Source organism: Demequina mangrovi, assembly GCF_000759715.1.
Classification (GTDB): Bacteria; Actinomycetota; Actinomycetes; order Actinomycetales; family Demequinaceae; genus Demequina; species Demequina mangrovi.
Window position 1 is genome coordinate 1 of sequence record NZ_BBLU01000015.1, and the last position, 57671, is coordinate 57671.

46 protein-coding genes (1 of these 46 running past the window's edge) are annotated in these 57671 nt (G+C 69.4%); 28 read left to right on the forward strand and 18 right to left on the reverse strand.

The genetic code is table 11. The features are described from left to right. Positions 1–27 precede the first annotated feature (27 nt). The gene (locus tag TR42_RS11485; RefSeq protein ID WP_042215998.1) at positions 28–2073 is read left to right on the forward strand and encodes an SbcC/MukB-like Walker B domain-containing protein; all 2046 of its coding nucleotides are present in this window, start codon (positions 28–30) and stop codon (positions 2071–2073) included. 57 nt (positions 2074–2130) lie between these two features. Here the strand turns inward: TR42_RS11485 and TR42_RS11490 are convergent, their stop codons facing one another. After that, on the reverse strand, positions 2131–3729 hold the full coding sequence (locus TR42_RS11490; RefSeq protein WP_052406014.1) for a methyl-accepting chemotaxis protein: 1599 nt from the start codon (positions 3727–3729) through the stop codon (positions 2131–2133). A 136-nt stretch (positions 3730–3865) separates the two neighbouring features. On the opposite strand from TR42_RS11490, the gene TR42_RS11495 reads away from it, so the two are divergent. After that, a complete protein-coding gene (locus tag TR42_RS11495) occupies positions 3866–4423 on the forward strand; it encodes a hypothetical protein (protein WP_042216000.1) in 558 nt (185 codons plus the stop codon). Between the two features lie 395 nt (positions 4424–4818). Here TR42_RS11495 and TR42_RS11500 read toward each other — a convergent pair whose 3' ends face one another. The 10 genes from TR42_RS11500 to TR42_RS11545 form a co-directional block, all read right to left on the reverse strand. Next, positions 4819–5475, reverse strand: coding sequence for an energy-coupling factor ABC transporter permease (locus TR42_RS11500; protein WP_052406016.1), 657 nt, complete (start codon positions 5473–5475; stop codon positions 4819–4821). 19 nt (positions 5476–5494) lie between these two features. Then, complete coding sequence (locus TR42_RS11505; RefSeq protein WP_052406019.1) at positions 5495–6307, reverse strand: DUF6390 family protein; 813 nt, start codon at positions 6305–6307, stop codon at positions 5495–5497. Then, positions 6304–7218: an EamA family transporter gene (locus TR42_RS11510; RefSeq protein ID WP_042216002.1), complete on the reverse strand. Its 915-nt coding sequence runs from the start codon at positions 7216–7218 to the stop codon at positions 6304–6306. Before TR42_RS11510 ends, TR42_RS11505 begins: the two co-directional genes overlap by 4 nt. Continuing rightward, positions 7215–7487, reverse strand: a complete 273-nt coding sequence (locus tag TR42_RS14415) for a HypC/HybG/HupF family hydrogenase formation chaperone (RefSeq protein WP_074789418.1) — start codon at positions 7485–7487, stop codon at positions 7215–7217. Before TR42_RS14415 ends, TR42_RS11510 begins: the two co-directional genes overlap by 4 nt. Next, positions 7478–7975: a hydrogenase maturation protease gene (locus TR42_RS11520; protein WP_042216004.1), complete on the reverse strand. Its 498-nt coding sequence runs from the start codon at positions 7973–7975 to the stop codon at positions 7478–7480. The genes TR42_RS14415 and TR42_RS11520 overlap by 10 nt, the downstream gene beginning before the upstream one ends. After that, entirely contained in the window at positions 7972–9279 is a 1308-nt protein-coding gene (locus TR42_RS11525; RefSeq protein ID WP_042216133.1) for a Ni/Fe hydrogenase subunit alpha, read from the reverse strand. The genes TR42_RS11520 and TR42_RS11525 overlap by 4 nt, the downstream gene beginning before the upstream one ends. Next, positions 9276–10148, reverse strand: coding sequence for an NADH-quinone oxidoreductase subunit B family protein (locus tag TR42_RS11530; protein ID WP_081953356.1), 873 nt, complete (start codon positions 10146–10148; stop codon positions 9276–9278). The genes TR42_RS11525 and TR42_RS11530 overlap by 4 nt, the downstream gene beginning before the upstream one ends. Positions 10149–10293: 145 nt before the next feature. Beyond that, positions 10294–11241 (reverse strand): 5'-nucleotidase, encoded by a 948-nt coding sequence (locus tag TR42_RS11535; protein WP_042216005.1) that lies wholly within the window; start codon positions 11239–11241, stop codon positions 10294–10296. Positions 11242–11346: 105 nt separating this feature from the next. Next, a complete protein-coding gene (locus TR42_RS11540) occupies positions 11347–12204 on the reverse strand; it encodes an FAD/NAD(P)-binding protein (RefSeq protein WP_042216007.1) in 858 nt (285 codons plus the stop codon). After that, positions 12201–13352 (reverse strand): 4Fe-4S dicluster domain-containing protein, encoded by a 1152-nt coding sequence (locus TR42_RS11545; RefSeq protein ID WP_042216008.1) that lies wholly within the window; start codon positions 13350–13352, stop codon positions 12201–12203. Before TR42_RS11545 ends, TR42_RS11540 begins: the two co-directional genes overlap by 4 nt. 177 nt (positions 13353–13529) lie before the next feature. On the opposite strand from TR42_RS11545, the gene TR42_RS11550 reads away from it, so the two are divergent. The 7 genes from TR42_RS11550 (at position 13530) to drmC (ending at position 30386) form a co-directional block, all read left to right on the forward strand. Continuing rightward, entirely contained in the window at positions 13530–15302 is a 1773-nt protein-coding gene (locus tag TR42_RS11550; RefSeq protein ID WP_042216010.1) for an AIPR family protein, read from the forward strand. Between the two features lie 291 nt (positions 15303–15593). Beyond that, positions 15594–16688: a DNA cytosine methyltransferase gene (locus tag TR42_RS11555; protein WP_052406023.1), complete on the forward strand. Its 1095-nt coding sequence runs from the start codon at positions 15594–15596 to the stop codon at positions 16686–16688. Positions 16689–16744: 56 nt separating this feature from the next. Then, entirely contained in the window at positions 16745–19951 is a 3207-nt protein-coding gene (gene drmD, locus TR42_RS11560) for a DISARM system SNF2-like helicase DrmD (RefSeq protein WP_042216014.1), read from the forward strand. Beyond that, the gene (locus TR42_RS11565; protein ID WP_042216016.1) at positions 19941–23885 is read left to right on the forward strand and encodes an Eco57I restriction-modification methylase domain-containing protein; all 3945 of its coding nucleotides are present in this window, start codon (positions 19941–19943) and stop codon (positions 23883–23885) included. The genes drmD and TR42_RS11565 overlap by 11 nt, the downstream gene beginning before the upstream one ends. After that, positions 23885–27586 carry a DISARM system helicase DrmA gene (drmA, locus tag TR42_RS11570; RefSeq protein WP_052406026.1) on the forward strand — a complete coding sequence of 1234 codons (3702 nt, stop codon included), beginning with the start codon at positions 23885–23887 and terminating at the stop codon, positions 27584–27586. Before TR42_RS11565 ends, drmA begins: the two co-directional genes overlap by 1 nt. Continuing rightward, positions 27583–29679 (forward strand): DUF1998 domain-containing protein, encoded by a 2097-nt coding sequence (gene drmB, locus TR42_RS11575; protein WP_236623437.1) that lies wholly within the window; start codon positions 27583–27585, stop codon positions 29677–29679. Before drmA ends, drmB begins: the two co-directional genes overlap by 4 nt. Next, positions 29679–30386: a DISARM system phospholipase D-like protein DrmC gene (drmC, locus tag TR42_RS11580; protein ID WP_052406028.1), complete on the forward strand. Its 708-nt coding sequence runs from the start codon at positions 29679–29681 to the stop codon at positions 30384–30386. The genes drmB and drmC overlap by 1 nt, the downstream gene beginning before the upstream one ends. Before the next feature lie 49 nt (positions 30387–30435). Here the strand turns inward: drmC and TR42_RS11585 are convergent, their stop codons facing one another. Continuing rightward, positions 30436–31992: a hypothetical protein gene (locus TR42_RS11585; protein ID WP_143058982.1), complete on the reverse strand. Its 1557-nt coding sequence runs from the start codon at positions 31990–31992 to the stop codon at positions 30436–30438. A 387-nt stretch (positions 31993–32379) separates the two neighbouring features. Between TR42_RS11585 and TR42_RS11590 the strand changes: the two genes are divergently transcribed. Then, complete coding sequence (locus TR42_RS11590) at positions 32380–35721, forward strand: helicase-related protein (RefSeq protein ID WP_042216019.1); 3342 nt, start codon at positions 32380–32382, stop codon at positions 35719–35721. Further along, on the forward strand, positions 35721–37679 hold the full coding sequence (locus tag TR42_RS11595) for an AAA family ATPase (RefSeq protein WP_042216020.1): 1959 nt from the start codon (positions 35721–35723) through the stop codon (positions 37677–37679). Before TR42_RS11590 ends, TR42_RS11595 begins: the two co-directional genes overlap by 1 nt. 21 nt (positions 37680–37700) lie before the next feature. On the opposite strand, the gene TR42_RS11600 is transcribed toward TR42_RS11595, so the two are convergent. Further along, complete coding sequence (locus TR42_RS11600; protein ID WP_052406030.1) at positions 37701–39467, reverse strand: DUF262 domain-containing protein; 1767 nt, start codon at positions 39465–39467, stop codon at positions 37701–37703. A 124-nt stretch (positions 39468–39591) separates the two neighbouring features. Here TR42_RS11600 and TR42_RS11605 point away from each other — a divergent pair, with 124 nt between their 5' ends. From TR42_RS11605 to TR42_RS11630, 6 genes are all read left to right on the forward strand, one after another. Next, entirely contained in the window at positions 39592–40863 is a 1272-nt protein-coding gene (locus tag TR42_RS11605) for an AAA family ATPase (protein WP_074789422.1), read from the forward strand. After that, a complete protein-coding gene (locus TR42_RS11610) occupies positions 40863–42095 on the forward strand; it encodes an McrC family protein (protein ID WP_042216023.1) in 1233 nt (410 codons plus the stop codon). Before TR42_RS11605 ends, TR42_RS11610 begins: the two co-directional genes overlap by 1 nt. After that, complete coding sequence (locus tag TR42_RS11615; protein ID WP_052406033.1) at positions 42092–42784, forward strand: DUF429 domain-containing protein; 693 nt, start codon at positions 42092–42094, stop codon at positions 42782–42784. The genes TR42_RS11610 and TR42_RS11615 overlap by 4 nt, the downstream gene beginning before the upstream one ends. A gap of 243 nt (positions 42785–43027) precedes the next feature. Further along, positions 43028–43915: a nuclease-related domain-containing protein gene (locus TR42_RS14420; RefSeq protein ID WP_052406036.1), complete on the forward strand. Its 888-nt coding sequence runs from the start codon at positions 43028–43030 to the stop codon at positions 43913–43915. A 37-nt stretch (positions 43916–43952) separates the two neighbouring features. Next, a complete protein-coding gene (locus TR42_RS11625; RefSeq protein ID WP_042216025.1) occupies positions 43953–44336 on the forward strand; it encodes a hypothetical protein in 384 nt (127 codons plus the stop codon). A gap of 51 nt (positions 44337–44387) precedes the next feature. Then, the gene (locus TR42_RS11630) at positions 44388–44645 is read left to right on the forward strand and encodes a hypothetical protein (protein ID WP_042216026.1); all 258 of its coding nucleotides are present in this window, start codon (positions 44388–44390) and stop codon (positions 44643–44645) included. Between the two features lie 246 nt (positions 44646–44891). Here TR42_RS11630 and TR42_RS11635 read toward each other — a convergent pair whose 3' ends face one another. After that, a complete protein-coding gene (locus TR42_RS11635) occupies positions 44892–45368 on the reverse strand; it encodes an Hcp family type VI secretion system effector (protein ID WP_042216028.1) in 477 nt (158 codons plus the stop codon). 154 nt (positions 45369–45522) lie between these two features. On the opposite strand from TR42_RS11635, the gene TR42_RS11640 reads away from it, so the two are divergent. The 4 genes from TR42_RS11640 to TR42_RS11655 all read left to right on the forward strand — a co-directional run bounded on the left by TR42_RS11640 (position 45523) and on the right by TR42_RS11655 (position 47868). After that, the gene (locus tag TR42_RS11640) at positions 45523–46551 is read left to right on the forward strand and encodes an NYN domain-containing protein (protein ID WP_042216030.1); all 1029 of its coding nucleotides are present in this window, start codon (positions 45523–45525) and stop codon (positions 46549–46551) included. Between the two features lie 108 nt (positions 46552–46659). Continuing rightward, positions 46660–47139 carry a hypothetical protein gene (locus TR42_RS11645; RefSeq protein WP_052406038.1) on the forward strand — a complete coding sequence of 160 codons (480 nt, stop codon included), beginning with the start codon at positions 46660–46662 and terminating at the stop codon, positions 47137–47139. A 73-nt stretch (positions 47140–47212) separates the two neighbouring features. Further along, positions 47213–47446, forward strand: a complete 234-nt coding sequence (locus TR42_RS11650; protein ID WP_042216032.1) for a FitA-like ribbon-helix-helix domain-containing protein — start codon at positions 47213–47215, stop codon at positions 47444–47446. Continuing rightward, positions 47443–47868 carry a type II toxin-antitoxin system VapC family toxin gene (locus TR42_RS11655; RefSeq protein ID WP_042216034.1) on the forward strand — a complete coding sequence of 142 codons (426 nt, stop codon included), beginning with the start codon at positions 47443–47445 and terminating at the stop codon, positions 47866–47868. Before TR42_RS11650 ends, TR42_RS11655 begins: the two co-directional genes overlap by 4 nt. A 24-nt stretch (positions 47869–47892) precedes the next feature. Here TR42_RS11655 and TR42_RS11660 read toward each other — a convergent pair whose 3' ends face one another. Beyond that, a complete protein-coding gene (locus TR42_RS11660; RefSeq protein WP_042216036.1) occupies positions 47893–49089 on the reverse strand; it encodes a mechanosensitive ion channel family protein in 1197 nt (398 codons plus the stop codon). A 119-nt stretch (positions 49090–49208) separates the two neighbouring features. Between TR42_RS11660 and TR42_RS11665 the strand changes: the two genes are divergently transcribed. Beyond that, complete coding sequence (locus tag TR42_RS11665; RefSeq protein ID WP_042216038.1) at positions 49209–49481, forward strand: type II toxin-antitoxin system VapB family antitoxin; 273 nt, start codon at positions 49209–49211, stop codon at positions 49479–49481. Further along, positions 49478–49879, forward strand: a complete 402-nt coding sequence (locus TR42_RS11670; RefSeq protein ID WP_042216040.1) for a type II toxin-antitoxin system VapC family toxin — start codon at positions 49478–49480, stop codon at positions 49877–49879. Before TR42_RS11665 ends, TR42_RS11670 begins: the two co-directional genes overlap by 4 nt. Before the next feature lie 15 nt (positions 49880–49894). Here TR42_RS11670 and TR42_RS14860 read toward each other — a convergent pair whose 3' ends face one another. Next, positions 49895–50326, reverse strand: a complete 432-nt coding sequence (locus TR42_RS14860; protein WP_201770802.1) for a hypothetical protein — start codon at positions 50324–50326, stop codon at positions 49895–49897. Positions 50327–50470: 144 nt separating this feature from the next. Here TR42_RS14860 and TR42_RS11680 point away from each other — a divergent pair, with 144 nt between their 5' ends. After that, positions 50471–51904, forward strand: coding sequence for a serine hydrolase domain-containing protein (locus tag TR42_RS11680; protein WP_201770803.1), 1434 nt, complete (start codon positions 50471–50473; stop codon positions 51902–51904). A 27-nt stretch (positions 51905–51931) separates the two neighbouring features. On the opposite strand, the gene TR42_RS11685 is transcribed toward TR42_RS11680, so the two are convergent. After that, positions 51932–53956, reverse strand: coding sequence for an ATP-dependent helicase (locus TR42_RS11685; protein ID WP_052406040.1), 2025 nt, complete (start codon positions 53954–53956; stop codon positions 51932–51934). Between the two features lie 253 nt (positions 53957–54209). Between TR42_RS11685 and TR42_RS11690 the strand changes: the two genes are divergently transcribed. Together TR42_RS11690 and TR42_RS11695 are read left to right on the forward strand one after the other, a co-directional pair. Beyond that, on the forward strand, positions 54210–55022 hold the full coding sequence (locus tag TR42_RS11690) for a CHAP domain-containing protein (RefSeq protein ID WP_042216044.1): 813 nt from the start codon (positions 54210–54212) through the stop codon (positions 55020–55022). 103 nt (positions 55023–55125) lie between these two features. Continuing rightward, positions 55126–55344, forward strand: coding sequence for a hypothetical protein (locus tag TR42_RS11695; protein WP_042216046.1), 219 nt, complete (start codon positions 55126–55128; stop codon positions 55342–55344). Between the two features lie 25 nt (positions 55345–55369). Here TR42_RS11695 and TR42_RS11700 read toward each other — a convergent pair whose 3' ends face one another. Further along, on the reverse strand, positions 55370–57013 hold the full coding sequence (locus TR42_RS11700; RefSeq protein WP_081953360.1) for an amidase: 1644 nt from the start codon (positions 57011–57013) through the stop codon (positions 55370–55372). Between the two features lie 215 nt (positions 57014–57228). Here TR42_RS11700 and TR42_RS11705 point away from each other — a divergent pair, with 215 nt between their 5' ends. Further along, on the forward strand, positions 57229–57513 hold the full coding sequence (locus TR42_RS11705) for a hypothetical protein (RefSeq protein ID WP_042216048.1): 285 nt from the start codon (positions 57229–57231) through the stop codon (positions 57511–57513). Beyond that, positions 57510–57671, forward strand: the 5' portion of a protein-coding gene (locus TR42_RS11710; protein WP_042216050.1) for a TetR/AcrR family transcriptional regulator. It continues 438 nt past the right edge of the window; only the first 162 of its 600 coding nucleotides appear in the window; the start codon lies at positions 57510–57512; the stop codon falls past the right edge of the window. Before TR42_RS11705 ends, TR42_RS11710 begins: the two co-directional genes overlap by 4 nt.

Genomic DNA, 57671 nt, shown 5'->3' on the forward strand with positions numbered 1-57671 from the left:
CGCCGGGCCGCTCCTGTCAGAGGTCCGATGCGAGAAGCCGAGCGTGCCGCCCGCGTCGCGGCCGAGGCCGTCGGCGCGCGGACCCGCGCGCTCGAGGTCGCGCAGGCCGATGCCGCGCTCACCCTCGCTTGGCCCGAGGATCGGGGCGCGCTGGCGGACGCCGACGAGGCGACCCTGCGCGACCGCGCGACGGGGCTCGCGTCCGAGCGGGCCGCGCTCGCCGGCGCGCTCGAGGCGGAGCGCGCGCTGCCGCGTCTTGATGAGGAGCTCACCCGCGCGCGGGAGGCCGTGATCTCCCTACAGGGCGCGCAGGCGGCGACGCGGCAAGCGCTCGAGGCCCTGCCCGCCGAGGAGTCCGCGCTGCGGGAGCGGCACGAGGCCGCGATGGCCACGGCCGCACGCGCGGAGGATCTGGCGGTCGAGGTCGAGCGCACCCGCGCCGCGGTGCAGGCGCACGCGCAGGTCGCCGCGCTCGAGAAGGAACTGGAGGGGGTGCGCGAGGCGGAGGCAGAAGCGTTGCGCGCGCACGCCGAGGCGACGGAGGCGCACAACGCGCTGGTGCAGCGCCGTCTCCGCTCGCAGGCGGCGCACCTCGCCGCCGACCTCGGGGACGGCGACCCCTGCCCTGTGTGCGGCTCCACCTCGCATCCCGCACCGGCCCAGCCGTCTGACGACCACGTCACGGATGAGGCGGTCGACGCGGCATTCGAAGTTGTCGGCGCGCGACAGACCGGCCTCGACGCGGCACGGACGCGCCGCGGAGACGCCGACCTCGCGCTCGGCGCCGCACGCGAGAAGGCGGGCGCCGGCTCCGCGGAGGAAGCGCAGCGGGCACTCGACGCCGCGACGGCGGCCCACGAGGGCGCCCTCACGGCGGTGCGCGAGCGGGACCGCGTGGCGGCGGACCTCGCGGCGCTCGCGACGCGCGAGTCCCGGCTCCGCGCGGATCTCGACGCGCATGGGGCGAAAGTCGAGTCCGCGACGGCGTCGGTCGGCGCCGCCGAGAAGGCGCTCGGATCGGCGCGCGAGCTCGCCTCCGCGCGGCCCGCAAGCTACGAGTCCACCGCCGCGTTCGCCACGGCGCTCGACGCGGCCGCAGCGCTGGTGACGAGGCTCGCCGCGGCCGCGCGCGCGTCCGAGGAGTCGACCCGCGCCGCCGAGCAGGCCGGCGTCTCGCTCACCGAGGCGCTCGCCGAGGCCGGCTTCCCCGACGCGGAGGCGGCGAGCGCCGTCGTGCTCGATGCTGCCGCGCTCGACGCGCTCGCCGCGGAGGTCGAGCGGCACCGCGCCGGGCTCGCGGGAGCGCAGGCCGTGGTCGCCGAGCTGTCGGAGCGCGACCTGCCCGACGAGGTCGCGGACCTTGACGCGCTGTCCTCGGAGGCCGAGGCTGCCGCCATCGCGCGGGACGGGGCGATCGAGGCGGCCACCGCGGCGTCCGGCCGCGCGGCGGCCTTCGCGCAGCTGCGCCGCGAGCACGACGAGCTCGGCGCGACCACCGCATCGGCCCGCGCGGCGCGCGACGTGGTCCTCACCCTCGCCGAGTCGCTCGAGGGCAAGCCCCCGAACGAGCGCCGGCTGCGGCTCGAGAGCTTCGTGCTCGCGTCCAAGCTGGAGCGCATCGTCCGGGCGGCCAACACCCGCCTCACCACGATGTCGAGCGGCCAGTACCGGCTCGAGCACGACGACTCGACGCAGTACCGCAACAAGGAGGCGGGCCTCGCGCTCCGGATCGCGGATGCGCACACCGGCCAGTCGCGCTCGACGCGGTCGCTCAGCGGCGGCGAGACGTTCCTCGCGTCCTTGTCCCTCGCGCTCGGCCTCGCGGAAACCGTGACCGCCGAGGCCGGCGGGATCGAGCTGGCGACGCTGTTCATCGACGAGGGCTTCGGCTCGCTCGACGGGGACACGCTCGAGACGGCCATGTCGACGCTGGGCGAGCTGCGCGACGCGGGCCGCACGATCGGCGTGATCTCCCACGTCGAGCCGATGAAGGACGCGATCCCGGCGAAGCTCGAGGTCACCAAGGCGGCGGACGGCTCGAGCCGCGTGAGGGCCACGCTCGGCGACGACTGACGCGCGCGCGAAGGCCCCGCACCGCCCGAACGGTGCGGGGCCTTCGCCTGCCGGGGGCTAGACGGACGCGGAGGTCCGGAACGGTGCGACGAGCGCGGCGAGCTCGTCGGCCAGCGCCGCCAGCGCCGCGGACTCCTCCTGCGACGAGGAGGCCGAGGCGAGGGTGCCCCGCGCCGCCTCGAGGACATGCACAGCGGAGTCCACGATCGCCGTCGACGAGGTCGCCACATCGGTCGCGCTGCGCGTCATCTCGGCCGTGGTGGAGGACTGCTCCTCGACCGCGGACGCGATGGTCTGCGCGTACTGGTTGACCTCGCCGATGACGTCGGTCATGCGCCGGATCGCCTCGACGGCCTCGTCGGTGCCCGCCTGGATGGCCTCGACGCGGCGGGTGATGTCCTGAGTGGCGTTCGCAGTCTCCTGCGAAAGGTCCTTGACCTCCGACGCGACCACGGCGAAGCCCTTGCCCGCCTCGCCGGCGCGCGCTGCCTCGATCGTGGCATTGAGGGCCAGCAGATTGGTCTGCTCCGCGATGCGCCCGATGAGCGTCACCACCTCGCTGATCGCGCGGCTCGCCTCGCCCAGCTCGGCGACGGTCGCCGCCGCGGACTCGACTGAGGCGACCGCCTGCGTCGACACGCGGGCGGTGCGCGAGGCACCGTCGCCGATCTCCTGGATCGACGCGCCCATCTGCTCGGCGCCGCTCGCCACGGTCTGGATGCTCGCGGAGACGTCGCGCGCGCTGCGGTCGACGCCCTCGGCGCGGCTCATCGAGTCGCCGGCGGCGCCGGCGACCTCGTCCGAGATGCCGCCCATGCGGGACGAGGCGTCGCGGAGGCGCCCGGCCGACGTGGTGACCGCGGCGAAGACCTCGGACATCGAGTCGAGCGCCGCGTTCATCGCGCGCGCCATGCGACCGACCTCGCCGTCGCCCTTGGCGTCGATGCGCACGGTGAGATCGCCGTCGGCCACCGACTCGAGCGCGGACACGGCCCGGTTGACGGGTCGGGTGATCGAGCGGGCGACGGTCCAGGCGAGCGCGCCGGAGGCGAGCGCCGCGAGCGCGATCACGCCGATCATGAGCGACCGGAAGCCGCCGACGATGCCGTCCGCGGCTGCGGTCTCGGCTCCGCTCAGCTCCTCCTCGAGGTCGATGAAGACGTTGATGGTCCGCAGCCACTCGACGAAGGCCGGCTTGGCCTCGGAGGCGAGCACCGTCGCCGCGCCGTCGACGTCGCCGGCGCGCGCGAGAGTGACGACCTGGTCGACCAGCGGCAGGGTCTGCGCCTGGATCGCCTCGATGTCCTCGAGCGCCGCGCTCTCGGCAGACGAGACGCCGGCCTCCGCGACGATCGCGGCCATGTCCTGCTCCGCGGCGGAGTAGTCCGCAGCGAGCGACTCGATCAGCGCGACCTCGGCGTCGATCTCGCTCGCGCTGCCGGCGAGCACCACGTCGCGGACCGCGATGGCGCGGTCGTGGACCGAGCCGCGGAAGTTGATGGCGTACCGCTGCTTGACGGCGTTGACCTCGTTGACGGTGTGGAGATGGCCGGCGACGGCATCCACCCGCTGGACGGCGATGACACCGACGAGGACGGTGCCGGCGAGCAGCACCGCGGACAGGAGCGCGACCTTGCGCGAGATCGTGGCGAACATGGTTATCCGATCGGCGCGGCGTGCCGCGGTGTGAGCGGAATCGGGACCTAAGTCCCTATTGAGCATCCGTCACCTAACCTGCCGCGCCGTCGCTTCGCGGACCTGCCAGACTCGAAGGAGACGGAGGCGGCATGCGATGACGATGCACCTGTACTCGGACGAGTCGAAGGTCGACGGCTACCGCTTCGCGGGCGCGCTCGTCGCAGGTGAGGACGTACGGCGCGTCCGGCGCGAGGCCCTCACCTGGAGGGTGGGCTCGTCTCATCGCTTCCACACCTCGCACGAGCGGCCCGAGGCACGCGAGCGCGCGCTCGCCTCGCTGCTGCGGATGGCGGGGACGGTCGAGATCGCGGTGGTCGAGCACCCGAAGACTCATCCGGAGTTCCTCGCGCGCGAGGCGTGCGTCGCGGCGATGGCGACCTGGGCGGGCGGGCGTGGGGTGACGCGCTGGCTGCTCGAGCGCGACGGGCCTTCGGAGCGGCGCGACCGGCAGACCATCGCACGGCTCATCCGCACCGGCGCGGTCCCGAGGCTGCACTACGGCCACGCGCCGGGCGTCGCCGAGCCGCTGCTCTGGGTCGCCGACCTGGCCGCGTGGATGTGGACGCGGGGAGGCGAGCACCGCGAGGCGCTGGCGCCGCTCATCGTCCACCACGAGGTAGCCGCGGACTGGGAGCTCGACGCGGCGGCCTGAGCCGGGACCGTACGGAGCCCGCATCGCTAGCGGCCCGGACAGCACGAAGCCCGGCTGACCAACCATCCGGAAGGCTGCCGGGCCCGCTCCTCAGGGCTACTGCCCTTCGTTACCTCCATTATCTCACCGCGAGCGCGGGAGCACCAGGTCCGGTGCACGGCCCTCGCGCCTTTCATGCACGAAGGAACGGCGGCCGGGCACGCGTCTCTCACGCACCCTCGCGCTTTTCATGCACGAAGGAACGGGGCCAGGCGCCCATCGCTCACGCGCGCTCGCGCCTTTCATGCACGAGGGAACGGGACAGGCGCCCACGGCTCACGCGCACTCGTGCATGAAAAGTGCGAGTACCCGACACCGTGCATGCCCGCCCCGCGCTCCGTGCCGAACGCGGGGCCTCAGCCTTCCGCGAGCGCGCCGCGATCAGCGAAACCGTGATCGACCCCCGCGACGCGTGCGCGATAGCCCTGCCAGGCGAGCGCCAGCGCCACCGCGAGCGCCGTCACCGCGCCCTCGAGCGCCGCCCACGCGACGTGGTGCCACAGCGTCACCGACGCGACGCCCGGCGCGCCCAGCGCCAGGACCCCCCACAGCATCGCGGACGAGGCGAGCACGCTCGCGAAGCCCGCGACCCCTGCCGCCGGGACGCGCCAGCCATCGCCGCGCGCGCTGAGCCGCCGCCACACGGCCCAGCCTGCGGCCACTCCCGCGACGCCCATCACCATCACGTTGACCCCGAGCGCGAGGACTCCCCCGTCGCCCCACAGCAATGCCTCGGTCGCGAGCGCGGCCGTCATCGCCAGCAGCGCCAACGAGGGTCCCAGCGCGATCGCCAGCAGCGTGCCGCCGATGACGTGGCCGGTGAGCGCCCCGCCGGCGGCGAGCGGCACGTCGAGCAGGTGTGCGATGAGCACCCCGCCCGCTCCCGCGAGCGCCCAGCCGAGGCGCGAGCGGCCGTGGCGCATCGTCCATCCGGCGTACGTGACCGCGCCGACGGCGGCGACGCCGGCGCCGATGACGACGGTCGGGTCGAGGACCCCGTCCTGGATGTGCATGATCGGCTCCTCCCGGGAGTCAGGACAGCACCGCGGCGGGCGCGGAGTAGGTGCAGGAGTTGACCGCTGCGAGCTCGTGCGCGGTCGCGTTGCGGAGCCGGGTGAGGCGCATCGGCCCGACCCAGTCGCAGATCCAGTTCCAGTGCAGCGTGACGTGGTCGCCGGGCTTCACTGTCGGCGCGAGCGAGCGTCCGTCGCGGCGGAAGCGTGCGGTCTCGGCGGTGGGCGGCGCGAGCGACATCGTGCGACCGTCCCACGTGAGGTGGCGGCTCTCGACCAGGGCCGTGTCGCCCTCGATCGACAGCACCTGACCGCAGCGGATCCGGCACTGGTCGAGCACCGTGAGCGGCCCGTCGACGTGGCCGTTGCGGATCAGCCCCACCCACGGGTACACCGCGAAGACGTGGAAGTTGTGGTGCGGGGTACCTCCGGCGGCGACGGCCGCGACCAGGCGCTCGAACTCGAGGCGCGTGAGCCGCGGCCGGAACCGCTCCTCCAGCGAGCGCGCGAAGACCGCTCCCCCGCAACGGTCCAGCGCGGGCCCGCCGAGCCAGTACGCCTCGACCACCACCGGGTCGAGCGGCGCGCGGCCCAGGCACTCGCCGATGAGCTCGAGGTAGGGCCACGCGCCCTCGAAGGCGCGGACCACCTCCTCGAGGCCGGGTCCGGACGCGCCGGAGCTCACCCTGTCGAGGAGCTCGTCGGCGCGGTCCGGACCGCAGTAGCCCAGGTCGTTCGGCGGGAAGGCGTATCTGCCGAACAGGAGCGCTCCGTCCTCGGGCGGAAGTGCCTCGGGGTGGGCGGACGGCGGACGATGCTGGGTGTCGGTCATGTGACGGCCCTCCCGGGCAGTCGGGGGGCGAGCCACACGAGCAGCCCGCCGGAGGCGAGGAGGAGGAGCCAGGGCGCCTGCGCCGCGATCGGGGCGGCGTCGAGGGCTCCGGCGAGGATGGCGGTCACGAGCGCACCCATGACCAGCACCGCGGTGACATCGACCGCTTGTGCACGGGCGAGCGCCTGATGCCAGGTGGCGACATAGCCGGCCAGCAGGAGTCCGGTGAGCGCGACCCAGCCCCACTGGGCGGCGGTGCTCGGCATCACGGCGCCGAGGCGACCGGTAACGGCGCACCAGGCGAGCAGTGCGACGGTGCCGCCGCCCATGCGGGTGAGCGAGAGCGTCCAGGGCGTGAGATCGCCGAGGAGCCGCTTGGTGATGATGACCTCCAGAGCCCACATGAGCGTGGCGGCGGCGATCATGAGGGTGCCGGGGTCGGCGACCAGGCTGACGCCGCCCCCGGCAAGTCCGAGCTGGGCGACCACCAGCAGCGCGATCGCCGCAAGGTGCCACCAGGTGAGCCTCTCGTTGAGCAGGATCACGGCGAAGACCACGACCCAGACGACCAGCGTCTTGTGGACGAAGGCCGCCTGGACCGAGGCGGTGGACGACAGCCCCTCGAAGAAGAGGACGAAGGGAATCGCGCCACCCGCGATCGCCACGAAGGCGAGCCCCCACCGGTGGCCGGGGCGGGTGGGTCGCGTCATTGCGACCGACCCGGCCCCGGCGGACCGGCGACCTACCGCGAACGCGAGTGCGAGGACGAGCGCGGCGACGCCGTTCTTCGCAGTCGTGTACGCGGTCGCGTCGCCGAAGGCGGCGACGCCGAATCCATTGAGGTAGACGGCCACGCCCGAGATCGCGGCCGTGACGGTCGCGAGGGCGATGCCGCGCGAGCGGGTGGTCATGTCGGCTGTCCCTCCTCGCCGGGCGCGGCGGGGGCAGGCGCCGCGGGCGCCGGAGCCGCCGAGTCCCGGATCGCGTTGGCCTCCATGGCCTCCTTCTCGGAGATCCGCTCGAGCGCGAAGCCGGACTGGATCACCACCCAGTCGCCGGGCGTGATGTCGTCATCGCTGACGGTCATCTCGAGCACCAGCTGGCGCTTGCCGTGATCCTCCACGACGGCGCGACCGTCCTTGTGCACCTCGACGACCTGGGCGATGGTTCCTAGACACATGGCGTGACCTCTTCCTTGAGCGCGATGAGCTCGGCGGCGGCCGTCGCGACGGCGGCGTCGAGGGCTTCCTGGATCTCCGGGGACATCGGGCCGAAGTCGAAGGTCTTGGCCTCGACCCCGACGACGGTCACGTGCGTCGGCAGCGTGCCGAGCGTGCGCGCGAGCTCGACCGCGCCGGCCAGCCCGAAGGCGTGGCTGCCTCCGCGGCCGGCGGCGGTGAAGGCGTGCGTGGGCAGCGGCTCCCCCGCATCGCCGACCTCTCGGATGTGCAGCCGGCCGGGCGCGTTGCCCGACATCACGGCGTCGATCACCAGCGCCGCGCCGTGCCCGGCCCACAGCTGGACCAGCTGGGTGGGGTCCTCGCGGGTCACCACGTCGACGTGGTCGAGGTCCATCGCGGCCAGACGCTCGGCGACCGCGGCGCCGACCGCATCGTCCCCCCGGTCGGGGCTGCCGAGCCCGACCACCAGGACCCTGTCCGCGGTCATGATCGCTTCACCCGCAGGTCGAGGAAGTGGGTGGCGCACGAGATGCAAGGGTCGTAGTTGCGGATGGCCTCCTCGCAGCGGTGCGTGAGCATGTGGTCGTCGAGGTCGGTCCACTGCTCGGCCGCGGTGCGGAGGTCCATCTCGATCGAGGCCTGATTCTGGGAGGTCGGCGGCACGATCTGCGCGTCCTGGATGATCCCGTCCGCGTCGATGCGGTAGCGGTGCCAGATCAGGCCCCGCGGCGCCTCAGAGGCCCCGATGGCCTCCCCCTCCTGAGGCGTCACGGGGACGCTCGGTGCGTGGCCGTCGACCCAGCCGTCGATGATGCGGAGCGCCTCCTCGAAGGCGTACGCGAGCTCGACCGCGCGGACGATGATCGACTTGAACGGGTTGCGGCACTCCCGGCCGATGCCCGTCGCGAGCGCGGCCTCCTGCGCGCGCGGGCTCAGCTGGTCGAAGTTGAGGACGTAGCGTGCGAGCGGGCCGACGAAGTACGGCTGGCCGTCGAAGCTCGCGTGGAGGGCGTTGGAGTGCTCGACATGGAACTCGGTGATGTGCTCGGGGATCTCGGCGACCGGGATCCGGAGCCCGGTGGTCGTGACCACGTGGGTGCCCCGCTCGAGCGGATAGCGGTCGGGGTGGCGCAGCGCGACGTAGGTGTACGGCTGCTCCATCTCGGGGAAGTCGAAGCTCGCGACCAGCGGGATGGCCGCGTAGGCGTCCTCGAGGCCCTGCTCCAATGCCGGGCGCAGCCTCAGCAGCTCGGCGACGGTCGGCATCCGGTAGAAGCCGCCGACCTTCACGTTGACCGGGTGGATCGCACGGCCGCCGACGGCGGTCATGAGGTCGTTGCCGCACTTCTTGAGCCGGAGCGCCATCTTCACCACGTCGGGGTGGTCCGCGGCCATCTCGATCGCACCCTCGTAGCCCAGAAAGTCCGGCGCGTGCAGCATGAAGATGTGGAGCGCGTGACTCTCGATCCACTCGCCGCAGTAGAGCAGCCGGCGCATCTCCTGGATCTCGGGCGTGGTGGCGGCGCCGCAGATGGTCTCCATCGCCTCGGTGGACGCGGACTGGTACGCGACCGGGCAGATCCCGCAGATGCGTGCCGTGATGTCGGGCGGCTCCGTGAACTTGCGGCCGCGGAGGAAGCCCTCGTAGAAGCGCGGCGGCTCGAAGATGTTGAGCTTGACGCTCTCGACCTTCCCGTCCTTGAACTCGATGTGCATGCCGCCCTCGCCCTCGACGCGCGCGAGCATGCCGACCTGCATCACCTGGCCGCCGTCCTTGAGCTGGTGGGTCATGACGGCTCCCCTCCCCCGGCCGATGCCGCCGCCGCGGCCTCGAGCGCATCGGACGCCGCCGCGAACTCGGGGGCGCCGGCGTTGAAGGTGCGGTAGACGCGGACGATGTCGGCGCCGGTCATCCCGAGCTCCGTGAGCTGGCGGGTCATCGCGTCGGTGTTGGCGCTGTCCTGCGGGCCGAAGCACCCGTAGCAGCCGCGGCCGTAGGACGGGCAGAGCGCGCCGCAGCCGGCCTGGGTCACGGGCCCGAGGCACGGCGTCCCGGTAGCGACGGGGACGCAGACGTTGCCCTTGAGCTTGCACTCGACGCACACCGAGTACGTCGGGATGCGCGGCTTGCGGCCGTTGAGGAAGGCCGCGAGGACCTCGACCAGCTGGGTCTTGTCGACGGGGCAGCCGCGGAGCTCGTAGTCGACGTCGACGTGGCTGGCGATCGGGGTGGAGCGGTCGAGGGTGCTGAGGTACTCGGGGTGGGCGTAGACGATGCTGCGGAACTCGTCGACGTCGGCCCAGTTGCGCAGCGCCTGGATCCCGCCGGCGGTCGCGCACGCGCCGATGGTCACCAAGGTTCCGGACTGCGCGCGGATCTCGTGGATGCGCCTCACGTCCTCGGGCGTGGTGATGGAGCCCTCGACGAGGCTGAGCTCGTACGGGCCCTCGACGATCGCGCGGGTCGCCTCGGGGAAGTAGGCGATGTGGATGTTCTCGGCGATCTGGAGGAGCTCGTCCTCGCAGTTGAGGATGCTCAGCTGGCAGCCGTCGCAGGACGCGAACTTCCACACCGCGAGCTTGGGGCGGGTATCGACGGCGACCGGAGCATCGTGCCCCGCGTCGTGGGGTTGAGGGTGCTCGTGGGCGTGCTCGACCATGTCAGCACCCCCTCCCGAGAGCGGGTGCGGCAAGGATTCGGATGTCGACCATGACACGCCTCCTCTTGCGACGCTAGGCCGCTGAGAGGCGCGCGAAAGGGACCTTGGTCCGGGACCGGGGTGCTACCCGGCCGTTTGCGGCGCGCTACGCCGTGGGAGCCTGCTCGACGATCTCGTTGGCGACGCCGTAGGGCACGTGGACGCCCATGATGAAGTCGGTCGCGTCGGTGAGGTGGCTGGTCTGGTCGTCGAAGAAGATGTGCGGGCGCATCACCTCGAGCACGTGCGACTTGGCGACGCCGCCGAGGAAGAACGCGTCGTTGACCTCGACGCCCCAGTCACGCAGGGAGTTGACGGCGCGCTCGTGGGCCGGCGCCGCGCGGGCGGTGACCAGCGCGATGCGGAGTCGCTCCACATAGTCGGGCTCGGCCTCCTTGCGCACCCGCTCAAGCTGCTGGATGCGGTTGAGATCCTTGAGCAGCGGCTGGAGCAGGCCCGGGCGGAGCGCGTGCTCGCGGCGGGTGACCTCGTGGTCGCGGAAGGCGTCCATGCCGGAGGCCTTGAAGATGCGCTCGGAGCCGTCGTCGGCGAGCACCCCGTCGAAGTCGAAGGCGATCCTGAGGCCGGGGTCGGAGGCGTCGTACGCGGCGGCCGAGGGCAGGACGTGCCCCGCGGGGAAGCCGGCGGCGATCGCATCGTCCACGTCCTCGCGGCTGCCCGAGAGGAAGAGCGACATCTGGAGCGCGCCGATGTACGCGTACGGTGCGCGGCCCTGGGTGAACACGGCGCGGGTCATGGTGAGGCCGTGCGCCTCGATCGAGCGCATCACGCGCAGCCCGGTGCTGGGGGCGTTCTGCGACAGGACGATGATCTCGACCAGCGGGTCCTCGGGGCGGAGGTCGTTGAGCGCGAGGAGCCGCTGCACGAACGGGAAGGCGGCGCCGGGCTCGAGGGTCTGGTCGATGCGTTCGTCCTGGTAGCGGATGTACGCGGCCTCGCCGTGCTCGCGGAAGTAGGCGTCGGACTCGGCGAGGTCGAACAGCGCCGAGGAGGCGACGCCGACGACGAGGCGGTTGTCGAGCTCGTACCTCATGCGCGGGTCTCCTCCGGGGGTTCGCTGTTCGGAGGTTCGACCCTAGCGGGAGGGGCTGACGGTGACTACTCCCCTGTTCTCGCCTGTTCCGCCTGGTCTGCGCGCTCAGAGCTCGCGGACGTTCATGAGCGGCTCGAGGCGCGCGAAGTCCAGCACCGGGCCGTCGACGCAGACGAACAGCTCGCGCAGCTGGCAGTGCCCGCACAGCCCGACCCCGCACTTCATGGAGCGCTCCATGCTGAGGCGGATCTTGCTCTTCGGCACGCCGCGGCCGTTGAGCGCGGTGGCCGCCGCGCGCATCATCACCTCGGGCCCGCAGACGAACGCGAAGGCGTTCCGGGGGTCGAAGCCGGCCTTGGTCACCAGCTCCGTGACGAAGCCGACCTTGCCCTTGTAGCCGTACGGCGCGTTGTCGACGGTCATCTGGACGTTGACGTCGTTGAGATCCGCCCAGCGGTGCATCTCGTGGCCGTAGAGGATGTCATCCGGGGTGCGGGAGCCGTAGAGGAGCAGCACCTTGCCGTAGTCGTCGCGGTGGGCGAGGACATCGAGGATGGCCGGGCGCAGCGGGGCGAGGCCGATACCGCCGGTGACGAAGACGACGTCGTGACCCGTCGCATCGTCCACGTCCCATGACGTGCCGAAGGGGCCGCGGACGCCGACCTCGGTGCCGGGGCTCGCCTCGACGAGCGCGCGGGTCACGGCGCCGACGTTGCGGATGGTGTGCTCGAGCGGGGCGGGGTCGCTGGGGTCGCCGCTGATGCTGATGGGGACCTCGCCGACGCCGAAGGCGTGGAGCATGGTGAACTGGCCCGCTCTGAACTGGATCGCGGGTTGGCCGTCCGCGGGGTCGAGCAGGAGCGTGAAGGTGTCGCGGGTGTCCTGGCGCACGTGGGTGATGACGTAGCGGCGCGGGACCATGGGGTCCGCGGGGACCGATGAGCGGGTGGCGGTGGCGGTCATGACGCGGCTCCTGCGGCGGTGGCCATGCGGCCGAGCGCGGCGGCCTCCTCGGTGATGTCGATGCCGACGGGGCACCAGGCGATGCATCGTCCGCAGCCGACGCAGCCGAGCATCCCGAACTGGTCCTGCCAGCTGGAGAGCTTGTGGGTGATCCATTGGCGGTAGCGGGCCTTGACGTCGCCGCGGAGCGGGCCGCCGTGGATGTAGCTGAAGCTCTCGGAGAAGCAGGAGTCCCAGACGCGGTGGCGCTCGGCGTTGTCACCGGCGAGGTCGCTGGTGTCCTGGATGGTGGTGCAGAAGCAGGTCGGGCACACGAGGGTGCAGTTGGTGCATGCGAGGCAGCGGGAGGCGACGTCGTCCCATCTCGGGGACTCCGCGCTGGCGCGGAGGACATCGTGGATGGTGTCGGTGTTGATGCCCCTGGTTTGGCGTGCTGCTGCTGCGTCGCTGACCGCGATGGCTTCTTGCTGTGCCTCCTGGCCGGCGCGGGTGGTGTCGAAGGCGTCGGCCACCTCCCTCCCGCGCTCGGTGCCGACTTCGAGGACGAAGCGGTGCTCGGGCGCCATGACCTCGGTGAGGAGGAGGTCGTAGGCGGGCTCTCCTGTCTGTTCGTTGGTCGCTGCGGGGCGGGGACCAGTCCCCATGGACGCGCAGAAGCAGGTGGTGGCGGGCTCGCCGCAGGCGACGGCGACGGTGAAGGTGCCGTCGCGGCGGGCGACGTAATGGGCGTCGTGGAAGGGCCGGTCGGCGAGGACGGCGTCGTGGATCTGGACGGCGCGGAGGTCGCAGCTCCGGACTCCCAGGAGCGCGACCGCCTGATCCTTGGGCGCGTCCCGTTCGACGGTGAAGTGACCCTCGTCGCGGCGGCCGCGCCACACGACCTCCTCGGCCGGGAAGAACACCGGCTTGGTGGACTGGGCGGGGTCGGCGAAGCCGAAGTAGGCGTCGTCGTCGCGCCGTCTCAGCCGGTAGGCGCCCGCCTGCTGCGTGTCGCCGACGCCCTGGGGCAGATCAGAAGCCGCGTAGATATCGCCGGTGACGATCGCATCGCCCCGGACGGTCGGCCCGACGACGCGGTAGCCGCGCTCATGCAATGCCGCGATGAGGGCATCAAGGCCCTCGGGCTCGAGGATTCGGATGTCGTCCATGACACGCCTCCTCTTGCGACGGTAGGCGCGCGGTTTGGCGATGCTAGGGACCTTGGTCCCCAGGCGTTCCAAATAGCGGAGCGCAATCGATGGCGAGCCGAATAACGCTCGCACTTCGTAGCAGGAACGCCTGAGCACCGACCTCACTCCCGCCTACGCCCTGCTATTGTCCGGGACGTGCCGGACACAACTGCAACCGAGACGACACCACTAGACGCTGCGCTTGAGGCGCGCGACGACCTGAATAGGTACGGAAGGGCCAAGCGTGCGCTCTTCGCGCTCCAGTTGAGTTTCGGCCTGGACGACATCCACACCATTGCGGCCTCGGCACTCACCGACGGACCGGACGACAAGTCCTGCGATGTCGTCTACGTCGACCGAGACCTGCATACGGCCGTCCTGGTTCAAGGCTACGAGTCGACTGCGCCGACAAATAAACGACAAGCTCGCGGCGCCAAGGCATCGTCCGTGCACCAGGCGATCACTTGGCTGCTCGGCGACATTGACGAGGCCGATGTGCCCGAGCGCCTTCGAAGTGCGCGCAACGAGCTCCACCAGGCACTTGCGGACGGCGCCATCGCCTCGATTGAGGTGTGGTTCGTTCACAACCTGCCGGAGTCCGCGCAGATCAAGCAGGAGCTCAACGCATCGGCCGTCGGCGCACGACACATGGTTTCGGCACGCTACAGCGGTGTCGACCTCGACGTATCGGGGACCGAGATTGGCCTCGAGACGCTCGGCGATCGCTATTTGGGTTCGCTTACCCCGGTCCTCGTCACCGATCCGTTCGTCGTGCCGGTATCAGGCGCCTTCACCGAGAAGGGTGAGAACTGGACTGCCGTCTGCACCTCGTTGCCCGCGGGCTGGCTCCACGAGCAGTTTGCGGCGCACAAGGAACGCCTCTTCTCTGCAAACGTGCGAGGCTACCTTGGCAGCACCCGTTCGCAAAACAACATCAACAACGGGATTCAGGACACAGTCCGAAACGAGCCCCAGCAGTTCTGGGCATACAACAATGGGATCACGGCCCTCGTCAACGATTTCGAATACGACGAGGATGCCGGGACCATCCGAGTCGAGGGTCTCGCAATTGTGAATGGCGCGCAGACCACTGGATCCATCGGCTCTCTAGATTCCACGCATCTTGCCGAAAGTCGCGTGATGGCACGGTTCATCAAGTGCGATGACCAACGAACCGTCCAGGAAATCATCCGATTCAATAACCGCCAGAACCCGACGCAGGCCGCAGACTTCCGAAGCAATGATCGCGTGCAAAGTCGACTCGTCAAGGAGTTCGAGAAACTCGGCGTCGTTGGCTACAACGGGGGCCGACGAGGCGGTGCGGAAGACGTCATTCGCAGGCCCGGGTCCAACCAGATCCTTGCCACCGTAGCTGCCCAGGCACTTGCAGCATTTCATGGACGGCCAGAAGTTGCATATCACCAGAAGGGCCAGATTTGGGAGGACGACGCGATCTACTCGTCGGTCTTCCCCGATCGCACATCGGCGGCCCATATCCTCTTCGTGTGCGCGCTCCTTCGTGCCATCGAAGAGAAAAAGCTTGAGCTGTCCTCTGCTGCTTCGCTCGACCTGGACGACAGTGAGCTGGCAGCCTGGTTCTCGCTGCGCGGATCCAACATGCTCGCGTTGACCGCTATGGGGGCTGTCTTTGAGACGGTCCTCAACCGCACGATCGCGGACAAGTATGCTTTGGCATTCCAGGGGTCGCCCAATCTTCAGGAGGCGGCCGACAAGCTGAAGCCCGCGCTCGACGCGGTACTGGCGCTCGCACCTTCTCAACTTTCCGACGCCCTTTCGGGCAGCGCCCTGCGGAACAAGGCAAAGGTCGATACGGCTTTGGCAACCTTCCGTGGCCTGGTCCGCTCAACCAAGACCTCCAACCGACACATCTACACCGCGCTCGGGAACGAGATCTCGCTCAACCAGTAGCTGGCGCGGGGTTTGACCGGGCACTCCACGTGAAGCCCCGCGCCGTTGGGCGCGAATGCAGGTCGATTCACCAGCCAGACCTTCAATCACCCGATTGCGACCCGACGCACGCAACAAGAAGCCGGCGCACCGAGGGGCGTGCGCCCGTCCCTCCGCTGTTGTCAGGTCTTTCCATGGGAGTCGATGGCTTGCGCCTAGACTCCGTGACAAATGAATGCTGAGTCGCCCTCCCACCCCTTGCGCATGCGCGCAGTCCCGAGCTTCGTCGGAGGACGCAGCGCATTGCGGGTCGTGGACCTCTTCGCGGGCTGCGGCGGCCTCACGCTGGGTATCGCCCAGGCGGCGGCGGGCAACGGCCTGCGCCTTGAGATCCCCCTCGCAGTCGACTTCGAGCCGCTGGCGGCCGAGGTGTACAAGACCAACTTCCCGTTCGCCGACCGCGTCGAGACGGCTCCCGTCGAGGACTACTTCGACGGCGACCTCGGTACGCCGCACACGCTCGCCGAAAAGCGCACCGCGACGACCACGGGCACCGTAGACATTCTGCTCGGCGGCCCACCATGCCAGGGACACAGCAACCTCAACAACCACACGCGGCGAGTCGACGGCAAGAACGCCCTCTACTTGCGGATGGTTCGCGCCGCCGAGGTGCTCAAGCCTCGCGCGATTCTCATCGAAAACGTGCCCGCCGTCCTCAACGACCGTCATGACGGCGAGGGCGTTGTCGAGCGCGCCCGCACACACCTCACGGAACTCGGCTACGTCGTCGCGGACCAGGTGATCGAGCTCGACAAACTCGGCGTCGCACAGAAGCGACGCCGCCACATACTGCTCGCGATCCACAGCGACGACGCCACGACGCCGATAGAGGTGTTCGACGCACTCCCCCAACACCCGCGCCGCGACCTCCGCTGGGCCATCGGCGACATCCTCGACGCCGACGAGACCAACCCGATCGACCGCGCCCCGCAGGCCCAGGCCGCGAACAAGGAGCGCATGCAGTACCTCCTCGACAACGACCTCTACGACCTTCCGAACGAGCTACGCCCGACGTGCCACCAGGGTGAGCACTCGTACAAGTCGATGTATGGCCGCCTGCGCTGGGACGAGCCCGCACAGACCATCACGAGCGGTTTCGGAAGCATCGGCCAGGGCCGGTACATGCACCCGGAGCGCCCGCGTGCACTCACGGCGCACGAGGCTGCGCGCATCCAGGGATTCCCGGACTACTTCGACTTCTCACCGTGCCCGACCCGAGGCGCGCTCGCGACGATGATCGGCAACGCGGTGCCGCCGGCGCTCACAGCGGCCGTCTTCGGGACATACCTGGCACAAACGACCAGCACCGTGGACGAAGCCGACCACGAGGACGCCGCGTCGGGTTGACTCGCGCGAATCAACGACCACACTGGCGAAGTGAAGAACTGGGGGCAGGGAACTTGATGACGAGTTCAACCGCAATCGAGGACAAGGCGTCCCACACCGTCGAGGTGCCGGCGACCGGCAGCATCGTGAACGTCCGCGGAGCGCGATGGACGGTCACCGACGTGACGGCGCAGTCGCTGCCGCGGAGCAGCGCCGACGATGGTCGCGCCGAGCTGCAGCACGCGGTGACGATGCAGTCGGTCGAGGAGGACCACTACGGCCGCGAGCTCACTGTCATCTGGGAGCTCGAACCGGGCAAGAGGGTCATCCACGAGCAGGGGCTCCCGACCGCGCTCCGGGCCAACCAGTTCGACGACCCGACCACCTTCGCCGCCTATGTCGACGCCCTGCGTTGGGGCGCGCTCACCAGCGCCGACCCCAAGACCCTGCAGGCGCCGTTCCGCAGCAGCGCCTCCGTCGAGGCGTATCAGCTCGAGCCGCTGCGCCGCGCGATCGACTCCCCGCGCGCGAACATGCTTCTCGCGGACGACGTTGGCCTCGGCAAGACCATCGAGGCCGGCCTGGTCATCCAGGAGCTGCTGCTTCGCCACCGCGCGCGCTCGGTGATCGTCGTGTGCCCCGCGGGCCTGGTGATCAAGTGGCAGGAGGAGCTGCGCGACAAGTTCGGCCTCCAGTTCGAGATCGTCAACTCCGCGACGATGAAGACGTTCCGACGCACCTTCGGGGTGCATGCCAACCCCTTCCGCGTGTACCCGCGCGTCATCGTGTCAATGTCGTGGCTCCCGTCGCCGCGCGCCGAGCGCATGCTCGAAGAGGTGTACGCGAGCGTTAACGATGCGCGCACGGCCGATCGCCGCGCGTTCGACGTCCTCGTGGTCGACGAGGCTCACCACATCGCCCCCGCGACGCCCAGCCGAGCGAACGCCGACAAGGCGCGGTATGCGGTCGACAGCCAGCGCACCATCGCGGTGCGGCGCCTCGCCGAGCTGTGCGAGCACCGGCTCTTCCTCAGCGCCACCCCGCACAACGGTTACACGGAGTCGTTCACGGCGCTGCTCGAGATGATCGACCCGCAGCGCTTCGCGCGTGGAGCCGATCTCGACGAGCAGGCGCTCAAGCAGGTCGCCGTGAGGCGCCTCAAGCGGGACCTCCCCGACGAGGGCTTCCGCCTCCGCGAGGTCAAGCCGCTCTGGTTCGACCCCACCGCCGACGAGTCAGAGGCCTACGAGCGGCTCATCGCGTTCACCCGTCGGCGCAATGCCGCGGTCCAGCAGGAGCGCGGGAAGCGGGCGCTGGACCTCGCGACGATCATCCTGAAGAAGCGCTTCTTCTCCTCCCCCGTCGCCTTCGCCGCCACGGCCCAGGCCTACCTCCAGGCGCGTGGGGACGAGGACGTGCGGCTGCCCGACTATGACGATGTGCTGGGCGACGAAGCGTCTGACGAGGAGGAGGGCCGCGCGGAGCAGCCCGAGCTCGAGGCGCTGAGGAACGCGAAGCGCGCTCAGGTGGGGCTGACCCAGAAGGACATCGTCGATCTGGAGGAGCTCATCGCGTGGGGCAACGGCTACGACGGCCAGCCCGATTCGAAGCTGGCGTCGCTGATCAAGCTGATCGAGGGCGAGCTTCACATTCCAGGCTTCGGCTGGACCAACGAGCGGATCGTCATCTTCACCGAGTATGTCACCACGCTCGAGTGGCTCCGTGACGTGCTCGAGTCGCGTGGGCTCGGAGGGGACCGCCTCGCGGTCATCGACGGTTCCACGGACGCCGAGACCCGTGAGGACATTCGCGCGCGCTTCACCGCACCGCCGAACGAGGAGCCGGTCCGGATCCTGCTCGCCACCGACGCCGCGGGCGAGGGCATCGACCTGCAGACCTACTGCCACCGCCTCGTCAGCTTCGACATCCCGTTCAACCCGAACCGCCTGGAGCAGCGCATCGGCCGCATCGACCGGTACGGCCAGGAGGAGACCCCGCTGGTGTGGCACCCGCGGGCCAGCAAGCAGAACACCACCGACTACGCGAAGGACAACGATCTGCTTGCGAGGCTCGCGAGCAAGATCGCGAACTCCGAGCACGATGGCGTCTCGGCGAACGAGATCATCGCGCCGGACCTCCAGCGGGAGCTCGGTTTCGGCGACGCACCCGCACGCAAGTCGCAGGCCGACGCCGGGGGTCAGGTCATCAATCGGGTGCTTCAGGCGGAGCACTCGCTCGGTCGCAGCCTCACCCGCCTTGCCGAGCGCCTTGAGGACTCGCGTGACCGGATGCATCTTCACGAAGGCAACCTGCTCCGAGTTCTGCAGGAGGGCCTCCGCATCTCGGGTCAGCCGGAGCTCGTCGACGTCTACGACCCGCGGGAAGAGGCGCAGCTTTTCGAGGTGCCGGCAGGGCTCTCCAAGACCTGGGTTCCGGCGCTCGCGGGACTCGCCACGCGCCTCGCGAAGGACGTGATGCGGCCCATCACATTCGACGAGGAGCGTGCTCGACATCGCACGGATGTCGTGTACGCGCACCTGGGCCACCCGCTGATCCAGCGCGCGGCTCGCGAGCTCCGCGGTCAGGTGTGGACGCGAACGGAGCACATCCGGGGCGTCAGCGCCGTGGTGATCGACGGCCTGGACCAGTCGTTCGCCGCCGGCGTCGCGCGCCTGGTGCTCGTCGGCGAGGGCGGCACCCGCCTCCACGAGGAGGTCTTCCTCGCAGGCACGCGACTGTCCCGCCGCCAGGAGCTGGGAATCGAGAAAGCCGAGGACCTCCTGTCCTCCTCCCTGGACGGCACCCGGCTGAGGCAACCGTCGCCTACGGTCCTCGAGAGCCTCGCGGCCGAGTGGACCGCCGAGGCCGGAGACACGGACGGTCTCCGCAGCCGCGTCATCACAGCGATCAACCGGCGCGCGGATCGGCTTCGGTCCGAGGTCGAGGAGGATCTGCAGGCACGCCGCGACGCTGATCTCGCCGCGGTCGAGGAGATCTTCTCTCGGTTCCGCTCCACCCTGGAGGGCACCCTCGCCGCCGCCGAGCAGGCACGCGCGACGGGCGAGGAGCTGCTCTTCCAGCTGCCCGAGGAGAAGAGACAGCGCGAGACCGATCTGGCGCGAGTCCGCACCCGCCTGTCGCACCTTGCTGATGAACTGCATACCGAACGCGACGCGGTCGAGCGGCGCTATCGCGATGTGCAGCCGCACAGGTTCGTCGCCGCGCTCGTGTTCGCGCTCACCCCCGAAGACGCCGAGAAGTTGGAGGCCGCCGGTGCCCGTTGATGTGTGGGAGTGGCTGTCGCTGATCGAGAGCGACGGTCCGTTCCTGTCGAAGGCCGCGCTCAAGTCGTTCTACCCCTCGGGTCTCCCCAAGCCCGACTCGAGCGTCGATGACGTCAACGCGGTGTTCGTCGACGAGTTCGTCCGGTGGTCATCCGCGTGGAACTCGGATGAGGCCACGTATGCGGCGGCGCGCGACCGCTGGGTCGAGGCCGTCCTCCGCACGTTGCTGGACTGGTCCGATGATCTGTCGCTCGCGCCGGAAGGCATCGCCACCGAGTCACCGAACGGCGCCGTCACCGTGCACCCGTGGGCCACCCTCACCGGCGACGACGGACCGGCGGCGCTCGTCACGGTCGTCGACCGGACGAGCAACCTCCGGTCGCCCGGCACGGATGGCTGGTCGGCGAACGCCATCGACCGCATGGCGGCGCTGCTTCGCGAGAGCGGCGTCAGCATCGGCATCGTCACCGACGGGCGCTGGTGGGCCCTGGTGTCCGCGGCGAAGGACGTGACGACCGCGAGCGGCGTGTGGGACGCCCTGCTGTGGCGCGAGGAGCGCCCCAGCCGCGACGCGTTCCTGGCCCTGGCCAGCTACACCTCGATCGCCGGCGGAAAGCCAGAGACGCGTCTCCGGCTCGTCTTCGAGCGCAGCGTCGCCAGCGCCGAGGAGATCACCGAGGCGCTCGGCGACCAGGTGCGGCGCGCGGTGGAGCTGGTGCTCCAGTCGATGTCGGACACGCACCTGCGCGCGATCGCCGCGGGTGAGGAGTCACCTCTCCCGGCCGACCCGAAGGCGGCCTACGAGGGTGCGGTCACGGTCCTCATGCGCATCGTCTTCCTGCTCTTCGCCGAGGAGCGCGGGCTGCTCCCCGAGCACGACCTGTACCGCACCTCCTACGCGATCTCCTCCGTGCGGGAGAGGCTTCAGCAGGAGGCGACTTCGACCTCCGTGGAGGCGCTCGATCACTCGTGGGAGACGTGGCACCGGCTGCTGGCGGCGAGCAACGCCGTCTTCGGCGGGGCGACGTTCCAGGACATGCGCATGCCCGCCTACGGCGGGTCGCTGTTCGACCCGTCGCGCTTCCCGTGGCTGCACGCAACCGACGCCAGTGGACGCCTCCGCGTGCGGCTCACGGACCGCGCGATGCTGGCGGTCCTGCGAGCAGTTCAGACCATCGAGGATGGCGCGATGCAGCTGTCCTTCCGTGATCTCGATGTCGAACAGATCGGATATGTCTACGAGGGCCTGCTCGGCTACTCCGCCGAGTACGTGCCCGAGGTGACCGTCGGCCTCCAGGGCAAGGCCGGGTTCGAGCCCGAGATCGCGCTCACCGAGCTGGAGACCATCGCCGCGTCCGCATCGGCCCCTGCCGATTTCGCGAAGCGCCTCGTCGACCACCTGAAGAAGACCCAGGAGCAGTCCAAGCCCAAGACGGCGAACCAGATCGCGAAGGCGTTCGCAGCGGACGATGCGGACGCCGCCGCGGATGCGCGCACGCGTCTCAGGCACGCCCTCCTCGGCGACGACGACCTCGCCGCCCGGCTTCAGCCCTTCCACGGGTTGATCCGCAACGACCTCCGCGGGTTCCCCTACGTCGTGCCCGCCGGCGGCCTCGTCATGACGGAATCGCCTCAGCGCGCCAACACGGGCACGCACTACACGCCGCGGTCCCTCGCGGAGGAGGTGGTGCTCCACGCGCTGCAGCCGCTCGTGTACTCCCCCGGTCCGCTCGACACGGAGGACAGCAGCGAGTGGAAGCTCAAGTCATCGGCCGAGATTCTGGACCTGAAGATCGCCGATATCGCGGCCGGCTCCGGTGCCTTCCTCGTCGCCGCGGCACGCTTCCTCGCGGACCGGCTCATCGAGGCGCGCGCCCACGAGGGCCTGGACGTCAGCGGCGAGGCCGACCTCAAGCGGTGGGCGGTCCGCGAGGTGGTCGCACGCTGCCTCTACGGCGCCGACATCAACGGCATGGCCGTCGAGATGTGCAAGCTCTCGCTGTGGCTCATCTCGATGGACCCCGGCAAGCCGTTCTCGTTCGTCGACGACCGCGTCTTCCACGGCAACTCCCTCCTCGGCGTCACCACCGAAGAGCAGCTCAAGGCGCAGCACATCTACCCTGAGCGGCGCCGCGGCCAGGGCGATCTCCTGCGCCTCGACGTCGACAAGGACCTGGACGATGCGGCGCGCATCCGCCGCGAGCTCGCGTCCGGGCAAGTCGACGACGCCGACCGCATGCGCTCGACCAAGGCGAAGCAGGCGCTCCTCGCCCAGGCGGAAAAGGTGACGGCCAAGCTCCGTGACGTCGCCGATGGCATCATCGCGGCCGGGCTGCTGGAGGGCGGCAAGGCGGGCACGAAGCTCGACGACAAGTACGTGGTGCTCGCGGATGCGCTGCGAGCCGCCTACCCCGACGGCGATGATGTCGTGCCTGACCGGACGAAGCTCGACGCCATCACCGACCGCGGGCTCACGCCGACGGTGGACACCGGCGAGGCGCGATGGAAACCGCTCCACTGGATCCTTGAGGCGCCGGATGTGATCCACACGCACGGAGGTTTCGATGCGGTTGTCGGCAACCCACCGTTCCTCCACAGCAAGAAGATCACTACATACTTCGGGAAGAACCTGCGCGACTTCGCGCAAAATTGTGTAGCGAACGGCCAATCTGGCGATGCAGACCTCGCCGCATACTTCCTCCTCCGCCAAACCATGCTGCTGCGTGACCGCGGCACCGTCGGCGTCGTCGCTACGAAGTCCCTGGTCCAATCCCACACCAAGATCGTCGGGCTTGATCAGGTACTTGCGTCAGGTTGTCGACTGATCTCGGCGAGCGCGCCCTTCGACTGGGGACCCAAAGGCGCGAGCGTGTCGGTGATCAAACTCTGGATTCAGAGAACTCGGTTGCCCAGCTCTGTGGGCGTTCCGATGGAGCCGAAGCAACCGCCCAAGCCCATCCCCGTTGCCGCCTATGTCGGGACCTATCCAAATGGGGATGGGTTCCGAGTACCGACTGCCGTAGCGCATCGATGGCTTGAGGAGCATCCATCGGTCGGCACGAATCTGGCGCCCTACGTCCGCGCCTCAGACCTCTCCAAGGGTGACGTCAGTCAGCCTGAGGAGTACATCATTGATCTGGACGGCCTGTCCGAAGAGGAAGCACGCTTGGTAGAACCCCTTTGGGAGCACCTGATGGCGCACCAGCGGCCGTGGCGCTCACGCCCCAAAGTCAAGCCACGGCTTGCGCAGTCGTGGTGGCACTTCGAGAGCTCTGCCACGGCGCTATACGAGGAACTGAGCACTTCGAGTCGGGCGATCGCGATCCCGAGGACAAGCAATCTGCTCATGCCAACTTGGGTCGACCCCGCTATGAAGTTCGATATGGGTGTGATCGTGTTCCCTCACGGAACGTGGGAGATCTATGGCCAGATCGCATCCAGCCTCCACTATCACTGGGTTGTTGAATACGGAGCCACAACCCGCGACGATCCCAGCTATGCACCGAGAAGGCTCTCGAACACGTTCCCGTGGACCGGCAATGTGCCTAACCTGGCGCCGATCAAGGAGTTCCGCGAGAGTCTGGACTCCTGCGTCGATGCGCTTGGTGGCCTCCGATCCGCGGTCAATGCAATGAACGACAGCACAAACTCAGACGCGAGCGTCGCCGATTTGCGCGGAAGCCTCGTTGCGCTCGACGGGGCAGTGCTTGAGGCGTTCGGCTGGTCGGACCTGCAACCCACGTATGACTTCCACACCCGAAAGAACCTGACTCGCTTCACTCTTGACGACTCGTCGCGCCGGGCGGTCCTTGAACGATTGATCTCCGAGAACCATCGTCGCGCAACGGCCGGGGTCACATCTGAGCACGGTACGAAGTCGACACGCGCGAAGACCCTCGCGGACACCGCGAAGCCCGAAGGAGCGATGTTCTAGTGACCACTCCGATTGCGGGCACGTCCGCGCAGGTGCGTGACGAGCTCGGCGACCTGATCGCCCGCGACCTGGTTGGGCCGTGGGACGGACCCGACGAGACCATCGTCGGCACGCCCCGTGCCCGCTACCTGGCCGGCGCATTGGCGCCGATCGCGCTGCTCGACGGCGCGGCGACCACCGCATCGTCCACTCAGGACACGACCGCAGATGGCGCCAGCGATGTCCGCTCGGACGAGTCGCTCGCCGTGACCGACCTGTCGACCGCTCACGAGGTGCAGGGCGTTCCCGCCGACGAGGATGAGGCCGTCGGCGACGCCGCGGCGAAGGAACCCGACGAGGACCGCGGACCCGAGTCGAAGATCATCGCGCCCTCGTCCATGGGACTGCGGTTCCAGGTACCTGCGGAGACGGGCGTGCTCCGGTTCACCGCGCGGTGGGGACGGTACGCCGCACGCCGAGAGGCGGACGAGCAGGGCAAGATCCAGACCTTCTACGACCGCACCGCCTTCGAGAAGACGGCCGAGATCGACATCTCGCTGATCGCGGACGGCGGCTCGGTGGAGCGCGACGTCGCCGACGACGTGCGGGTCTCGGTCGAGGTGTTCGGCTACGAGGGGCGCCGCGTTGTGGAGGCGGCGCTGCTCAATACCGCCGTCACGGGCATCGAGCTGCCCCCGAAGTTGTGGCTGTTCCAGGCGGAGCTCGAGGTCTCGGATCCGGACGGCAGGGACGTCTTCCTGCCCACACGCGACGCGATGATCACCGACCGCGCCTCACGCGACCCCGAGGTGCGACGCCTCGACCTGCTGTACCGGGACCACCTCGAGTTCGCGGTCGGCCGGACCGCGTCCGTGGAATGGGACGTCTCCACCGCCGACCCGCGCCGCGCGACCGCGGTACGGACCACGTGGCTGCCCACCGCCGAGGTCCCGCAGACCCAGGCGCCCGCGGTGCCCGGCGCCGTGCTGAGCATGCGCGCCCTCATGGAGGCGTCTCCCGACGAGCTCACCTCGGGGCTCACCCCCCTGATCGACGGTTACGGCACCTGGCTCGCCGACCGGGAGGCCGAGAACGCCGAGCTTCCCGCATGGCTCCAGGAGCAGGGCCGCATCGGCCTTGAGGACGGCGAGGCCGCGTTGACCCGCCTCCGTGCCGGGCTTGCCTTGCTGGTGTCCTCCACGCAGGCTCAGCAGGCGTTCCGCTTCATGAACAGGACGATGCGCGATCAGCGCCTCCGATCGCAGGTCGCCGCCTTGCGCATCGAGCAGAAGGACCTATCTGTCGCCGAGGCCGTCGCAGCCGTCGACGCGCGCGGCGACAAGGCCGCATCGTGGCGTGCGTTTCAGCTCGCCTTCATCCTCATGCAGCTCCCGTCGGTGGTCGACCCGACCCACGTGCGACGCTCCAATGACTTCGCGCGCGCCGAGCTGCTGTTCTTCCCCACCGGTGGTGGAAAGACCGAGGCGTACCTCGGGCTCGCGGCGTTCACCTTCGCTATCCGTCGTCTCCAGGGCAAGGTCGAGACCCCCGACGGGCTGCTCGACGGCGGCGACGGCGTCGCGGTGCTCATGCGGTACACGCTGAGGCTGCTCACGTCGCAGCAGTTCCTGCGCGCCACCACGCTGATGTGCGCGGCCGAGCTGGTGCGCCGCGAGGACCCGGCGACATGGGGCGAGGCGCCATTCACCATCGGGCTATGGGTCGGATCGAGCGTCAGCCCCAAGCGGTACTCCGAGGCGGCCAAGCAGGTGAAGGACGTCCGCGAGAGCGATGGCAACTCCGCCTTCGGCCTCACTGTCCTCCAGTTCGACCACTGCCCCTGGTGCGGCACCGCGATCAACCCGAAGGCGAACGTCGAGGCCGACGGCGTCGAGAAGCGCATCCGCGTCTACTGCGGTGAGCGCCGCGGCCGCTGCCCCTTCGCTGCCGGCGGCTCTGCCGAGGTCGGGCTCCCGGTCCTCACCGTGGACGACGAGATCTACCGCCACCCGCCTACCTTCCTGCTGGCGACGGTGGACAAGTTCGCGCGGCTCGCCCGCGAGGGAGAGGCCGCCAGCCTGTTCGGCTACGTCGCGAAGAAGTGCCCGCGCCACGGCTACAAGCACCTCGATACCGACTCGACCGTGTGCGGAGCGGACTCCCACAACACCACGCACGCCAACGGTCGCACGTACCCTCCGACGCAGGTCGCGCCGGTCGGGCGGCTGCGCCCGCCGGACCTCATCATCCAGGACGAGCTCCACCTCATCACCGGCGCGCTCGGCACGGCCGTCGGGCTGTTCGAGGGCGCGGTCGACGTCCTGTCGAGCTGGGAGCTCGGCACCGGCGACGATGCGAAGCCCGTCAAGCCGCTCGTCATCGCATCCACCGCCACGGTGCGGAAGGCCGCCGAGCAGGTGCAGCGGCTCTACGCACGCGAGGTGGAGGTGTTCCCGCCGCAGGTGCTCAGCGTGAGCGACACGTTCTTCTCGAAGGAGGTGCCGCTCGATCAGGCGCCCGGGCGCCGCTACCTCGGCGTCTGCCTGCATGGGGCACGCCTGACCCTCGCCGAGATCCGCCTCAGCGAGATCCTCCTCCTCGCCGGGCAGAAGCTGTTCGACCAGCACGGCGCCGCGGCCGAGCCGTACATGACGCTAGTGGACTACTTCTCGGCCACGCGCGAGCTCGCGGGCATGCGCCGCTACCTCGAGGACGACGTCACGACCCGCGTGAGCAATCCTGACCGGTCTAGCGAGTACCCGAGGCGACGGACGCCGCTTGAGATCGGGGAGCTCACCTCCCGCATCTCCTCCGCTCAGATCGGCAAGACGCTCACGCATCTGGCGTCGACGTTCGAAGCGGATCAAGATACGACATCCGGTCGCGCGGCGATCAATGCGAGGCTCCGCGCCGGTGAGGACGTCCCCTACCGGGACCGCCCCTACGACGTCGTGCTCGCGACCTCGATGCTCCAGGTGGGCGTCGACGTCCCGAGGCTCGGCCTCATGATGATCGTCGGGCAGCCCAAGAACACCGCCGAGTACATCCAGGCCTCGTCCCGCGTCGGCCGTGACGGCGAGAAGCCGGGCCTGGTGGTCACGCTTGCCAACCGCGCACGGCCGCGCGACATGGCGCACTACGAGCAGTTCGAGCACTACCACGACACCTTCTACGCGAACGTGGAGGCGCTGTCCGTGACACCGTTCTCCGAGGCGGCGCTGGAGCGCGGCCTGACGGGGCTGATCGTGTCGGCTGCCCGCGTGGTCGAGGCGACTCAGGAGACCGCCGTGTCGCTCTCCCCCGACGCGAACGCGGGCGCGGGCCGCATCGTCTCCCGTCGCGCGGAGATCGATGCGCTCGTCGACAAGCTCGTCGCCCGCGTGTCGGTCGCTGCCGGCGAGGAGGACGCCGACGCGTCGGCGAGCATGAAGAGCAAGCTCGTGCTGCGCTTGGACAAGTGGACCGATCAGGCGACCGCGCAGTCCGGCGCACTGACGTACGCGAAGAAGACCCTGCCGCAGCAGCACGTCACGCCGCTGCTCGTGAGCCCCGAGGACAGCATCGGAGAGGAGGGCGACCGGCTCTTCCAGGTCGCCAACTCCATGCGCGAGGTGCAGCCGGAGATCGACCTGCTCGTGTCGCCATTCCCCGGCAAGCTCGCAGAACCGCCGACCGCGACGACTCCCGCCTGGACGTTCACCGCGAAGAAGGATGCGAAGTGACCGAAGACAACACCACCGCCGCTCCCCCGACCGCGGTCGCCCCCGAGCCGGGAGTCGGCGTCGCGGGCGATGTGGCCGACCCGTATGCCGGTGCCGGCGAGCCGAAGAACCGCGCGCGCGTCGGGTCGATCCGGCCCAACGCCATGCTGTTCACGTCCGGCATCGGCGCGACCGTCGACCTCCCGCAGGCCGCCGTGATGCCCCAGGGCATCGATGCATGGGACAAGGCGTATGCGCGCATGGGTGGCGAACCGCCTCTCGTGCTCGTCCCGCGCCTGCTCGAGGCGGTCCGACGGCAGCTCGGCAACCAGGTCGGCGAGCTGCGCCAGCCGCCGTGGCTGCCGGACGAGCTCGGCGGAGACACCACGCCGATCGGCATCCCCACTCGCGTCTTCCCGCAGTGGCTCAGGTGCACGGGGTGCGACATGCTCGCGCCGGTGTCCGCCACCGCGTTCGAGTTCGAGAACACCCGCAAGCATCGTCCCGACCTCGCGCGGTTCATCCACCGGGGCTGCAAGGGACGTCTCAACAAGCAGGGCGTCTCGAGCCAGAAGGCACGCGCCCGCGTCGCCGTCCCCGCGCGCTACCTGATCGCGTGCACGAACGGGCACCTCGACGAGTTCCCCTACGTCGACTGGGTCCACGGTGCCGACAAGCACCGGCAGGAGTGCGTCGCGCAGCCGAAGATGCGGATGCTCGAGTGGCGCTCGAACCTCGGACCCCAGGTGTCGATCGAGTGCGTCAACTGCAAGGCGCGGCGCAACGTCGCCGAGCTCACGCGGGCCGGCGGCGAGGCATCGTTGCCGAACTGCCGAGGACGCCACCCGCACCTGCCCTCCTACGCCACCGCGGACGACCCGTGCAAGGGCGAGGTGCGACTCATGCTGCTCGGCGCGGCGAACCAGTGGTTCCCCGCGACCGTCAGCGTCCTGGTGCTGCCGTCCCGCAAGGTTCCCCAGCCGGCCGACACGGTCACCGAGGTCCTCGGCCTGCCGCCCGCCCAGCTCGCCGACCTGCAGTCGATCGACGATGTGAAGGCATGGAAGAAGTTCGGACCCAAGGTCATGACCGGAAAGTTCGACGGCATCACAGACGAGGAGCTCTGGACCGCGGTGCAGATCGCGCGCGGCGATCTTCCGCCCGTGGTGCCCGCGTCCGCCGAGCCCATCGGCTACGACCCGAACTACTTGCTCGCTCCCGAATGGGAGTCGCTCACCCACCCCACAGAGTTCCTCACCGAGGACCGGCGCAACGGCTTCAAGGTGCATCCGGTGCCCGTCGCATCGTCCCTCAGTCCGGTGGTGGGCGAGGTGGTCGCCGTCGACCGCATCCGGAAGGCGAATGCCTTCATCGGGTTCACACGCATCGATGCGCTTGATCGGGTGGGCGACGACGCGACGCGGATCGCCCCGATCGCGCTCTCCGGGAAGCCCGCATGGGTCCCCGCCACCGAGGATCGCGGCGAGGGCGTCTTCCTGCGGTTCGACGAGGAGCATGTCGCAGCGTGGGAGGCCGCGGTCCTGAGAAGCGACGTGTGGGCGGCTCACTGCGCGGCGCACGAGCGGAACCTCGAGCGCCGGCAGAGCCGCACCGCGGTCGTGCTCAACGCCGACGAGCGCATGCCGCCGCCGCGCTACTGGGCACTGCACACACTGTCGCACCTGCTGATCCGCGAGATGGCGATGTCGAGCGGGTATGGCTCGGCGTCGCTGTCCGAGCGCCTCTATGCGTGGCGCGCCTCGGAGGGCCGCGACCCGGCGGCCGGCATCCTCATCACGACCACGTCGCCCGACAGCGAAGGCACCCTCGGCGGACTGGTCGACCTTGCGCGGACGCAAAGGCTCGAATCGGTGATGCACGACGCGCTGCATCGTGCACAGCGATGCTCGTCCGACCCGATCTGCGCGCACCGCGTGCCCAAGGGGCAGGAGGACTTCCTCCACGGTGCGGCGTGCCATTTCTGCGCATTCCTGTCCGAGACCTCCTGCGAGCGCGCGAACCGGTTCCTGGACCGTCGCTTCGTGCTCGGGCTGCATGGCGGGTCGCTCGACGTGGCCCCGCTGCTGGCCGGCGTGACGGTGGACGCCGGCTGATGGCGGACCCGTTCGTCGAGCTCGCCTCCGCGCTTTCGCCTGCGCTGGCTCTGAAGATCGCGTCGGGGCTCGAGATCGACGGACGGCTGTCGAAGGCGCTCGACAAGCTGCCGGCCGATTCGCCGGCGCGGCCGGCGCTGCGGGCCGCTCATGAAGCGGTGGGCGGTCCCGTTCTTGCGGGAGTGCTGCGGGGATTCGCAGTGGCCGCCGATGCAAACGCGACCGATATCAGGGCGGTCTGGAGCGGGCCCACGTTCGAGGGCGACGGCGACCACACCACGTCGGCGCTCGCGCACCTGATCGACGACGCGAAGGAGGACGTGTTCGCTTCGACCTTCTCCGCGACGTCGGACTCACCATTCGTCGACGCGCTCTGGAGAGCAATCGCTCGGGGGGTCCAGACGACCTTGCTCGTGGACTCGTCTGTCAACAGGGGTGCAACGGCTGCAATGCTTCGCGAGAGGCTTTCTGGGGCACGGTTCTGGACCTATCGGCCGCCCGGCGGCTCATATGGGGTCCAGCACTCGAAGGTTGTGATCGTCGACTCCCGCAGAGCGTTCGTGACCAGCGCGAATCTCTCAACCGCAGGCGCCGAGCGAAACCTCGAAGCTGGTGTGATCGTCAGCGACGCCGCATTCGCATCCAATATGCGGCAAAGACTCTCAAGCCTCCATGCCAAGGGCGTGGAAGTCGTCGATCTGCCCTAGCCGACCCCGCTCGCAAGCCAGCTTCCGCGGTCATCGCCAACGACCTCGCCTAGCGCCCCGTTTCGATTGCCGGTGGATCTACCGCCTGTGGCAGGTGCGCACTCAGGGTCACGCGCTCGCGCTCCGGCAACGAGATCCTGCTCTGCACGAGAGCAAGGAACGTCAGGACCTTCCCTGCCGCCACCACCTCCTGCGGGAACTCCCATACGAGGTTGCGGTCCCTGGTGATGACGTCGACGTCAATGCGGGACTTGGCCGGCTCGGGGTGGAGTCGGAGATAGCGGACATCTTCATTCGCAAACTCGTGGGCGAACTGGCCAAACTTGTCAAAGTCGCTCTTCTTCGCGACCAGCACGCGCTGATTCGTGACGGCAATGATCGCGTCACCCGTCTTGAGCTCCTTCGCCCGGGCAATCGCTTCGAGCGTCTCCCCGCGGCGCATCGTCCAACCGATCACCGGGAGCACGTGGTCCCCAAGTGGATCGTCGCCTACACACGCGGTCGCGGGCATCGTTGCCGGCTCCTTGGGTCCGCCCAGGTTGGCACCGAGAGATTCGACGACTGCGACGAGCTGGCCCGCTATCCGAGCAGAGGCCTTCGCATCACTGCCCTTTCCGAACACCGGCAATGTCCGGCCACCGGGAAGCGCTGCGATGATGCTGACCTCCCGGTGCACGCTGTCGAGGAGCTCGGCGAGGCTCTGGACCGAGCGGTCGTACTCCTCACGGGCCTCGGCGACGATCCGCTCGACAAGCGCTCCGTTGGCGCCATCGGGATCGACTTTGCTTCGCACATTGCTCGCACGCAACGCCTGGTACTGAAACCATGCGTTCTGCGCCACGATCAGCGAATACGCATCGTGGGCAAGCGCCTGTCCGCTGTTCTGAAGATACTCCCGGCGCTTCTGGTGATCGCGTGTCGCCCGGAGTATCTCCGCGTGGCCGGCGATGAGCTTGCCGAACAAGTCGCGCTGCTTCTCGAGCTCCGCCTCCTTGCCGCTGATGTTCTCCCACACCGCATCGCTCGCCGACCCGACATGCATCGCCTCCCCTACCGCCTTGGAGACCGCCCGCTGGAGCCCGTGCAGCTCCGACCACTGCTCGGCACGCACGGTGCCAAGCAGTTCCCGCGTCACGGCGAGGTTCCGCTCGACCAAGCCGGAGATCTGGTTGAGCTGCATCTGGATCGCCGCCATGGCGATAGCGGGTCCGGCTGCCGCGACGATCGATGTCGCGGTCGCCCCAGCGGCGGGCGCCCAGCGCACTTGCGCCGCGAACTTCCCACCCTGCGACGTGAGAACGCCCAGGTTGTACGAGCCGTCCTTGACCACGTTCGCGCCCGTCGCGAGCGCGCGCATGGTCTCAGGGGCGAGGCGAATCAAGCCCTGAGCCTGCATCGCGGCGTTCGCGCCCTGCGCCGCGACATTCGCCACGCCGGTCGCCTGGGCCACGGCATTCTCGATCGCACGGCGGTCCGCCTCGGGCACGAGCGTCAGCGGCGTGACCTCGTAGCCTTCCGGCGGAACGCCGAATACGAGCGCGGTTCCCGGTGCGATCTCGACCAGGCTGGTTCCGGCTTCCTGCGGCGTCACGCCTTCCGCATCCATCGGCGCCTCCATCCATCCCATAGCTACCGAACGGCTGTCACGCACGATAGTGGACGATGGATGCGCACGGGCAGCGACCACGCCTCGCTGGCCGCGCGCGCTATCGGCCGGACGACGACAGCAGTCACTTTGGCCGAGGTCCATGCGGGAAGCGGGAACGGCTGCTCGATTGCAGAAATCGGTGGCTGGACCACATCCTGCCGCCGCGCGTGAGCCGCTTGTACTTTGCCACGCGATGAGGAGCACCCGCAGCAGACGCAGGACCCTCCGCGAGCGCGGGCAGTGGCCCACGCCACAAATGCTTGGCCCTGTCGGCCCCTTCTCCTAGGGTCATCGCAAGACATCGTCCGCCGCGCAGATGCGGCGGAAGGCTGAGGGGACCACACGATGACGGGCGAGTTTCGCTACCACCCGGCGAGCGACGACGTGCGCGCGCACCTGCACTCCGACGAGCGCGCGCGCCTGGTCGTGATTGACACCCGGATCGACGACGTGGTCGACCACGTACGCGAGGCCCGATGGCTCGACGTCCCCGACGCGGCCGTGCCTTCCGGCGTCTACACCTTCGACGGGCTACCCGAGCCGCTGGTGCTCTTCGTCCCGCTCGGCGCGCCCGCCACCGACGGCGATCGCGTCGACGTCACCGGCATCACCGAGGACCACCCGCTCGCGGAGGCCTGGCGTTGGGCCGAGCACTGGTGGGAGGCCGCCACCCCCGTCCCGGCACCCAAGTACCGCGTCAACGAGACCGTGATGCAGGCATCGTCCGGCATGGAGCTCACCCCCGCGCGACGCCAGTTCGCGCACGGACGATGGACGTACCGCGTCACTGTCGACGGCTCGACCCGATGGGAGCCTGAGTCGGGGCTCTCCCCCACCGAGGTCGACGACGATCCCGAGACCTGGGTGACGCAGCCCGCCGCGGACGTCGCACGCTTCGCCGCCACCCTCACGCGCGCGAAGCTCCAAGGCCGGTTCACCGACACCCTGTTCTCCTTCCGCGCGACGCGCACGATCTTCCGGCCGTACCAGTTCAAGCCCGTGATGAAGCTGCTGCAGACGGGAAAGGACCGCATCCTCATCGCCGACGAGGTGGGTCTCGGCAAGACCATCGAGGCCGGGCTCGTGTGGACCGAGATGGAGGCGCGCGGCGAGGCGGACCGCGTGCTCGTCGTCTGCCCCTCCTCGCTGCTGGGCAAGTGGGAGGAGGAGATGGAGGAGCGCTTCGGACTCGAGCTCGACGAGCTCGACATGGCCGGCCTCGAGAAGTTCAAGACGCGCCATCTCGAGGGCCGGCTCCCCCGCCGCTTCCGCTACATCACCAGCCTCGAGCGCCTCCGCACCTGGCAAGGCCTCGACCTCCTCGCCGAGAACCCGCCGGACCTCGACCTGGTGATCGTCGACGAGGCCCACACGATGCGCAACGCCGGTACCAAGTCCAACCACACGGGCTCGCTGCTGCAGGCGTGGAGCGACGCGATCATCTTCCTCACCGCCACGCCCATCAACCTCCGACAGCAGGACCTCTACAACCTGCTCGAGCTGCTCGTTCCCGAGGACGTCGAGAGCTTCGACGACCTCCTCGAGGCGCTCAAGCCCAACGCGGCGCTCAACGCCGTCGGCCGGCTGCTCACCGACCCAGAAGCCACCGCAGCCGACAGGACCGCAGCGCTCGCCGACCTGCCGCCGTCACCGCGCAGCACCTACATGCGCGGTCGGCCCGACTTCGCGAGACTCATGGAGCTGGTCGCCCAGCCGAGCCTCGCGCCGACCGACGTGGTCGAGGCGCGCCGCCTCATCGCGGACCTCAACACGCTCTCAACCGTGATCACGCGCACCAAGAAGTCCGAAGTCGACGAGAACAAGGCCACGCGCTCGGCCCACTGGCAGGAGGTCGTGTGGACCGACGCCGAGCGCACCTTCTACCGCGAGTACCTCGAGTGGTGCCAGGCCCGCGCCGACGCTGCGGAGATGCCGATCTACTTCTCGCAGCAGATGCCGCTCCGACTCGCCAGCGCGTGCCTGCCCATGGCACGGCGCGCGGTGCTCGACTGGTCGCCGGCGCTGTTCGAGTCTGATGAGACGGACGATGCGACCGTGGCGGAGATCTCGCCGTCGCGCCTCGTCGAGCCCCACCGCGAGCTGGTCGAGGCAGCCCACGCGCTCGACACCCACGTCGACTCCAAGTTCGACCAGCTCGAACCGCTGGTGGCGCAGCTCGCCGCCGAGGGGCGCCGCGCTCTGCTCTTCACCTTCTCGCGGCCCACGCTCGCGTACCTCGAGAACCGGCTCCGGGGACGCTACCGCGTCGCCGTGCTGCACGGCGGCGTCGACCGCCGGGCCCGGCGCGAGGTCATGACCGACTTCCGTGCCGGCCGCTACGACATCGTCCTCGCGAGCAAGGTCGCGAGCGAGGGCCTGGATTTCGAGTTCTGCTCGGCGATCATCAACTACGACCTCCCGTGGAACCCCATGGAGATCGAGCAGCGCATCGGCCGCATCGACCGCATCGGCCAGGCCGAGTCGAAGATGCTGGTCGCGAGCTTCCACAACGAGGAGACCATCGACGAGCGGATCGTCGCGCGCGTCCTCGACCGGATCAGGATCTTCGAGGACTCGATCGGCGCGCTCGAGCCGATCGTCAACGAGCAGATGAAGACGCTCATGCACGCGTTCGACTGGAACCTCTCGGAGGCCGAGCAGGCCCGCAAGATCGACCAGGCGATGACCGCCATCGAGGAGCAGAAGGCGGGCCTGCGCGATGTGGCCGATGCCTCGACCGCGCTGCTGGTCGGCAACGACGTCGACGTGTCCGGGCTCGAGGACGAGCTTGAGCGCTCGGGGCGATACGTCGGCCAGTTCGAGCTCGCGCACCTCATCGCGGACTGGGCCGCCACGGACGGCGCTCCCGGTATCGCCATCTCCCCCGACCGCACGAGCGTGAGCGTCCGCGGCAACGCCGAGATGGCCGCCCGTGTCCAGGCGCTCACCACGACCACCGGGCGTTCACGCGCCGAGGTGGACCCTTACGCCGATCGCCTGCGAGCCGGCATCGAGCAGCACTTCGCGCTCGACCAGGAGCTCGCGCGCGCCGGCAGCCTCGACCTGCTCTCCGCGACCCACCCGCTGGTGATCGCCGCGACCGCCGTGCCGGGTCGCAAGCACGTGCGGTTCACCCACGCGAGCACGCGCCGCCACGACGAGAGCATCCCCACCGGCACGTTCCTCGTCGCGCTCGCCCGCGCCGCCTATGCGCCACGGGGCGAGTCGGAGCTTTGGGCCACCGCCGTCACAGCGCAGGGTCGCCACGACACCGGCGGCGTCGAGTCCGCGCTCCTCGCGGCACTCGCCCGCGGAGACCTCCGCGCGCCGTCGCGAGCGATCGCCGACGGGCTGCCGATGCGGCAGCTCGCGGCGCGTGCGATGAGCCATCTCCACGACCGGCATGCGCGCCGCATCGACGAGCTTCAGGCCGATGCGGTGGCGCAGGCCGAACTGCGCCGCCAGACGCTCGACGAGCAGCACGAGCGCAAGATGTCATCGATCATGCGGCGCATCGCCACCGCTCGTGAGCGCGGCGTCACCGCCGGACAGCTCAAGGGCTTCGAGGGCATGCGCCGCAAGGCTGAGAGCCGCCACGCGGAGCTGCAGGCGAAGCTCGATCTCGAACGGTCGCCGAGCATCAGCCTCGAACCGATCGCCGTCTGCGTGCTCGAGGTGACCGCCTGATGAACCGCGAAGAGACCATCGTCAACGAGCGCGCCCGCGAGGCCGTCTACCGGCGAGCGCTCGAGGTCCGCGCCAGCCGCACCGTCGCGACCCAGGGCCCAGCGAGCCAGGCGTGGACACGCACCGGCACCGTACGCCTGGCCGAGATTCCCGAGGGCGTCCTCATCGGCCGGGTCGCGCTGGCCGAGCCCAACGCCGATGTCCCCACGGGCGACTACTACGTGGGCAGCGCGTTCCACCAGGGAGACCACTTCACGGTGTTCAACTGGGCGGCGCGCGTCGCGGCGACATTCTTCGCCGACACCGGGCACGACTGGTGCGCCGATGTGGTGGGTCGCCGGAGTTTCGCGCACGAAGGCGACCGCATCGCGGACTTCGAGGACATACGTTTCGAGGGCGCTACTGGCGGACCACTGTTCCAGGCCCGGCGGCTCACCGTTCCCAAGGCACCTGCCCGTGCGCTCCCGACCCCGGTCGCGGCGCCCGCCGCCTCGCCGGTATCGACGCCGATGCCGGCGCCGGTCGCCGAGCCCACCTCGCATCGTGCCCCCGACGCGCCGGCGCCCCGGGCTGGCGCGCCGCTGCGCGCCGAGGGATTGCTGCGACGTCAGCTCCGTGCGCCGCGAACGGGCCACCTCGGCGCCGTGCTCGCGACGCTTCAGCCCGACCAGTACGACCTCGTGACCCGCCGGGCCGACGAGGATCTCATCATCGAGGGCCATCCGGGTACGGGCAAGACCGTCATCGCCGCGCATCGTGCCGCATACCTGGTGTCACGCGCCGACCACGAGCTCGACGAGGGCGATGCGCCCGTGCGTCGGGTGCTGCTGGTCGGCCCCACGGACGAGTACGCCGACCACGTGCGTCCGGCGATCGACCGGCTCACGGGCGGGAGCGATGCAGTGGACGTGATCTCGCTGCGTCGGCTGCTCGCGACGCTCGCAGGCGTCCCCGACGTCCCCGAGGGGCGCGCGATCACGCGCATCGAGGATGGTGCGAGCGAGATCTTCTCCTTCGCGCACGCCGCGGCGAGGATCCACCGGAAGCAGCAGGCCGCCCGTAATCGCACCACGATGCGCCTGCGCGACGCCTACGACGTACTGCGGGCGAACGGGACAGCGCAGGAGCCGATCACGCGCGATCCGGAGTGGGACCGGTACTTCGCGAACCTTCCGCGCTTCGAGTCGGCGCGGATGTCGCGGATGCTCGCGCCGATGCTGGCCGCGATCGGATGGCACCTGTCCTCCGAGAACCCCTACGCCGGCTACGACTGCTTCATCGTCGACGAGGCGCAGGACGTCATGGCGGCCGAGTGGGCGCTGCTCGATGCGATCGCGACCGGCAACGAACGATGGACGCTGCTGGGCGATCTCAATCAGCGTCGGTCGGATGCGGCGCTCGCGTCGTGGACGCACGTGGGTGACCTGCTCGGGATCCTCGACGATGCCGGCGACGCGCCGGTGGCGACCATCAGCCGTGGGTACCGCTCGACCGCGCCGATCCTCGAGTTCGCAAACCGGTTGCTTCCCAAGGCTGAACGCGCAGTCCGGTGTGTGCAGACACTCGGTGCTGAGGTCCAGATCGCACGCGTGCGCACCGCGACGCTCCACGATGAGGCCGTGACCCGGGCCGCAAGTCTTGGCACGCGCTACCCCGACGGCACGGTGGCGATCATCAGCATCGAGCACCCGGTGACCGAGCTCGAACTTACCAAGCGGCGCTGGCGCAAGGACCCTGATCACGCCTATCGCTGGACGCGGGAGGGCCAGTCGATCGACGTCCTCAACCCCAACTACGCCCGCGGCCTCGAGTGGGACGCGGTCGTGGTGGTCGAGCCTGCGCGCTTCCCGCAGAACTTCCTGCGGCACGGGCTGCTGTACACGAGCCTCACCCGCGCGAACCAGGAGCTGTGCGTGGTGCACAGCGAGGCGCTGCCGGAGGCGTTGCGGGGACGCTGATTCGACGCCGATTCGCCGGAGTCAGTCCCCCGACTGGGAGTCAACCACTCCGAGCGCCTCACCCAGAGCTCGCGATAGGAGCCCGCGCCGCGCATCGAAGAACTCCTCGAACTCATGGACCGACGTGGGGAGGTCCGGCAGGCGGTTTCGTGCCCGATAGGCGTCATGCGCTACGGGGTCGGGGTACTGCGTGCGTGACCACGACTCGGGATCCTTGTCCGACTTCGCGATGTTGACCAGTCCCTCGAGAAGCTGCAGATTCGCCAGCTGGTCGCGCTTGGCCTCGATGCGCTCGACTGCGGCGTCATCAAGTCCTGCGGATCGAAGAGCCTTGCGCGAGAGCAACGCAGCCGGAAAGACGTGATCAACGTGGTGAACATTTCGGGTGTCGACGTGCGGGAACAGCACAGCGAGCAAGGCGAAAGTGGAGCGCCCCCCGTATGTTCTCGAGAGCAGTTCGTCGACGCGATCCGGGGTCGGGTGCAGAGATTTGCCGCGCGCCGCCATCCGGCGCTCAAGCTCCTCTTCCGGGAAAGACTCAGCGCCATGAAGCTTGATGACATCGCGAAGGTCACGCAGCAGCGAATCCAGGCCCGAACCCCAGATGCCGGATGCGACGAGTGACCGGAGCACCCACTTCCGGATTGCCTCGCGATCTCCAGTTTCGCTAGGCGCCTCTCGGTATTTCTGGGTCGCCTCCCGGCGGTGAAGGTAGTAGGCAATGGGTATGACGACACTGTCCGCGGTCAGTGTCGCGTCGCTGAGGCCGAAGTCCGAGAGCAGCCCGACTGCCAGCTCAAGCGAATCTCCAACCCGATCCCACTGGTCATCAAGCACTGCCATGTTCTCCGAGGTGAAGTTCTTCACCTTGAAGCTGATGTCATTGACGTCGGTGAGCATCAGACCGGACTTCAGAACCAGGTCCTTGCTGAACGAGAAGCCCTGCCCGACGGCATTCAGCCGGTCGACCAGTCCGTGCACAGCCTCACGCGCGTCGCGCTCCTTCCACTGGGCCGTCGCAATCGACAGCAACAGATCAGAGTACGAAAGCACGGTGCCGCCCGAGTTCACACGGATGAAGATATCCAGGACTCGCTCGATGTCTTGCTCGGTCTCCTCGAACATATTGACCAGTGGCTCGACATGCACCACGTGCCATAGCTTGCCAAGCCTCTCGACAACAGCTTCGTCATTGCCTAGGCCCTGGCTGCTCGCCAGTTGGAACGCTTCGAACTGCGTGCGGGCATCATAGATCTTGCTCACGGGGAACCAGTAAGGACGCTCCGCAACATCAATCGACTCAAGCGCCGCGTCAGAGAAGAACCGAAAGTCGTAGACGAGCCCATCGTCGTTGTGCTCGGCCTCGCGTCCGGCGTGCAGAAAGAGCCGCGTCTCGGGGTACGCGCCAGCATCGGAGTATCGTCCCCACTTTCTCCGCTGCGCAAAGCTTCCTCGCAAGCCGATATTGAGGGAGGTGAGCCTCTGCTGCCCGTCGAGCACGGCGGTCGCGGGCTGCCCCGGCGCGAGGTCCGCAACTGGGTTGTGACGGTTCGACAACTCGTTGTAGTTCTTCATGAAGCCGTAAAAGCGGAACTGTGCCGCCGTCGCGGGCTCGACCTTCCACGACAGGAACCCGCCAATGGGGTAACCCCGCATGAGCGAGTCGAACAACCGGATGATTTGGCCCGGCCTCCACACATACTCCCGCTGGATCGCCGGGAGGATCAACTCCTGCTTCTGCACGCGCAGGAGGGTGTCGGCGACTGTCGTCTGCGGCATGTAACCCATGGGCCGACCATACCGACTGCCATGATGCGCGCTCGGACGCGCAGCCCGGCCGTGGGGCACATTTGCCTGAGACGCCGATGGCGCGTCTCGAACCTAGTTGGCGCCCGGGGCTACGGTGGGCGGCATGAGCGATGACGACACACTGCGGTACGACGTCTATGCACACGCGATGCTCCGGGCACTTGTCGATCTCGGTGGCACCGCTCCGAAGTCCGAGGTAATCGCGCGCGTCGCCCACTACGTCGAGCCCAATGAGCGGGAGTCCTCGAAACTCAAGAGCGGTCGCGTTCGCTGGGCGAACATGGTCGCGTGGCTCAGCACCGACTTCAAAGCTGCCCGATGGATCGTGAAGCCCACCTTCGGCCAATGGTCCATCACGGATGCTGGGCGCCACGCGCTCGAAACGATGACACCTTCCGAACTTCAGACCACGGCGGCCCGTCTCTACCGCGAAGAGCGTCGCCGTCTCGAGGAACAAGACATCTCGATCATGGACGATGAGGAGGACGAAGACACCACGGCCGCGACGCCGCGGTCGAGCTCGATACCGCCTACCGACGATGCGCTCGTCGGCGCGACGACGATGCCCCGGGCCTCACTCTCCGAGTACCTGTCGCTCCTCGCGTCCCGCAAACAGATCGTCCTCTACGGCCCTCCAGGCACGGGCAAGACGTTCATCGCGCAACAGCTCGCGAGCCACATCGTCGGCGAGCTCAAGGCCGCGTACACCATCGTCCAGTTCCACCCCTCGTACGCCTACGAGGACTTCTTCGAGGGATTCCGTCCCGTGGTCCGCGACGGAGTCGCGTCGTACGAGCTGCGCCACGGCCCGCTGCGCAAGATAGCTGCCGAGGCCGAGAACAACCCGGGCCAGCCCTACGTCCTCGTCATCGATGAGATCAACAGGGCGAACATCGCCAAGGTCTTCGGCGAGCTCTACTACCTGCTCGAGTACCGCGACGAGCAGATCACGCTCCAGTACCAGACGGCCGAGCAGTTCAGCCTGCCTCCGAATGTCTACATCATCGCGACCATGAACACCGTCGACCGGTCGATCGCACTGGTGGATGCCGCGATCCGCCGCCGCTTCTCCTTCATCGAACTACATCCGTCCGAGGAGCCTGTCGCGGGAGTGCTCGAGCGCAAGGGGCATGCAGACCTCTCGCGACTGCTCACGCGCCTCAACTCGCTCATCGGCGAGCAGCGCCGCGACCTCCAGATCGGCCCGTCGTACCTGATGCGGCCCGAGGCCCGGACCTCGGACGGCCTCGAACGAATCTGGCGCTACGACATCCTCCCGCTCCTCGAGGAGCAGTTCCTCGGAGACCTGTCGCGCGAGGAGGTCCATCGCCGCTTCGCGCTCGCGCGCCTCGTATCCACGACCCCGGACAGTTGATGTCACACCTCGAGTTCGACGAGCTCGACCGCGACGGTGCAGTCGTCGCGCTCGAGTCATCCGTTGCGGCTCGGCTCGCGCGCATACGGCTGCTCGCAGTCGAGCCGACGTCGGCCGGCCACTGGCGCATCGTTCCGACGGGTGTCGTCGGGTCGGCGACGCTCGGGGACCGCACGTTCACGGTGCGCCCCAAGGACGGCGTTCCCATCGAACGCCTGATGTTCCTGTTGTCATACGCACGGAACCCGGGCTGGATCGCCGACGAGTGGACGGCCGCCGAGGCGACGGACAACCCGCTCCTTGTCCTCGCCGAGGCCTTCACACGTGCGCTCGAAGGCGCGCTCGTGGCCGGCCCCCTCCAGGGCTACGTCCGCGTTGACGATGACAGCACCACCGTCCGCGGCCGTGTTGACCACCAGGCGCAGATCCGGCGGCGACGCGGTCTCGTGTTCCCTACGCACGTCTCGTTCGATGACTACTCGGTCGATATCGCCGAGAACCGCATCGTCAAGGGCGCGGCCCTGCTCGTCCACGGCATCCCGAACCTCTCGAACTCCACGCGGCGTCGGCTCACCCATGTGATCGCGAAACTGGAAGGCACGCGCCCGGTCCGTCCCGGCGACGCGATACCTCCGTGGCGGCCAACGCGGCTCAACCACCGCTATCAGACGGCGCTCCACATCGGCGAGCTCGCCCTGCGCGCGCTGTCACTCGACCTCGGCTCCGACGGCGCCCCACCGCTGCCGGCCTTCGCCGTCGACATGGCGGCCGCTTTCGAGGACTTCCTCAGCGCAGCCTTGACCCAAGAAGCCTCCCGCCGCGGCCTCACTCTCGAGCTCCAGGCTTCGTCCATGCTCGATCACGACGCGAGCGTGGTGCTCCGGCCCGACATCGTGCAGCTGTCGGGCGGGCGAACCGTTGCGATCATCGACGCGAAGTACAAGACCGCTCGCGAGCGCGGTGCCCGGAACGCCGATGTGTACCAGCTGCTCGCCTACTGCACCGCGTTGGGCACCGACACGGCTTGGCTGGTCCACGCGGGTGGAGCGAACACTCGTGGCGAGGGCCCGGCCATCAGCATCCGCGGGGCCGACATCACCGTCCGCCAGTGGACACTCGACCTCGCTGCGTCCCCGAACGACGTCCTCGCGCAGGTCAGCGCGCTTGCCGAGCGCGTGCTGGTAGGCGGCTCGTTGGAGCCCCTGGCCGCGGCCTATCAGGAGAGCGCGTGACCTACCTCGGCATCGACGCCTGCAAGAAGGGCTGGGTCGTCGTCGTGGTGGACGATGCAGGCTGGGTGGATGCATTCGTCGCGCCCGATATCGCCGTCGCTGAGCGCGGAGGGATCACAGATTTCGGAGCCACCACCATGGTGGTCGACATCCCCATCGGCATTCCAGACTCAGGAGCGCGCCGAGCCGATCAGCTCTCGCGGAAGTTCATCAAGCCACGCGGGTCCAGCGTCTTCCCGGTGCCAGTCAGGGCTGCGCTCATCGCGCCCACCTATGAGGCAGCACGAGCGGCGTCGATCGCCGCGAGCGGCAAGAGTCTGTCGGCCCAGGCCTACGCGATCCGCGAGCGCATCCTCGATGTCGACCGCCATGTCGCCAGCGCGCGGATCCCGCTCCTCGAGGGCCATCCCGAGGTCAGCTTCCGCGCGATGGCGGGCGCAGGTCTCGACCATCCCAAGAAGAGCGAGGCGGGCGCCGCGCTCCGCCAGCAGCTTCTCGCGGGGCGCGGGATCGACGTGCCCTTCGGCATCGAGCGCGATCTTCCCGGCGCATCCAGGGACGACGTGCTGGATGCCGCAGCGATGGCGTGGACCGCTCGTCGCGTCGGGGACGGTGAAGCGATCCGCTTGCCGCCGAGATTCGCGGCGGAGCGATTCAGCGACGGGATCGACTCGGCGATCTGGTTCTAGGAGAGCTCGCGCCTCACTGCAGCGACCATCCTGTCGTCGAGCAGCCATCGCGCGCGGCTGTTCTCGCCGTGGGGCCTGTACAGCTTCCTCAGCACGGCCCGGACCTGCTTGGGCGTCGTGGCGAGCTGCGCCGCCAACTCCTTCGGTGTGGTCGCCGTCTCTCGACGGTAGCGCGCGCATGCACCACCCGCCTCAGGTGACCTGCGCCTCACGCACGCGTCATTTGATGCCGATAAGCCGTCCATGGATCGGCTGACCCTTCGTCGCTGGACCCGCTACGGCCACGACCGCGTCTACGCCACCGGGATCGACGGCGCCCGCCTCGGATACCTGGATCTCGTGACGGGACGCACGCATCTGGAGCCTGGGGTCGATGCAGGAGTCGCGCAGGCATTGAAGGACTGGCAGGCGCGTCACCACCGGGCGACGGGAACGGGCGCTGCGACCACCCATGCCCCCGCCTCGGGGACGCTGTCGCCGCCGCGGGGAGTCAGCGCACCCGTGTTCAAGGACCTGAGCGGCAACCGCCCCGGCGATGCGGTGAGCGCCCGAGCGCAGGAGGAGTGGGAGGCGTATCAGGCACGGCGCCCCAGGGCCTCACGCATCGCACGGTTCCTCGGCTTGAGCACGCCGGATCGGAGCTGGGCACGCGGCGCGGCGGGCGAGGCCGAGGTCGGCGCGCGGCTCGAGCAGCTCTGGCCGGAGGGGTGGCGCGTGATCCACGCGATCCCCGTGGGGAACAGGGGCGCCGACATCGACCACCTGCTGATCGGCCCGGGAGGCGTCTACTGCATCAATACCAAGAACCACAGCCGCGCCAACGTGTGGGTGAGCGAGCGCGTCATCATGGTGAACGGGCAGAAGACCGACCATCTGCGGAACTCACGTTTCGAAGCGAAGCGGGCTTCGCAGGCGCTCTCGGCCGCGCTCGGCTCGCAGGTCGAGGTGCGACCGACACTTGTCGTGATGGCCCGCACGTACACGGAGCGTTCGCGCCCGGCCGATGTGCTCGTCGTGGGCCGACGGCATGTGCCGGCATGGTTCCGGCGTCGTCGAACCGTGCTCAGCGCGGACGAGGTGAAGCGCATCTACGACGCGGCGCGCGCCTCGACCACGTGGAGCTTCCGATGACACGCGACTGTCTCACCTCGTCCGTAAGGTGCCACCCATGACCGAGTCCCGATCCACCCGCGACTACTACGCCACATTCGACGACGCGCTCCGCGCCTACGCGATCCCGCTGGAGAACCACGCGCTCGTCCGCGCGACCGTCGCGACGCTCGACTTCGCGCGCATCTACATCCCCGCCAAGACGCGCCCGTACATCGCCCTCGAAGCGGAAGGCGGCAGCGTGGTCGCGTACGTGAACTCGGGATGTATCGACATCCCCATTGGCGGCGGCCTCTACAAGAAGGTCGAGCTCCCCACCAACCGGCTCGGGTCCGCTTCCGGGGGTGGCACAAAGAATCACCCTTCCGAGGAGCAGCGTCCGCCCTGCCCACTGTGCTTCACCGAACTGCCCGCATCGGGCGTCTGCGGCACCTGCGACTAGCGGCCCGCCTCGGAGCCCTTGCCACCCACCACCCCACGAGGAGCCAACACCATGAACGGGACAGACATCTTCGCGATCACAGGCACCACCGGGGTGGTGGTCGCCGTCATGTCGGTCACATTCTGGCTGTGCGCGATCATCGCGTTCTTCAGCATCGCGATCAATGCCTCGCGCATCCGCAAGGATGTCGAGGCGATGCGCGACATCGCGGAGGTCGAGTTCACACTCCGGGCTGATGCGGCAAAGGCCAAGGTCGCGGGCAACGCGAGTGAGCCGCAGCGGCAACAGCCGGCACCCCGCAACTCCTGAGACGCCTCTTCCCGCGTTACCCCTGCCGGGGGAACACATGCACCGGCGCCCAGGCCGACCTCGTCCCCACGCCCGGCGACGATCACTATCCCGGGGCCGTGGTCGGCACATATCCACGCCCGGCCCACCGGGCACGGTGCTCCCCAAACCCCAGCGAGCGCACAATGTCCGGGCCGGTGACACGCCCGATCCCGAGCCATCGTTGCGCAACGGATACCGGCGAGTCGCGCCCCTACGCGCGTTGTCCTACGGCCTCGCCACCTCGTGCTCTGCTGCGGCTCCACCGACCTCGTCGGTCCAGGTGATCCGCGAGTACGTCAGGTCGACCTCCTCGAGCGGACCCGGAGAACTCGGATCCTGCGACAGCTCCTGACGGATCGCCGTCACTCTGCCCTCCTCCAGCAGCAGGGTGAAGTAGTGCTCGTCCCGACCGTCGAACGGGTGCGCCCGGAAGAACCTGAGCTCCGCGCTGTCGACCACCATGGCGCGCACCAGCGCGTCTGCCAGCAGCGGGCTCGTGCGGTCCATCCGCTTCATGATGGTGACCGGCTGGTGCTCGAGCCGTGACCCGCGGGCCCCCGCCACGGGATCGTCGGGATGCGCCATCTCATGCCGGTACGCCACGCATTCGATGGTTCCGTCGCGGTCGAACGATGCGGTCGTGGACTCGCCTTCCACATCCACGCCGTTGATCCGCAGCCTCAGGTACGCCACTTCGGACATCTTCGTCACCCGCTCTCGGTGCCCACCAGGGTCGCCACCAGGATGGCACGGGCACCCGCGGCGCGCAGGGCCGACCGGCACCGTGGCGGCTGTCACCCCTCCCCGCTACGGTGGGCTCACTCCCGTCCGACGATGCTGAGGAGCGCCGCCCGCCATGAGGTCCAACGCCACCGTCTACATCGATGCCGGCTACCTGGTCGCTGCTGCCGCGACACGCCTCACGGGAAGCTCGTTCCGGCGCGGCATCCAGCCCGACTACCCGAGTCTCATCGGCGCGATCCTCACCCAGGCCGAGCAGCTCGCCGGCCGCCCCGTGCTCCGCTCCCACTGGTACGACGCCGCGCGCGATCAGCACCCCGACGAGGACCAGCGCGTCATCGAGATGATCCCGCGCGTCAAGCTCCGCCTCGGCCGCATCGGCAACGAGGGCCAGCAGAAGGGCGTCGACCTCAAGATCGGTCTGGACATGGTCACGCACGCCCGCAACGGTGCGATCGACACGCTCGTCCTGGTCTCCGGCGACGACGACCTCACCGAGGCCGTCGACCAGGCCCAGGCCAGCGGCGTCGAGGTGATCGTCCTCGCGGTCCCCGACGCACAGGGCCGCCCCCACGGCGTCTCACGTCACCTCCAGGCCACCGCCGACCGCCTCGAGCTCATCTCCGGCGACTCGCTCGACGCGTCCATCGTGCGGCGAATCGCGACGAGCACCCCCGCCGAGGCGGTCAAGGCGGTGCACGATGCGCCCGTCCCCACGAGCGCCGACGTCACCGCCGCACCGGCCGCCGACGCGGCCGCGCATCGTCCCTCGCCCGCAGACCTGGCGCGCCCCCGCTCTGGCGCGTCCACCCGACCGATCGACACGTATCTCGCACCGGTCCCGGTCTACTCGTCGTCGTCGGGCGACACCGACGCGCCCGCCCCGGTGGCCTCCCAGACCGGCCCGACCTACGACGAGTCCATCGCGCAGGTCGCCCGCGCCTCGCTCAACGCCTTCCTCGCCTACGCGACGCAGGCACAGCTGGTGAGCCTGCGGACCAACCGGCCGTCGATCCCCCGCGAGCTCGACTCGACGCTGCTGCGCGACCTCTCGGACGCGATCGGGATCTACACGCTGAGCGAGGTCGAGCGCCACGCCCTGCGCGACGCCTTCTGGGACGCCCTCGACGCGGTCGAGGCGTAGCGCCCGCGTCAGCGCACAGAGCGGTCCACCGTCGCTGCCTCGGCGTCGCTGTCCACAACGGGAGCACCCCCGACCGCGTCGCTCGCGCGCTGCGACGAGCATCGACCCATGGGCATCCGGTACTACGCATACACCTTCCCCGCCGAGGCGACCGAAGCGGCGCTCGACAACCCGAGGTCGTTCATCGGCAGCGATCCCTTCGCGGACGCCTGGGGCATGGAGCCGGGTGAACGATGCGGCCATGCGAGCGGCATGCAGCGCCCACCCAAGGAGGAGTTGCTCTACCTCGACAAGGCGTGGCGAGATCTCCAGGGCCTCACGCGGCCGCGGTATCCCGGCGAACCGCGCCGACCCGCCTACCGCATGGTCGAGGGCGATGTCGCCTTCACCTCAACGGGCTGGATCCCGTGGGTGCGCGCCCTCAGCCCTACGTGGTTGCCCGAGATCGCCGCGGACCTGGCCGCCCTCCAGCGCGAGGCCAGAAGAACCGTCACCGACGAGTACGTCCTCGAGTACCTGCAGCACGCGGCGGCCTTCACCGCGCATCTCGCATCCGTCGGGCGCGGCTTCGTCTACCTGATCGGATGAGCCGGATGCCGCCGCAAGTCCCCGCCGCGCACGTTGCTATCATCAGCGATAGCACCACGGAGGGCGGGCGCGCATGTCGTCGATCATCGTTCGCGGGCTCGACGAGTCCGTCAAGAAGCAGCTCGCCGCCCAGGCCAAGCAACACGGCCGCTCGATGGAGGCCGAGGTGAGGGCCATCCTCACCAGAGCGGCGCAACGGCCTCACATCGGGCTGGCGCTCATGGAGGCCGCCCGCGAGGCGGAGGTCGGGGTCGAGCTCCCCATCCCCGCGCGCACCGACACCGCGCGGGCGGCGGCCTTCGAGTGATCGTCCTCGACACCAACGTCATCTCCGAGGTGTTCCGGCCGCAGCCGGACGCGACAGTTGTCGCATGGCTGCTCGCGCTCGAGGGCGACGTCGCCATCACCGCAGTCACGCTGGCGGAGCTCCTGGCGGGGACCGCGCGTCTTCCCGCCGGTCGGCGCAGGACCGCGCTCGCCTCCCGGGTCGAGACCGCGCTCGAGCCCTATCGCGACGGCGGCGCCGTGCTCCCCTTCGACGATGTGGCAGCAACCCACTACGCGGAGATCCTCGTCGCCCGCGAGAAGGCGGGCGCCCCCATCAGCATGGCCGATGCGCAGATCGCCGCGATCTGCCGCGCGCAACGAGCGACGTGCGCCACGCGGAACGTCGACGACTTCGCGCACACCGGCATCGGGCTGATCAACCCGTGGGAGCAGCGAGCGTAGGCAACTCTGCTCCGCCGAGAAGGGTCAGTCCTCGGCACGCTCGACCTCGAACTCGTCGTCTACGACCACCCGCGGCATCGCGTGGGTGAAGTGGCTCGCCCGCTCCTCGGCCTCGGCGGAGCCCGTGAAGAATCCCGCCTCCCCCACCTGCTCGATCTTGAGGCTCCGCCGCTTGGGCCCGGTCGGCGCCGCCGCCTGCTCGGACACCAGCACGCGCTGCGCGGGCGCCGCGTCCGGCATCACCGACTGGATCCACAGCACCATCGCCTCGCGCACGTAGCAGCGGAGGTCGTACAGCGTCGGGGCGTCGACGGCCGTCACCAGGATGCGCACCCGCACGTATCCACCGACCGCTTCGGTGACCTGGAGCACGTTGGCCCGGCCGTCGTACAGCGGCGTCTCGGTGAGCACCTTCTCGAGGTGCTCGCGCATCTTCTGCGGGGACACCCGCCAGTCGAGGTCGAACTCCACCGAGCCGAGCAGCTCCGATCCCTGGCGGGTCCAGTTCTCGTACGGCGTGGTCGTGAAGTAGGTGCAGGGCAGGACCAGGCGACGGTCGTCCCACAGGTCGAGCACCACGTAGCTCAGCGTGATCTCGCCGACGCGACCCCACTCGCCCTTGGCGACGATGACATCGTCCACGCGCAAGGCGTCCGAGAAGACCAGCTGGATGCCGGCGAACATGTTGCCCAGGACGGACTGCGCCGCGAGACCGGCGACGATGGACGCGATTCCGGCCGAGGCCAGCACCGAGGCGCCGATCGCGCGCACGGAATCGAAGGAGAACAGCTCGGCGCCGATCGCGATCACCACGATCAGCGCGATCGCCAGCCGCTTCACGATGAGCGTCTGGGTCCTGAGCCGCCGCGCGAGCCGGTTATCAGGGACGTCGATCTTGTTGTACGCGAGCGCGAGGTCCGCCAGGAACCGCACGAACGCGATGAGCAGCCACGCGAGCAGCGCGATCGCGCCGGCGGTGAAGAACCGGCCGATCATCGGCATCCAGTCGCTGTTCCGCAGCGACGCATGCACGCCGAACCATAGTCCGATGAGGATGACGAGCGCCCAGAACGGGTTGCGGGTCTTGGTCTGGAGATCGCGCGCCCACGGGTAGCGCCGCGCGACGAGCCTCATGGTCACCTCGACGGCGAGCGCGAACAGAAGCGCGGCACCCACGCCGACCGCGACGGCGACCCCGAATCCGAACCAGTCCTCGAGCATGTCTCCTCCTGGAATGCGCATTGCCCTCCGAACGTACGGGAGGCATGTTTCATTCGGATGACCCGTGGACGATGCGCACAGGGGTAGACATCTCCACGAGGGCTTTCTACCGTGGAACCATGAGCCTCAACATCAAGAACGCCCGCACGGTCGCGCTGGTGCGGGAGCTCGCCGAGCGCACGGGCTCCAGCCAGACCAGCGCGATCGAGGAGGCGGTACGGATGCAGCTCAAGCGGCTCGACGCGCAGCATGGCCACCCGGAAGCCGACGCCCGGCTCGCACGTGCGCGCGTCATCGTCGCGGAGATCCAGGCGGACCTCGGCGAGGACGACCGCGCGGCGATCGTCGCGGCGCAGCGCGACCTCTACGACGAGTCCGGTCTCCCCCGGTGATCATCGACACGTCCGCGATCATCGCGATCCTCGCGGGCGAGCCCGGTTCCGACGCACTTCTCGAAGCGCTCGCCGGGGCGGACAGCGCGCGCATGAGCGCCGCGACGCTCGTGGAGGTTCACGCCGTCGTCGCGCGCCGCGGCGACGCCGCGCTCGGGCGGCGCGTCGACCGGCTGCTCGAGTCGCTCGGCATCACCATCGCCCCCTTCGACGCCGAGCAGGCCGCCATCGCCTCACGCGGGTACCGCGAGTACGGCCGCGGCTCCGGCCACATGGCGGGGTTGAACCTCGGCGACTGCTACTCCTACGCACTCGCCGTGCACGCCGACGTGCCGCTCCTCTTCGTCGGCGAGGACTTCACGCACACCGACGTGCGCGTCGCGCCGCACCCGGCCTGATCGAGGCGCGTCGGCTCAGTCGCACCCGCAGGACCCGGACGGCGTCCGCGCCTGCCAGCACACCTCGCACACGCCGTAGTCCTTGGTCTCGACCGCGGTCGCCTGGACGATGCGCTTCTTGCTCCCCGGGCTTCCGCCCTTCGCGTTCACCGGGTGGTCGACGGCCCAGTTGACCATCCCGTTGCCGTGGGTCTTGTCGCGCACGCGGTCGGGCAGGTCCGAGGCGGCGATCGCCTCGACCTTCGAGCCGAACCACTCGGTCGACCGCTTGCCGATGTGCAGCGGATGCAGGCCGTCCTCGCGGAACGCCTTGATGTAGCTGGATTTCACCTCGCAGCCGGTCACGCCTGCGCGGAGCGCGATCTGCCGCACGAGCGGCCGCGCCTCATCCGCCAGCTTGAACTGCTCCATCGCAGCCTCGAGGGAGATCATCGTGTCAGTGCTCACCCCTTAGGGTCGCACGCGGCGAGCGGGACCGCCGACCGGAGCAGCGGGCACCGGTGGCGCAAGAGTGCACGATGCCGTTGCTCGCTCCCGCCTCGCGCCGCTACGGTCGGGGGACCGCGCACGCACGACTACCTGGGGGATCCCGTGCGACACCTGCTGACGATCGCGACAATCGTCGTGCTCGGGCTGAGCACGGCCGCGGCCGCTGCCGCCTCGACCGACTCGATCGACGACCTCGTCGCGACCGAGCTGTCCGCATCCGGCGCGCCGGGCGCTGCCTACGCCGTGGTCACGGACGGCGAGATCTCCGAGTCCGGCGCGAGCGGCGTGCGGCACGCGGGAACCGGCGAGCCGGTGACGCCGGACACCCCGTTCGCGATCGGCTCGATCTCCAAGAGCTTCACCGCGCTCGCAGTGATGCAGCTGGTCGAGGACGGGCTGGTCGACCTCGACGCGCCCGGCGGCGACTACGTGACCGCGCTCGCCGGCACTCCCGCCGGGGAGCCGACCGTGCGCGAGCTGCTCAGCCACACCAGCGGCTTCTCGACCCTGCAGGGCAACACGTCCCACGAGGCATCAGGCGCAGCCAGCGCCGACGACGGCGCGCTCGCACAGGCCGTCGCGCAGCTCGCGGACGTCGCACCGGAGTACCCACCCGGCACCCGGTGGGAGTACTCGAACACCAACTACCAGTACCTCGGCCGGCTGATCGAGGAGGTCGCCGACACCTCGTTCGCGGACCACATCACCGCACACGTCCTCGATCCCGTCGGGATGGACGACAGCTTCGTCGCCGACGGCGAGGTCCACGACGAGATGGCGACCGGGCACACGCCGTGGTTCTGGACCAAGCGGCCCCTCGCCGACAACGGCACGGACGTCGTCACCGCACCCCAGGGCGGCATCGTCGCCAGCGCGAACGACGTCGCCGCCTACCTCGCGATGATGATGAACGGCGAGGACGACGTCCTCAGCGCCGAGGGCAAGGCGGCGATGATGCGCCCCGCGAGCGACGTCTCCCCGTTCTACGGCCTCGGCTGGTACGTCGACACCTCGGACGGCACCGTGGGGCACAGCGGCGCGACCCCGGGCGTCGAGACGCAGGCCACCCTGATCCCCGCGAGGGACGATGCGGTGGTGGTCCTGGTCAACGGCGGCAGCGGGATCGGCTTCGGCGAGACCACGCAGCTTCGCCTGAGCGTCACGGCGGAAGCGCTCGGGCTCGACTACGCCGGAGAAGGCTCCCGCTGGACACAGAAGGCGCTGTTCCTCGGGCTCTGCCTGGCGCCGCTGCTGTACCTGGCGAGCATGGCGTGGGCCTGGATCAAGCGCGGAGCGATCCGCGCCAAGTCGGGCGCCGCGGGCCTCTTCAGCCTGTGGTTCCCGCTGCTCACCACGGGGGCGGCCGCCTGGGTGCTGCTCGTGCTGGTCCCGGACCTCATGGGCGCACCGTTGTCGACCGTGAGGATCTTCCAGCCTGACATGGCGCTGGCCATGACGGCGACCGCGGTCATGGGCATCGCCTGGGCGGGTTTCCGACTGGTCGTCGCCTACACGGGCCGATCCGCGCAGGACTGAGACCCAGAGCGCGGCCCGTCCGCGCTCCTACTCCAGATCCCCGAGATCCACCCCGAGGTCGATCTCGCCGGGGCCGCTCAGCTCCGGCGGCGGCGCCGGGCGCGAGGGCCGCGGCAGCGTGTGCGGGATCTCCTCGACCAGCCGCTCCGGGAGGGCGTTGAGGAAGTACGCCTCCTCCACGAAGCCCTGGGCCGCGCTCACCTGCTGGGAGATCGAACCGACCCAGGCGCCGACCGGCGTGTGCGTCATCGTCCGCGTCACCACGAGGCGGTCCCGGGCGCGGGTCAGCGCCACGTAGAGCACGCGGCGCTCCTCCTCGATGTCGTCGGTGTCGCCCAACGCACGAGCCGACGGGAACGAGCCCGGCGACACCCCCGCGGCGAAGGCCCAGTCCCGCTCGAGGCCCTTCGCCGAGTGCACCGTGCTGACGATGACGTGGTCCTGCTGCGACTCGGGCTCCATCTCCGAGGTGAAGATCGGCGACAGGATGTACTCCTCGAGGAACTCGAGGATGTTCGCCCGGGTCGCCGCGAGCCGCTCGACGTGCACGAGGTCCCTCGCCCGCGCCTCCCAGTTCTCGTTGCGGTACTTGTGCGCGAGGGTCGGCTGCAGCATCGCCGCCGCCCGGCCCACCGCATCGTCCACGCGCTGCGCGGCGTCCTCGATCGCGTCGAGCCCGGCCGCGAGCCACGCCGGCATGCCCTTGAGAGCCTCCGCACGCGCGGACGATGCGCTCGCCCCGCCGTCCCGCGCCGCGAGGAACGCGTCGAAGGCGCGCGCGGCGGTGACGTCGCCGACCCGCGGCACCAGGGTCAGCAGCCGCATCCAGGCGACCTCGTCGTCGGGGTTGGCGATCACCCTGAGCGCCGACAGCACGTCCCGCACGTGCGCGCTCTCGAGCAGCTTCACTCCCCCGAAGAACACGTAGGGGATGTCGTTCTCGACCAGCCGCGCCTCGATCGCACGCCCGCTGTAGTTCGACCGCACCAGCACCAGGTGCGTCGCCCACGGGAGCTCGTCGGCGCGGGCGCGCAGGAGCTCGGCGGCGATGAACCCGGCCTCGTCGGCGGGGGTCTCGAACGAGTGCAGCTCGGGCTTGGCACCCTTGCCGCGTACGGCGCGCAGCTTCTTGTCGTAGCCGAGCGGCGACTCCTCGAGCAGCCAGTTCGACAGGTCGAGGATCTCCTGCGTGGAGCGGTAGTTGTCCTCGAGCTTGAGCACCCGCGCCCCCGGCACCCGCTCCGCGAACGAGTGGATCGACGCGAAGTCCGCGCCGCGGAAGCCGTAGATCGACTGCGCGTCGTCGCCGACGCAGTAGAAGCGCGTGTGCGGCACCAGCGGGTCGATGATCTGCCACTGCAGCGGGTTGGTGTCCTGCATCTCGTCGACGAGGATCTCCTCGTAGTGCGAGCCCACCCACGCGGCCACCTCGGGATCGGCGAGCCGCGCGGCGAACACCTTGAGGATGTCGTCGTACGTGAGATAGCGCCGCTCGGCCTTGCGCAGCTCGAAGGCGCGCACCGCCTCGCCGATCGCCTTCGGATCGACGCTCATCTCCGGCAGCTTGACGCGGATCGCCTGCGCGAGCGTGCGCCGCGTGTTGTGCGCGAAGGACAGCACGTCGAGGATCTGCGTCGCCTTGAGGCCCTCCACACGCTTGCCGCGCCCGAGGACCCCGCGCATCACCTGCTGCTGGTCGTCCTGGTCGATCACGCTCCAGCCGTCGTAGCCGAACACGTCGGGCGCCCCGCGCACCTCGCGCATGGCCCAGCCGTGGAAGGTCATGGCGGCCACCTGGGACGATGCGCCGGCGAGGTCGCCGGCGACGCGCGAGCGGATCTCGGCGGCGGCGCGGCGGGTGAACGTGATCGCGAGGATGCGCTCGGGCGGCACCCCCTGCTTGAGCAGATGCCGGATGCGCGCGACGATCGTGGTCGTCTTCCCTGTCCCCGCGCCGGCGAGGACGAGGTTGTGGCTCGCACCGGTGAGGACCGCCTCGCGCTGCGCCTCGTTGAGGCTCTCCACCACGCCGTCGATACCCGCCTCAGCCATGCCGAAGAGTCTAGGTCCGGCCTCCGACGCTGCGGACGATGCGAAGCCGCCCGCGTCGCCTCCCGTTCCCAACGCACCGTGACTATCAAACCCGACATTACCGCCCGGCAGCCGAGCGCGCCAACGAGAAAAGCCACTGGTATTCAGGGACTTTTGCGCCTATGTTCAAGCTACCGATCGAGGCGTTCCGCCACGGCTCGGGCACCGTGAGGAAGCGGCTTGAAGGGCCTCGCGCCCGTGAGAGGGGACACCCATGGCGACTCGCCTGGTTCGCACAATCGCGACGCTGCTGACAGTCGGGTTCGCGTGGGTAGCGCTCGCCCCGGCAGCGAGCGCGGCGACCTACACCGTGAAGTTCTCCGGGGTCGTCGTCTGCGACTCGTCCTCGAAGGCGGTGACCGGCGTGTACGTGAACAACTTCCACGGCTCCGACGGCTGGGCGTCGTGGACTGCGTACCCCGGCAAGAAGAACGCCGCTCTCTACTCGTTCACCACCAAGGCCTCGCGCTCCAACCCCACGATCCGACTCGATATCGGGTGCGGCGGGACCACGAAGTCGTGGGAGAAGAACCTCCGCACGCCGAACTTCACCGTGAAGAACGGCAGTGTCGACAACCGCCGATGCCGCACGGCCTCAGCGAACAAGACGATCGCGTGCTACCCCGCCCCGGCAGGCCCCAAGACCTCCTCCAACTGGGGCTACGCCGGCTACTGCACCTGGGGCGCCTACTCGCGATGGAAGAGCTACACCGGGTACTACCCCGCCATCGGCGGCGACGCGCGCCAGATGGACGACAACGCGAAGGCGAAGGGCCTCTACGTCTCCACCGTCCCGCACGCGAACTCGATGGTCGTCTTCAACACCGGCACGTTTGGCCACGTGGGCTGGGTCACCAAGGTCTACTTCAGCTCCGGGAAGGTCTACTTCGACTACGTCGACATGAACGGCGGCTCGACGTGGGTGAACGAGGCAGACGGGATCACCAACATGTTCAACAAGTGGTCAACCAAGACGAAGAAGGCATGGAACACGGCCAATCAGGCCTTCATCGTCGCCCCCGACTGAGTCCCGACCACCTCCTCCCAGCACCTTTTGCCCACGCTTGGGAATGCGCGCACCCGCAGACGGGTTGTGAAGCACCGTGATCAACACTTCGCGCCGAGGCCGCATGAGCCTCGACAACTACGCCGATCTGCTCGCGCTCGGCGGCATCGTCAAGGACAGCGCCGTATGCTCGGCCTGCGGCTCCGACAGCGCTCCCCTGCGCCCCGAGGCCCTCTGGCTCGGCCACAACGCCGGGCGCGACGAGCACAGCGGCACGTCGCTCCTCTGCGTCCGCCACGCCGCCGACTGGGCGGGCGACGGCCACGTCGCCCTCGCGAGCTGACCCGGACCGCAAGCCGCCAGCAGGCTCAGCGCCTCCCCGAACCCTTCCCGCGGCCCGTACCCGAATCCGCCACGAGCGGCGGCAGCTCCGGCGTCTCGGCCACCGCATCGGCCGCCTCCTGGAGCGCCTCGCCCACCGCGAGCACCAGCCCCTCCTCGCCCGCCGGCGCGAGGATCGACATCCCGATCGGCAGACCCTCGGAGTCGATCGCGGCCGGCACCGTCACCTCGGGGAAGCCGACCGCGGGCGAGATGTACGACGGCGCGTACTCATCGCCGAACGGGCTGTCGCAGATCCACGTCGGGTCCGGCTGATAGTCGACCGGTGACGCCGGGCACTCCATCGTCGGGAACAGCAGCACGTCGAGATCCTCGAACGCCATGAGGTCGAGCACCTCGGCCTGGAGCCCCGGCCTGACGTCGGACCCGAGCGCCAGGTACTCCGCCGACCCGTAGTCGCCTTGCATGTCGATCGAGTGCTGCAGCCCCGCGATGCGCGCCTGATTGGGCGGGTTCGGCAGGGACAGCGCCCACTCGGACGTGAGGATGTCGACCAGCTCCTGCGACGTGTCCGGCGTCCACCGGTTGCGGGTCTCGAGGTACTCGTCGATGTCGTGCGCGAGGTCGTAGCCCGAGTACGGCCCGACGATAGGCGTCCACGCGTACTCGAGGTCGCTCGACACCGTCACCGGCACCGCGGTCGCGCCCATCGACTCGAGCAGCGCCGCCGATCCCGTCAGCGTCGTGGCGACCTCGGCGTTCGCGGCCGAGTACTGCCAAATCACGCCGATGCGCATCCCGTCGACGTCGTAGCCGTCGAGATCGGGCACCGGGTCCCCGGTCATCACCGAGAACACCAGCGCCGCATCCTCGGCCGAGCGCGCGATGGGCCCGACGATGTCGAGGTTGAGCGAGTACGGCAGGATCCCGTCGAGCGGTGCCGCGTCGAGCGTCCCGCGCAGCCCCACGGCCCCGACGGACGATGCGGGGCCGCGCACCGAACCCGAGGTGTCCGTGCCGAGCGCGACGGGCGCGAAGTCCGCCGCCACCGCGGCCGCCGACCCGCTCGAGGAGCCCGAGGCGTTGCGCGTGAGCTCCACGGGGTTGAGCGTGAGCCCGCCCGCCGAGCTGTAGCCGAGCCGCCCGTACGAGGCGGCGAGCTCCGACATGTTGGTCTTGCCGAGGATCACCGCGCCGGCCTCGCGCAGCCGGGAGATCACCAGCGCATCCTCGCTCGGGTAGTTCCTCAGCAGCGCGACCGATCCCGCGGTCGACGCGAGCCCCTTCACATCGATGTTCTCCTTCACCAGGATCGGGATGCCGTCGAGGGGACCGAGCGACTCGCCCTTGCGGCGCCGCTTGTCCGAGGCCCGCGCCTCCTTGGCCGCCGTCTTCGCGAGCTGGGTCACGGCGTTGACGGTCGGACCCTGATCGTCGTACGCCTCGATGCGGTCGAGGTAGAAGCCGAGCAGGCCGACCGCCGTGAGCGAGCCGTCGTCGAGCGCCGCGGCGAGCTCGACGATGGTCGCGCCGGCGGGATCGAAGCCCGGACCCTGATGCGGACGATGCGCGGCGGCCGAACTCGCCGTCACCACCAGCGCAAGGACGAGCGAGACGATCAGCCCGAGAACTCCGGGCCGAATCTGACGATTCAGACTTTTCGCACCCATCGCTTCACGCTAACGAGACGCTCGCCGCACGGGGTTACACCGACGTTAAACCTCCCTCACACCCTGCCTCGCGTCGGCAATTCGGACAAAAAGGGTTGACAGGGCTCGCCTGCAGGCGCAGGCTGAGGGCATTCGGTCGATCGACCGAACGAGCAAGGCTCAAGGAGCCGCGAACGCACCGGCGCCGTCCCCGTCAGAACAATGGAGTCCCCGACATGACCACCTACGACCTCGACAACCTCAACGTCCCCCGCGTCCTCGCCGCGGACCCGGGCATGGCCTTCGCGCACCTCGCGGTGCACTCGATGAAGCGCCGCATGCGCGAGCAGCTCGAGCCTTCAGAGGCCGCTGTCCCCACGGCCCGCCAGCGCGGCCTCCTCGACCGCCTCCTCGCGTCCGGCGGCACCGCGCTTCGCACGCCGCTCCGCCGGGTGCGCGACGCGTTCGCCGGCGCCCGTCCGAGCGACAGCCCCTTCGGCGGACGGCCCGCCGCGGCATGACGACCGCGAGCGCCACCGAGGCGACCACCACCGACCGGATCCTCGCGGCCTGCCGCGAGCAGATCCTGGCTGGCGGCGCCGCCTCGGTGTCGACGCGCAAGGTCGCCGACGCGGCCGGCGTCCCGCTGTCCCAGATCCACTACCACTTCGGCTCCAAG

What these genes read in the sequence shown, in the direction of transcription:
- TR42_RS11665 (WP_042216038.1), top strand. Translation starts at nt 49,209, where the DNA reads ATGAGCCTCAACATCAAGAACGCCCGCACGGTCGCGCTGGTGCGGGAG.
- TR42_RS11545 (WP_042216008.1), bottom strand. Translation starts at nt 13,352, where the DNA reads ATGGACGACATCCGAATCCTCGAGCCCGAGGGCCTTGATGCCCTCATC.
- TR42_RS11650 (WP_042216032.1), top strand. Translation starts at nt 47,213, where the DNA reads ATGTCGTCGATCATCGTTCGCGGGCTCGACGAGTCCGTCAAGAAGCAG.
- TR42_RS11600 (WP_052406030.1), bottom strand. Translation starts at nt 39,467, where the DNA reads ATGGGTTACATGCCGCAGACGACAGTCGCCGACACCCTCCTGCGCGTG.
- TR42_RS11540 (WP_042216007.1), bottom strand. Translation starts at nt 12,204, where the DNA reads ATGACCGCCACCGCCACCCGCTCATCGGTCCCCGCGGACCCCATGGTC.
- TR42_RS11635 (WP_042216028.1), bottom strand. Translation starts at nt 45,368, where the DNA reads ATGTCCGAAGTGGCGTACCTGAGGCTGCGGATCAACGGCGTGGATGTG.
- TR42_RS11595 (WP_042216020.1), top strand. Translation starts at nt 35,721, where the DNA reads ATGAACCGCGAAGAGACCATCGTCAACGAGCGCGCCCGCGAGGCCGTC.
- TR42_RS11505 (WP_052406019.1), bottom strand. Translation starts at nt 6,307, where the DNA reads ATGACCGACACCCAGCATCGTCCGCCGTCCGCCCACCCCGAGGCACTT.
- TR42_RS11695 (WP_042216046.1), top strand. Translation starts at nt 55,126, where the DNA reads ATGAGCCTCGACAACTACGCCGATCTGCTCGCGCTCGGCGGCATCGTC.
- TR42_RS11660 (WP_042216036.1), bottom strand. Translation starts at nt 49,089, where the DNA reads ATGCTCGAGGACTGGTTCGGATTCGGGGTCGCCGTCGCGGTCGGCGTG.
- TR42_RS11490 (WP_052406014.1), bottom strand. Translation starts at nt 3,729, where the DNA reads ATGTTCGCCACGATCTCGCGCAAGGTCGCGCTCCTGTCCGCGGTGCTG.
- TR42_RS11630 (WP_042216026.1), top strand. Translation starts at nt 44,388, where the DNA reads ATGAACGGGACAGACATCTTCGCGATCACAGGCACCACCGGGGTGGTG.
- TR42_RS11525 (WP_042216133.1), bottom strand. Translation starts at nt 9,279, where the DNA reads ATGACCCACCAGCTCAAGGACGGCGGCCAGGTGATGCAGGTCGGCATG.
- TR42_RS14420 (WP_052406036.1), top strand. Translation starts at nt 43,028, where the DNA reads ATGGATCGGCTGACCCTTCGTCGCTGGACCCGCTACGGCCACGACCGC.
- TR42_RS11685 (WP_052406040.1), bottom strand. Translation starts at nt 53,956, where the DNA reads ATGGCTGAGGCGGGTATCGACGGCGTGGTGGAGAGCCTCAACGAGGCG.
- TR42_RS11495 (WP_042216000.1), top strand. Translation starts at nt 3,866, where the DNA reads ATGACGATGCACCTGTACTCGGACGAGTCGAAGGTCGACGGCTACCGC.
- TR42_RS14415 (WP_074789418.1), bottom strand. Translation starts at nt 7,487, where the DNA reads ATGTGTCTAGGAACCATCGCCCAGGTCGTCGAGGTGCACAAGGACGGT.
- TR42_RS11610 (WP_042216023.1), top strand. Translation starts at nt 40,863, where the DNA reads ATGTCACACCTCGAGTTCGACGAGCTCGACCGCGACGGTGCAGTCGTC.
- drmD (WP_042216014.1), top strand. Translation starts at nt 16,745, where the DNA reads ATGACGAGTTCAACCGCAATCGAGGACAAGGCGTCCCACACCGTCGAG.
- TR42_RS11625 (WP_042216025.1), top strand. Translation starts at nt 43,953, where the DNA reads ATGACCGAGTCCCGATCCACCCGCGACTACTACGCCACATTCGACGAC.
- TR42_RS11510 (WP_042216002.1), bottom strand. Translation starts at nt 7,218, where the DNA reads ATGACCACCCGCTCGCGCGGCATCGCCCTCGCGACCGTCACGGCCGCG.
- TR42_RS11645 (WP_052406038.1), top strand. Translation starts at nt 46,660, where the DNA reads ATGGGCATCCGGTACTACGCATACACCTTCCCCGCCGAGGCGACCGAA.
- TR42_RS11500 (WP_052406016.1), bottom strand. Translation starts at nt 5,475, where the DNA reads ATGCACATCCAGGACGGGGTCCTCGACCCGACCGTCGTCATCGGCGCC.
- drmC (WP_052406028.1), top strand. Translation starts at nt 29,679, where the DNA reads ATGGCGGACCCGTTCGTCGAGCTCGCCTCCGCGCTTTCGCCTGCGCTG.
- TR42_RS11700 (WP_081953360.1), bottom strand. Translation starts at nt 57,013, where the DNA reads ATGGGTGCGAAAAGTCTGAATCGTCAGATTCGGCCCGGAGTTCTCGGG.
- TR42_RS11690 (WP_042216044.1), top strand. Translation starts at nt 54,210, where the DNA reads ATGGCGACTCGCCTGGTTCGCACAATCGCGACGCTGCTGACAGTCGGG.
- TR42_RS11535 (WP_042216005.1), bottom strand. Translation starts at nt 11,241, where the DNA reads ATGAGGTACGAGCTCGACAACCGCCTCGTCGTCGGCGTCGCCTCCTCG.
- TR42_RS11605 (WP_074789422.1), top strand. Translation starts at nt 39,592, where the DNA reads ATGAGCGATGACGACACACTGCGGTACGACGTCTATGCACACGCGATG.
- TR42_RS11585 (WP_143058982.1), bottom strand. Translation starts at nt 31,992, where the DNA reads ATGGATGCGGAAGGCGTGACGCCGCAGGAAGCCGGAACCAGCCTGGTC.
- TR42_RS11485 (WP_042215998.1), top strand. Translation starts at nt 28, where the DNA reads ATGCGAGAAGCCGAGCGTGCCGCCCGCGTCGCGGCCGAGGCCGTCGGC.
- TR42_RS11590 (WP_042216019.1), top strand. Translation starts at nt 32,380, where the DNA reads ATGACGGGCGAGTTTCGCTACCACCCGGCGAGCGACGACGTGCGCGCG.
- TR42_RS11640 (WP_042216030.1), top strand. Translation starts at nt 45,523, where the DNA reads ATGAGGTCCAACGCCACCGTCTACATCGATGCCGGCTACCTGGTCGCT.
- TR42_RS11520 (WP_042216004.1), bottom strand. Translation starts at nt 7,975, where the DNA reads ATGACCGCGGACAGGGTCCTGGTGGTCGGGCTCGGCAGCCCCGACCGG.
- TR42_RS11705 (WP_042216048.1), top strand. Translation starts at nt 57,229, where the DNA reads ATGACCACCTACGACCTCGACAACCTCAACGTCCCCCGCGTCCTCGCC.
- TR42_RS11530 (WP_081953356.1), bottom strand. Translation starts at nt 10,148, where the DNA reads ATGGTCGAGCACGCCCACGAGCACCCTCAACCCCACGACGCGGGGCAC.